This is a genomic window from Massiliimicrobium timonense (assembly GCF_002160865.1).
In the GTDB taxonomy this organism is placed as follows: Bacteria; Bacillota_I; Bacilli_A; order Erysipelotrichales; family Coprobacillaceae; genus Allocoprobacillus.
The window spans coordinates 1-46,871 of record NZ_NFLJ01000024.1 but is presented as its reverse complement, the minus strand read 5'-3'; the positions used below and the strand labels follow the sequence as shown (position 1 = coordinate 46,871).

Sequence of the window (46,871 nt, the reverse complement as noted above, 5' to 3'; positions counted from 1 at the left end):
CGAAAAAGAAAAGCGAAAAAAGCTTAAAAACAATCTTTATTTTATAGAGATTGTTTTTATAATCTTTAGATAAATTTAACATAGATTTCACTTATATTCTTATAAAAATGCCTATAATAACATTAAAGGATGTGAGTGATATGATATACAAAGAATATTATTTTTCTGGTTTAATGATGTCCATCATTTCCTGTTTAGGTAGTCCATTGAGTTTAATTAATCTCATTCCTCTCATAAGTGCCTATCAGTTGATTCAAAAAGCAAAAGAGAAAAATCTTCCAGATGATTTATATAAACGTTTATCTTTTCTTTTTTATATCGCAGTGACATTAACATTGATGTCAACATTTCTCTATTTAAGTTTACAGTGGTGATTTTTAATCACCACTTTTTTGCATGATATAAACACTGACACTGCCATCATTGACTGGAAAAACACCATATCCCTGCTCATCAATCTCAACTCTTTGTTGATGATGACCTAAATAATCATAAAAAATCTGATGACAATAAGATGTCCCCACATACATCTTTAAAGACCCACCTTTTTGATTGGTCATGACACAAGCCAATCCATACATTTCACGTGTCCAGCCAATGATATGACGATCATAAAAATAATCATTTTGTTGACCATAGGCATAATGTTTTCTCAAATATAAAAGTTTATCCAATATTTCACTTTGCCCTCTGATAACCGGTTTTGCAATACCATAATAATCACCATAAAAAACACATGGATAACCATCTTTTCTTAAAAGAATAAGTGCATAAGCCAAAGGCTTAAACCAATCCATCACCCATGACTGTAAACCTTGCTGGGGCTGTGTATCATGATTATCCACAAACGTTACAGCATTCATACAAGCCTTTTGAACAAGCGTTCCTTCAAATATTTTAGACATATCATATTCGCCAAAACTATGTGATGCTTCATAAAAATGATAATGTAAAGGTACATCAAAAAGTGACATTCTACCACCTACCTGTTTTAAATAATGAAGCAGTTTTTGAACATCGCCATGCCAATATTCACCAACAGTAAATAACTCTTGATGAGTATATTGACGCATACAATCAAGCCAATGGCAAAAGAATGAAGCTCGAATATGTTTTACAGCATCTAGACGAAATCCATCCAGATGAGTCGTATCCCAATACCATTTTCCCCATCTTTCCAGTTCTTCTACAACTCGAGGATTAGAAAAATCCAAATCAGCTCCCATTAAATAATCGTAGTTTCCATTTTCATCATCAACCTGTGTATCCCAGTTTTTATCTTGAAACAAAAAAGTTGCATGACGCTTCGTTTTGGCATCATAGTCTATTCCATCAAAGCAAGTCCAGTCCCATGTAAAATCACTATATTTTTGATGTCTTTGAGGAAATGTAAATAATGTTGGTACACGAATCCATTCTTCCTGAACTTCTACATCATAACGATTTCTTTGATTCACTTCACTTGCCTTGACATCTTCATAACCATCGGCTCCCATCTTATGATTGAAAACAATATCCCCATAAACTTGGATATGATATTGATGTAATGTTTGAATTGCCTTTAAGTAATCTTCTCTTGTGCCATATTTGGTAGGAATACTTCCTTTTTGATCAAATTCACCTAAATCATATAAATCATAAACACCATAACCAACATCATTGCTTCCTGCCATACCTTTATAAGCTGGTGGTAACCATAAAGCTGTTATACCTATATCATGAAGATGTTTTGCATCTTCCTGTATCTTTTGAAATAAAAATGGTTGAGAAGGTAAATACCATTCAAAATACTGCATTAAAACTCCTTGTTTCATATCAATGCCTCCTACTTTGAGTATAAAGAAAAAAATCAAGAACTGCAATAAACAGTCTTGATTTTTCATTATTTCATTAACTGATTAATGATATTCATCATTTCTTCAATTTTTAAATCAGCATCTTTACTGCCAATAGCATCATGAACACAATGTTGCATATGAGCACCAATAATTTCTTTATTTGCACGTTTTAAAATAGCTTGAGTTGCCATAATCTGATTAGATATATCAATGCAATAACGATCATCCTCAATCATTTTGATAATACCATCAATCTGTCCTCTGGCAGTTTTTAGTAAACGTGTAATCTGCTTTTGATCAGCTTTCATTATTCAAAACCCTTTACACTATATCCTGCATCTTCAACAGCTTTGACTAATAGACTTTCTTCTATGTCATGATCTAATTGAAGATAAGCACAATGATTTTCTAAATCAACTGTTGCTTTGACACCTTCAATACTATTTAATGCCTGTGATACATGTTTTTGACAATGAGGACACATCATTCCTTCAATATTCATTTTCTTTTCCATTTGATTAACCTCCTGTTTTCTTATTTGATTTTGATATTTTGGTTTAAAAAATCTTAGTCTTAAGGCGTTGCTGACAACAAAGACTGAACTTAAACTCATAGCGGCTGCTCCAAACATAGGATCTAATAACCAGCCAAAGAATGGATAAAACAATCCGGCTGCAATAGGAATGCCAATCACATTATAGAAGAAAGCCCAGAATAGATTTTCTTTAATGTTTTTTAACACAGCATGACTCAATTCAATTGCATTGACAACATCTAATAAATCATTTTTCATTAAAACAATATCAGCAGAATCCATCGCAATATCCGTTCCTGAAGTCATCGCAATACCAACATCAGCACACATCAATGCTGGAGCGTCATTAATACCATCTCCAACCATGATCACACGTTGATTCTGTGCCTGTAAATCACGAATATGCTTTTCTTTATCCTGTGGCAATACTTCAGCAATCACTTGAATTCCCAGTTCTTTTCCAATAGCATTGGCTGTCAAACGATTATCACCTGTCAACATATAAACGGATAATCCCATTGCCTTAAGCTGTTCAATAGCTTTTGCACTTGTTTGTTTTAAAACATCACTAACAACAATCAAGCCAATGATTTGACCATCATAAGCATAATAAAGTGGTGTCTTTCCATGATTTGATAACTGCTGTGCCAATGCTTCAACGGGTGACAAATCAATATCATGTTCTTTCATTAAACGCTGATTCCCCGATAAAATCATTTTTCCATGAATCCATCCTTTAAGACCTTTACCCGATAACATTTCAAACTGTTCCACTTTCTGCAAAGAAATCTTCTTTTCTTTTGCATAGGCAACAATTGCTTTGGCTAAAGGATGTTGTGATGAATTTTCAATAGAAGCCGCCAGTGTCAACAGTTCATCTTCACTCATATGCAATGCTTCGATTTGTGTGACTTGTGGTTTCCCTTGAGTGATAGTTCCCGTTTTATCTAAAATGATGCTCTGTGCTTTAGATAATAATTCCAGATTTTCTGCCGATTTGATTAGAATACCTAGCTGTGCACCTTTTCCTGTCCCTACCATAATAGCCGTTGGCGTCGCTAATCCTAAGGCACATGGGCATGAAATGACCAAGACTGCAATGGCACATGTCAAAGCAAAATGGAATGTCTGCTGTCCCAGTGTCATCCATAAGATAAAAGTAACCAATGAAATCACAATGACAATAGGAACAAAAATACCACTGATACGATCTGCCAGTTTAGCAATCGGAGCTTTAGAAGAACTTGCTTCCTCAACCAGTTCAATAATCTGTGATAAAGTGGCTTCTTGACTTGTATGTGTCACTTGAACTTGAATATAACCTTCAACATTCATTGTCGCACCAATCACACGATCATTGACAGTTTTATCAACAGGCAAGCTTTCTCCTGTAATCATAGACTCATCAATAGAAGTCTGCCCATCAATAATGACTCCATCCAAAGGAATGCTTTGCCCTGATTTAACAACAACAATATCTCCTACTTGAACATCTTCAATAGCGACTTCTTTTTCTTGACCATCTTTTAAGATTGTCGCCACAGATGGCATCAGATGAATCAACTTTTCAATGGCCTCAGTTGTTTTCTTTTTAGAGCGTGATTCTAAATACTTTCCTAATGAAATGAGTGTTAAAATCATTGCAGCTGATTCAAAATAAAGCTGCATCATATATTGATGAGCTTGATGAATCTGTCCATGCCCCAAATCATAACCCATCATGAAAATAGCATAAATACTATAAATCGCTGCTGCTAAAGATCCCATCGCAATCAATGTATCCATATTAGGACTACGATGCCATAATGATTTGAAACCTCTTTGAAAATAACCACGATTGATATACATAACTGGCAAAGTTAAAAAGAGCTGTGTTAAAGCAAAAACCATCATATTGCTTTCACCAACAAGGAAAGATGGTAGTGGTGCTCCCATCATATGTCCCATTGAAATATAAAACAAAGGAATCAAAAAGGCAAAAGAAAGAATCAAAGATTTTTTCTTATCATCAACTGTTTCTTCTTGTTTTTGTGCTTGAACACTTTGTGTTTCCAAAGCTGCTTTATATCCTGCATCTTCAACAGCTTTTTTAATCATAGCATCATTGACTTTATTTTCATCATAATCAACGACCATACAATTACTTAAAAGATTGACATTGACATCTTGAACACCATCCAGATGCCTCACTGCTTTATCAACATGAGCACTACATGCACTGCATGTCATCCCCATCACATCATATTTCTGTTTCATATAACACCTCCTACACCCCCGCGGGGTATATTATCATTATACACATATTTTTGTCAGATGCAAAAGAAATGATAAAAAAACTATATCAATCATGATATAGCTTATCAAAGAGTTGTATGATAACGATAACCTGTTTCAAAATCAACAAGATTTTCAAGTTCTTCTTGGGCTTTTAAATGATGCAGATTTCTAATCACAAGTTCTGTATAATAATGTCTGGCACTCTCCCAAACATATCCTCCAGATACATGTGGTGTCAATAAGACACGTTCCTGTTTCCAAAGGGGATGTGCTGGTGGTAAAGGTTCTTCCTCTAAAACATCTAATCCCACACCATAAAGATGTCCACGATTTAAGACTTCTATTAAATCAGAAGTTGCTATAGCACTGCCTCTACCTACATTAATAAGAACAGCATCCTTTTTCATACGTAATAATTTTTCTTTATCAAATAAATGATATGTTTGTAAGGATTGTGGTAAAGCTAAAACCACAAAATCTGCACGTGGTAAAACATCATCTAAGGATTCAGTTGTATAAATTTCATCCAACACATCTGGACATTTAGATTTTCTACGTTTAACACCAATGATATAACATTCAAATGCTTTTAAGCGTTTTGCAATCGTATAACCTAAATCCCCTAATCCAACAATGACAACAGTTTGACGATAAAGTTCTTTTCCCTGTTGATGAGGTTGCCATAAGCCTTGATCCATCTGATGAACATATGTCTTAAAATTCTTATTAATCGCAAAAATCATTCCCAGAGTATGTTCTGCAATAGCACAGCCATATGTACCAGAGGCATTAGCTAAAAGTGTCTGCGGTGATAGAATCCCTTCTTTAACATAAGCATCACTACCAGCACTATTTAATAAGATAGCCTGCAGATGTGGACGATGCAGATCAAGTGATAAAGGTGGATTGCCCACAATGACATCACATTGATCAACCATAACTTGTGTCACACTTTTTGTTGAGGCATATATAAAGTTATCTTCTAAAAAGCATTGTTCAATGCGTTCAAAGTTTTCTTTTTGTAATGGAGCTAACATTAAAACTTTCATAACAATCCTCTATTCATTGACAATAAATTCACGATAAATAGCTTTAATAGCTGGTTTAAAATAGCAGTTACGTACCCCAATAATAATATTTAACTCACTTGATCCCTGATCAATCATTTTAATGTTAATATTTTCTTTAGCCAAAGCTTTAAAGACACGTGCTGCTGTTCCTCGACTGGCTTTCATTCCTCTACCCACAACCGCAATCAAAGCCAAATCTGATTCCAATACAATAGAATCTGGATGAACTTGACGATGTAATCCTGCTAAAATATCCTGTTCCTTATCAATAAATTCCTCCGTATTCACAATAACTGTCATCGTATCAATTCCTGAAGGCATATGCTCAAAAGAAAGATGATGATCTTCAAAAACCTGTAAAACTTTACGACCAAAACCAATTTCCGAATTCATCATATCTTTTTCAATCATGACTGTCGCAAAACCTTGCTTTCCTGCAATTCCTGTAATCACATGTGTTGGTTTGTGACAAGTACTTTCAACAATGAGTGTTCCCTGATCTTCGGGACGATTTGTATTTTTAATATGAATAGGAATTCCTTCTTTACGTACAGGAAAGACTGAATTTTCATGAAGAACAGAAGCCCCCATATAAGACAATTCTCTTAATTCTTTATATGTAATAGTTTCAATCACATCTGGATTTTTAACAATACGAGGATCAGCAATCAAAAACCCTGATACATCCGTCCAGTTTTCATATAAATCTACTTTCCCATTTTTCGCAACAATAGAGCCTGTTACATCAGATCCACCCCTTGAAAATGCCTTAATTTTACCACTTCCATCATTGAGTGAACCATAAAAGCCAGGAATCACAGCATAGGGTGTTTCAGATAGTTTTTGTGAAAGAATCGCATCCGTCTTTTTGACATCATAACGTCCTTCTTGGTCAATAAATATAACATCTTTAGGATCAATAAATTCAAAACCTAGATAAGCTGCTAATATTCGACCATTTAAATATTCGCCACGACTCACAACATAGTCTTCACTAACACCATTTTCTAAAGCTTTTTGAATAATCGTAAACTCATCTTCTAAAGACAAATCTAATTGTAAACCCTCAATAATATCTAAGAAACGCTCTTTCATTTGGTCAAAGTATAAATGAAATTCATTTTTTGTTTTCGCATAAAAAATCTTATATAACAAATCTGTGACCTTTGTATCTTCTTTAAATCTTTTTCCGGGTGCACTTGGCACAACAAAGCGTCTTTCTGGATCACTTTTAATAATATTATATACTTTTTGAAACTGGGTAGCATCCGCTAAAGAAGAACCCCCAAATTTTACAACTTTACTCATCAAACCCCTCCATTTCTAACAATAGGATACATGATTATGAAATTTTATTCAATATTTAAAGAAAAAATATCCCATTTCTGAGATATTTTCTATCTAAAAACAATTTCTCCCTTGATATCATCCATATGATCAATGATAGCTAAAGATTCTAAATGATAGCCTAATTCTCTAATCTTCTTTCCACCACTTTGGTATCCCTTTTCAATCACAATACCAATCCCTTCTACAGTTGCCCCAGCTTGATGAATCAAATCAATTAATCCTAAAACTGCACAACCATTGGCTAGAAAATCATCAATAATTAAGACATGATCATTTTCATTTAAATACTGTTTTGAAATCACAACATCATTTGTATTTTGATGTGTAAATGATTCTACTGTTGTATGATATAATTCATCAGAGATATTTGATGATTTTGATTTTTTTGCAAAGACAACAGGTACATTTTGAAAATGTCTGGCTGTCATGACAGCTACACCAATACCACTGGCTTCAATCGTTAAAATTTTATTAATGGGATGTTTTTGAAAAAGTGTTTGAAACTCTTTTCCCATTTCATCTAAAAATGCAACATCAATCTGATGATTTAAAAAACTATCGACTTTTAAAATATTTCCTTTTTTTACAATACCTTCTCTAATAATTTTTTCTTCTAACGCTTTCATAATTCTCCCTTTTGTTGATAAACAACTTTAAATATTTCTTTTTTTATCATTTGATATTGTTGATCATCCATGACCTTTGGATATGTCATGAATGTCAATTGAACTGAATGATCATTTTCTCTAAATGTGGGTTGTATATACTGATAAGGATTTAAAACAAATCCCATTCTTTCATAAAACTGGATACGTTTTCGAGATATTTCATCATGGGGAACTTCTACTTCTAAAAATAAGAATTTATCTTTATATAAATAACAAAATTGTTGTAGAAAGTATGTTCCTAATCCTTGACCACGCATCTTTGTTTCAATTGCAAAGTTTTCTAAATAAACACAATTTTCCAATTCCCATACAATCATTGCCCCTTGTAACTCATTATGTTCATATTTTGCATAAATGCTAAATAGATTTTGTTGAAATAACTTTTTCATCTGTTCATAGGGTCTTAACTCTTCCAATACAAAAGATCGCTGAAATAAATGATAAACATCATCAAACTGTGATATAGATATTTTCTCCATTGTTTCACCACCTTATATCCATTCTAGCATAATCCATTCAGGATACCAAGTCTGCTTGTTCAAGTTGTAATAAAAATATCTTGACATCAATGTCTTTTCCATAGCCACCTAATTTTTGTGATGAACCAATGACACGATGACATGGTATAAGCAGTGAAAATGGGCATTCACGCAAAGCACTTCCAACAGCCCTATAAGCCCGCGGATGTCCAATCTTTTCAGCGATATCACGATAGCTTCTTGTTTGACCATATGGAATGTCCATAACAGCCTGCCAAACTTTCTTTTGAAAAGCTGTTCCTTTTAAAAATATATAATGAAAATCAAAAGATTGTCTTCTTTTTTGAAAATATTCTTCAATCTGCTTGGCTATATTTTTTAAACAATCTGTGTTTTCATAAATACCATTTTCTAAAAGGATTGGTTGACCACAATAAATAATGGCTTGATCTTTACAGGCAATCATTATTTTCCCAATAGGAAATGGATACTGATAATAATAAATTGTCTTATTCATCTGGCATTTCTTTGGCATATTCTAAAGCTTTTTTCGAAAAAGTCTGAGATGCCTTTTGAAGATTTTGTTTCAAATCAGAAAGTTTTTCTAATTGTAATTCCTTATGACGCACCAGACATTTTCCATTGACAAAAACAGTATCTACCTGGCTTGGATTGGCACTATAAACCAGTGCTGAATAAGGATCATAAAGTGGATACATATTCACTGAATCTGTTTCAACAATGATAAAATCTGCTTTTTTCCCCACTTCTAATGAACCAACCAGATGATCAATATGTAAGGCTTTTGCACCATGAATAGTTGCTAAAGAAAGGATATCCTGTGCATGAAATGCGCCACGATCATGATTCACAGTTTTATGAACACAGGCAATCATTTTCAACATTGAAAAGAGCTCTAAAGTATTCCCACTTGATGGTCCATCTGTCCCTAAACCAACACTCACGCCATTTTCTAATAGTTCTTTTAAAGGCATAACTCCTTTTGCTGCTTTTAAATTAGAAACCAAACAATGTGCAATACCACTCTTATTTTTTTGAATTAACTTTATATCATCATTATTGATATGAATACAATGCGCTAGAATAACATTTTGATCCAATAAATCATAATGATCTAAAAATGCTGTTGGTGTCATGTGATACTCTTTTTGGAAATAATCCATCTCATAATCCAATTCACTGGCATGCAATGATAAAGGCACATTGTATTGTGTTGCCAATTGATGAGCAAGCTGAAGATGTTCTAAATCATTTGTATTTGTTGCATGTGGAGCAATAAATGGAACAATCAATGGATGATTTTTCCATCGAGGTATAAACCATCGACAATAATCTAATCCCCCATAAGCTTCTTGACTATCACAGCTAGGGAAATCAACAATCGTTTCTCCAACAAAACCTCTCATTTTCATTTCATCAGCTGCTTTTGCGACTTCATCTTCAAAATAATACATATCCATAAATGTTGTAATCCCTGACAACAACATTTCAGCCATAGCATACTTGGAGCTATGATAAACAAGATCAGCAGTCATATATTTGGATTCCAATGGAAATAAGAAGCGACGTAAGCGATCAGGACAATCATCACCTAGCCCACGAAAAGGAATCATTCCTAGATGCGTATGGATATTAATCATACCTGGTAATAAAATACCATGATGTCCATCTATGCATTGATCATATTTTTGTATACATGTTTTCCCTATTTCAATTATATTTTCATCATCAATGAGCATTTGTCCATCTTCAATGACATCAAAATGTTCATTCATTGTTAAAATTGTTACATTTTTAATCAACGTTCTCATAACTTTCCTCCATGAGTGGCACAATTATCTGATGATAAGTATCCAACATCCCATAATCAGTCACTTTCAGTTCTGGTGAAACAGGTAGAGATAATGTGGATAATGACATAATCACATTATCATGAACATATCCTAAATCTTCCATCGCTTTTCTGACTTGTCGTAAATCTTGAGCTAATTCTTTTAATGGCTGATCACTGACAATACCACCAATATTTAATACAGTGTTGGCTTGAATTTTTTGATTTTGAACAACCAGATATCCACCTTGTTGTTGGAGAAGCTGATGTTGTGCAATAACCATATCTTCAATACTATTACCTAAAATCATGATATTATGATGATCATGTGCCCAGCTTGTCGCAACTGCACCTTTTGTTTGTAATGTATTTTTCACCAAAGCATGTGTAATATGTCCATTTTTTTGATATCTTTCAAAAATAGTCAATAAGCAAAGTCCAGCACTTTGATAATCTACATAGCCATCTTTGACTGGTAATTTCATTTGCAGATGCTTTGTAAAAGTGGAATGTGGCTGTACTTCCATAACATGACAAAGAACTTCTTTTTTTGATGATGGTATCATAAAATCTTCATTCTTTGCTTGTCTGGCATAAAGTGAATGGTAAAACTCTTGTGGAAAGTGTGACTGTTGTTCTTGGATTTCTATTTGTTTTGTTTGATGATAAACACATTGTCCTTTTTTATACACACTATCAATAGAAAAAGAATATAAATCATCCAATAAGATAAAATCCGCTATTTTCCCTGGGGCAATACATCCACGATCAATCATATGCATACGTCTAGCTGGTGTATAAGTGGCACAATAAATAGCTTTTTCAATTGGCATACCTAAATCATAAGCTAATTTGACCAAAAGATTCAAATGTCCCTGCTCTAACTGGTCAGCCATCACATCATCCGTCACCAATGCAAAATATTCATAAAATTGATGTTCTACCAATGTACGAATCGTATCTGCATTCATTGATTTTCTTTGAATTTCCAGAAACATGCCATTTTTTATCTTTTCAACAATGGATTCTGGTGTCTGTTGGGTATGATCTGCATCAACCCCCTGATAAATATATCGTGCTAAATCAAGCCCCGTAATTTTAGGACAATGTCCTTCAATAGGTAACTGCCATCTTTTTTCATGACAGGCTTGAATAATCTGATTAATGAGTGTATCTTGCCCACCAACCAAATCTTTAAAGTTCATGACTTCACCCAAACATAAAATACGAGGATTCTCTAAAAGCTGTTTGACATCATCTACATCTATTTTTCCTCCTGTTGTTTCCAAATGTTCATTGGTAGAAGGAACAGAAGAAGGAATTCCATAAAAAATATCCAATGTTGTGTCATTGGATATCATCGTTTCAATTCCACGTATTCCAAAAACATTCGCTATCTCATGTGGGTCAGCAACCACTGTTGTGACCCCATGAGGTAATACTGCTTTGGAAAATTCACCAGGAACTGTCATAGAACTTTCAATATGCATATGAATATCAATCAACCCAGGAATCATGTACTTACCTTGTCCATCAATCACTTCTTGACTTTCAAGTGGTTCATCATCACAAATATAATAAAATTTATCTTCTTGAATATAAACATTCTTTTTTTCAAAACTTTGTGTAAATGTATTATAAACCTGTACGTTTTTGATGAGTTGATTCATGACAATATCTCCTAACTATTTAAAATACGTGTCCATTGATCAACCCAATCCTCTAATAGTGGATTGACAAATTTGAAATCAATAACTTTAGCTCTAGCAGCTACATCACCATAAGTTTTATTAAGTGCTTCTTCTTCAGTTAATTCAACTGTTTTATTTGTAGGTGCTTCATTCAAATCAGAAACAGCATCTTTATATTGTAAATCTTTGCTTAAACGCCAATCAATATATTTATATGCTAAATCTTTATTGTCTGAATTTTTATTCACTTCAATTGTATTAAAGTTGGCATATGTTCCTGATTCAGGTACTACATATTCACAATTTTCATTATTTTTTTGAATTAAACTTACACCAAAGTCAGCAACAACAGCAACTGAAATTTCTCCAGCACTGAACATATTTGTTAAATCTGAAGATTTTGTATATGTTTTCACAATATTTGGTTTTAATTCTTCTAAAGCTTCAAATGCAGCTTTTCCATTATCAGATGTAATATCTACACCTTTATAATCACTTGCAATATGTACCATTGCTGGTCCAAAAGTTGTTGTAATTTCAGGAATAGAAATTTGACCTTTTAAACGACTATCCCATAAATCATTCCATTCTTTAATTTCAAATCCAGTTGCTTCCTTATCATAAATAATACCAATACTATTTAAAGTATAAGGAACACCATATCCATTATCATCTTTTAGCTTAGACGCTGCATCAATTAAATCTTTCGCATTTCCAATTTTACTATAATCTAATTTTTCAAATAAATCAGCTGCATATCCTTTTTGTGCTTCTGCCTGAGATAATTCAATAATATCAACATCAGAATTTGGATTATTAGCAAATTTTGTGTAACGATCTGAAGTTCCACCTTCTTCTACAACAATTTCACAATTGTTTTCTTTTTCAAATGGTTCATAAACATCTTTTTGTACAATATCAGCATTTAATCCCCATGTTGATACAACTAATTTTTGAGTATCACTCCCACTGTTGCTAGAACATCCTACTAAAACCATAGCTCCAGCCATTAAACCAACTAATAATTTTTTCACTTTTTTCTACCTTCCTTTCCTAAACTAAGACAATTTTATTTGCTGGTAAATGCATTTGAATAGTATCACCCTGTTTATAAACTGTTGCATTTCCACCATTAACAACAAGTTTACCAATAGGTGTTTCCACTTCATATTGATAACTCTTTCCAAGGAATGTTCTCACTGTAACATTTCCTGTAATCATATTATCATATTTATCAGCAGATGTTACGATTTCAATATCATCAGGACGAATTGTCCCTTTGCATGTTTCTAAATCGCCATCATTGTCCACTTTCATGATTTCACCATTTTGATTTTGATATTGGTGATCTTGAACTTTTGTTAAATCAAAGAAATTTTCAAATCCTATAAATCTTGCAACAAACTCTGTTTTTGGACGAGAGTAAATATTTTCAGGTGTATCGTATTGTTCAATAACACCATTATTCATAACTGCTACCTTATCAGAAATAGAGAAACACTCTTCTTGATCATGTGTAACAAAAATCGTTGTAATTCCTAATTTTTTCTGTAATCTTTTAATTTCAACACGCATTTGAATACGTAATTTCGCATCCAGATTACTTAATGGTTCATCTAGTAATAAAAGTTTTGGCTCAATGACAAGTGCTCTTGCTAAAGCAACACGTTGACGTTGACCTCCTGATAATTGTTTAGGTAAACGATCTGTTAATCCTTCCAAATCACAAACTTCAACAACTTCATTGATTTTAGCTTCCATTTGAGCTTTATCCATTTTTCTTAATTTTAATCCAAACGCAATATTTTCTTTAACTGTTAAATGTGGAAACAAAGCATAACTTTGGAAAACCAATCCAAAATTTCTTTTATGAACAGGAACCTTTGTCATATCTTCACCATCTAAAATGAAGTTTCCTTCCTGAGGATCAATAAATCCTGCAACCACACGTAAAGTTGTTGTTTTTCCACAACCAGAAGGTCCAAGCAAAGAGACTAATTCTCCTTTTTCAATATCTAAGTTTAACCCCTGTAAAATATAATTTTTCTGATGATATGCAACTGCAATATCTTTTAAGCTTAAAAACGCCATTCTAACTCCTCCTATTTTGCAAGTGCTGAAATTCCTAATGTTTTTTCAACAATGAACATAATCACAATCGTTGCTACCATTAATAAAACAGAAACTGCTGAAACAGTTGGATCATAATTATATTCAATATAATTCATTAATGTTGTAGGTAAAGTTGTCACTCCTGGTCCTGTTAAAAACATAGATACAGGTATATTATTAAATGAATTAATAAATGACAACATAAAAGCTGCACTGATTCCTGATGTAATATTAGGTAAAACAACTTTAAAGAAAGCCTGACCTTTTTGACATCCTAAACTTAAAGCTGCCTCTTCAATCGCAAAATCAAACTGATCCAATGAAGAACCAACAATACGAATCACATATGGTAAAACAACAAGAAAATGTCCTAATAATAAACTTTCAAAAACAGGAAAATTCAATGTTAAAACCACATATTGATATAAAGCATATCCGACAACAATTCCTGGAATGATTGTTGGGGATAAAAAGAAGCTCTTTAAAAATTTCTTTCCAATAACACTATATCTCGCTAATGCATATGCTGCAGGTACCCCTACAAGCAAAGCAAGTAGAGTTGCTAACAAAGCAATTTCTCCACTTAATGCTAATGAACTCATAAAGCTTTCTGATTCAAACACATTCACAAACCATTGTAATGAAAATCCATGTATAGGAAAAGTAATCGTACTTTCTGAGCCAAATGCTGTCACAGCAATAATGATAAGAGGTATAAACAAAAATGCAAATACCAAAATAGAAATAACCATCAATCCTTTATGTTTACGCATTAGACTTCACCTCGCTTATCCAATTTCGCTGCAATCGCATTTAATGCTTTCATAACAATTAATGTTGTAATAATCATAATGACTGCAAAAACACTGGCTGCTGTCCAGTTATTTAAACTTAATGCCTGTTGTGAAATAAAGGTTGCTAAAACAAGATTCTTTGGTCCACCTAATAACTGAGGTGTTGTATAAGCACTGAGTGATCCTGTAAAAACAAGCACACATCCAACAATAATACCTGGAATACTTAGTGGTAAGACAACCTTCATAAAAGCTTTAACACGATTCGCACCTAAACTTTCTGCTGCTTCCATCATATCATTATCAATATTTTCCATAACACCCACTAAAGTGATAATCATAAGAGGTAAAAATAAATAAATTGTCCCAATTAAAACTGAAAACTCAGTATATAACATTGTAATTGGTTCTTCTATAACCCCTATTGACATTAAAAAATTATTAATCACTCCATTTTTACCTAAAATATTAATCCATGCAAAACTTCTGACAACTGAATTCGTAAGCATTGGAAAAATAGAAATTGCCATTAAAATACCACGCCATTTTTTATCACAACGAGAAATAAAATAAGCTGTGGGTACACCTAAAATCATGCAAACAAGAGATGAAATCAAAGCAATCTTAACAGTTCTAATGAAGATTGTCATATAATATTCATCTTGAAAAAATGATAAATAATTCGTGAAACTAAAGCCACTTCCTTCAGGAAACAAAGTTGGTAAAATGATTTGAATCAATGGCATCACCAAAAATACAATCAGTAAAACCAAACAAGGCACCAAAAGAAGATAATGCATTTTTTTCTTCACTCAAGTCCCTCCTCCAATAAAAAAAGTCTATCTACAGATAGACACATAAAAAAGCGTCTATCATAGTCCCGTTATTTTCGGTAACGGGGTAGAAACGATTGGGCCAATTCCCAAACATATATGATAACAACGCTTATTGTAACAAACGTCTATAGTTTTGTCTAATATTTTTCGATTTTTTCACATTTAATCGTATAAAAAATGAAAATACCGCCCATTATTTAACAATTCAACAACTCATATCTTTATCATTTTATCTAAAACATGAAAATTCTGCCATTTCCATCATGTTATAGCATATTTAAAAATATTTCCTGACAGTATCTTTAAAAAAAAAGAAACCTATCTTATGATAAGTTTCCTTGTTTATGATTTATGCTTCAATTGTTGCTTTCCATAATCCATGTAAGTTACAGTATTCATATACTTCAATTGTTCCTTTATAATCACCAATTGCAAATACCGCTTCAGGTTGATCAGCAGATGTTAAATCTACACGTAAAACTTGACTGTTGAATACAGCAATGATTGTTGTAATTAAATGTTCATCAGTCATTGGATGTGAAACTTCACCAACTTTTACATGAAGTTTATCTCCATCTATAGATAATACAGGAACGTGTTTTTCTAATGCACCATCTGTTGTATTCGCTGTTAATTCTACCATTGGTTTTCCACAACAAACAACTGGTACTCCTTTATCAACAATTTTTTCTACTACATTTCCACAAACTGGACATACATATAATTTCATAATCTCTTTCTCCTTTCATGACAAGACCATTGTACCATGTCTTATTTATTATAGCTAATCATATGCACTTTTATTATTCTTTTTTTAATAACTGACAATATGTACGATATGTATAATTATCAAAACAAACAATATCTATTCTTTTGACATATTGACATGGATAGTTTTTAAGCGTTTCTATCGCAATTGTAGCTGCCTGTGATACAGGATAACGATAAGCCCCTGTACTAATTGAAGGAAAAGCAATATGTTGACATTGATATTCTTCAGCTTTTTCCAGACAGCGTATATAACAAGACTGTAATCGTTTGGCTTCATCATGTTGTCCATCACGATAAACCGGACCAACTGTATGAATCACATAACGTGCTGGTAAATGATAAGCCTTTGTGACTTTTGCATCACCAGTCGCACATCCATGCAACAAACGACACTCAGCCAATAATTCAGGTCCAGCTTTGCGATGAATAGCACCATCCACCCCTCCACCACCTAATAAACTATTATTGGCAGCATTGACTATGGCATCACATGATATTTGAGTAATATCACCTTGAATAATTTGAATTTTCATTTCTTTCACCTTCTTTTTTATTATAACAAAAAAGTCATTTGATAGAAACGACTTTTATGCTTTGATCCATTTTTTTATTTTTGTATCTTTTTGTTTCAAGAAATCTATAAATTCACGAATACTTACTTTTAAACAATCTTTTCGAATAATAATGATTTCATTTTTCTTTGCTAATAAAACATATGCATGTTCTGTCTGTGATAAAGTTTTGAGATGAGAGTAAGGAATCTTATTATCAATAGATGTCTGACAATTATGTACAACGACATATTCTCCTCCAAAACTCATTGTATATGTAATCTTCTGTTCATCAATTTCTTCTTTCATCAATTTTAACATTTCTTTGTAATGACTATGAATTAAAAAGAAAATTTCCCCAATACACACAGCACCTAAAACCAATAAAACAACACCTTGTAACATATTTTGATTAACGACATTTATAATACCTAAAATTAATGAAATCCCCCCTGTTAATGACAATAAATATTTTTGCCATGGAGCAATCATGTATTTTTTCACTTCTTTTAATAAATCTTCATCAACAATATTATGACTAATTTGAATTCTTTTCATATAACCCTTCCTCCAACAATACACCATTATCCTTCATAATTATGTCTTAGATATTAACTTTTATAAAATTTGATAAATAAAAACAATGATCGGCATTGTGATAATACAAAAAATAACAGACATAACATTCATGATACTCGTATAGCCTGGATGTTTATCATATAACTGGGCAAATTGGGTAATTGTTGCAGCAGCAGGAGCACTCGCAGCCAAAAGACTGATCAACAATATCTGATAAGCATCCTGATGAAAATTTTGTAATCCCAGCAAACGAAACGCCAAAATCACAGCCAAAGGATAAACAATCAATCTCAAAAAACAAATACCATAAACTCTTTTTTCTTTAAAAATAGATAAAATATCAATATTCCCTAATAACATTCCAATCACCAGCATACTTAATGGCCCTACCATAGAACCAACGCTACTGACTGTATCATGAATCAGCGCTGGAAAATGCCAGCGTGCTATAAACATAATCATTCCTAACATAATCGCTATAACATTCACATTCAAGATAATCTTTTTAAAATCATACTGCTTTTTATTACAAACCAGATTTTTCCCATGTGTCCATATTAAAATAGTTTGAACAACCATATATCCACTTGTATATAAAACCCATTCTTCCCCTAAAATAGAAGCTACCAAAGGTATAATCAGATTACCAGCATTAGAATAAATAAGCGTTGCTTTTTCTACAGGCATAAAATGAAAGATCTGTCCCAATAATTTTGTTAATGGAATAAAAATCAAATGAACGACAATGGCCCCAATAAAAGATAAAATCAATCCCGTCAGCTTCTCATTTGTAAAATCAATCTGAAAAGAATTTAAAATTGTACAAGGACAAACAATATATAAAACAACTTTAGAAATCACTTTACTATCATCTGGTGTCAGTACACGACACTTTACAGTTAAATATCCTACAAAAATAATAAGAAATAATCCAAAAATATTTTGAGCTAATAAAAGACTTAATTCCATAAATTTCCTCTCCCACATATAGTATACTTATTTTTATCAAATACACGTTTTATTTTCAGGTTTTGAAAACTTTTTATCATATTTCATTACAATTTTATGAATTATGATATAATCATTTTAGACTTATAACGAGGAGAAAAGAAATGAAATTAGAAAAAAGAAAAATTGTCATTATTGGATGTGGACACGTTGGTGTCAGTACTGCTTTTTGTTTGATTAATCAAGGTCTATGTGATGAAATTGCTTTGATTGATTTAAATGAAGAGAAAGTTTTAGGAGAAGTTTTAGATTTATCTCAAAGCATTGAATATATGAATCGTAATACACATGTCAAAGTGGGACGATATGAAGACTGTGAAGATGCTCAAATTGTTATCATCACAGCAAGTGTTCCAACCCCTCAAAGTGGTAATGACCGTTTAAAGATGTTAGAACCATCTTTAAATGTCATGAAAAGTATTATTACTCAAATTAAAGAACATCATTTTGATGGACATTTGATTGTTGTTTCAAACCCTGTAGATTTAATGAGTTATTATGCTTATAAACTTTCTGGTTTACCCGCTAATCAGGTTATTGGAACAGGAACAACATTAGATACAGCCCGTTTAAAATATTTCATCGCCCAAAAAATCCAAGTTGATCCTCGCAGTGTTCATGCGATGGTCATTGGTGAACATGGAGATAGTGAAATGATTCCATGGTCAACTGTTCGTATTGGTGGTAAGGATATTTATAGTGTTGTTCAAGATAACCAGAGTCGTTTAGGACAAGAACCCTATCAACAGATGAAAAAAGATACAATTCAGGCTGGTTGGGAAATTTTCAATCGTAAAGGGAATACTTGTTATGGTATAGCCTCAAGTACAGTTGGTATTATTCGCACAATCTTACATAATGAAAACCAGATTTTACCTGTTTCAACATTGCTTCGTGGCGAATATGGTCAGGATGATTTATTTATCAGTGTGCCAGCCATCATTGATCGTAGTGGTGTTAGAGAAATTGTTGAATTACGCATGACACCACAAGAACAAGAAGAGTTCAATCAATCTTGTCAACGCTTAAAATCATTTTATGATCTTTTAAATCAATAGTTCTATGCTTAAACATAGAACTTTTTTATATCCATAAACGAATCATCATAGGCGCTAAAAACACAGTGAATATACCTGAAATCACAATGGATAAACTACTCATTGCTGCCTCAATTTCACCCCACTCAATCGCTTTCGCTGTTCCAATAGCATGAGCACTATTTCCTAATGCCAATCCACGTGCAACAGGGTGATTGATATGGAAAACTTTAAAAATCGTTTTAGCAATCATTGATCCAAAAATTCCTGTTAAAATGACAACACCTACTGTCATTGTCGAATGACCACCAAGCAATTCTGATACTCCAATAGCAATCGCTGTCGTAATAGATTTTGGCATCAAAGAATATAAAACTGTTTCACTTGTCTTCAACAAAATACAAAGAACCATAACACTCATCAAACCAGACAGACAACCACATAATAAGCTTACTATAATAGCTCCAAAATGTTTAACCAGTACTTGTGTTTGTTTATATAAAGGAATCGCTAAACAAACAGTTGATGGAGTCAATAAATATGTAATCATTTGTGCTCCTTGATTATATGTCTGAAAATCAATATCTAAAACATATAAAACAAAGATAGTCAAAAAAGCACTGATTAATAATGGGTTCAAAAGAGAATAAGACCATCGCTTTCTTATTTGAACAGCCAACCAATATGTTAATAAACTTAATACAATGCCAAAACAAGATGTTTCAATCAATAAATTATTCATTGATATTTTTCCTTTCTATCATATATTGTGCAACTTTCCCTGTCACTACCATCACAATGACTGTACTTATAACAAGAACAATCATAATCACAGCTATGTTTTCAAATAATTCTTCTTTGACATTCATTAAACCAACAGCAGATGGAACAAATAAAACAGGCATAATCAAAATCAGCCAATCTGCAACATCTTCTATTGCTGATAATGGAATCATTTTTGTATAAAGACCAACTAACATGATCAACAATCCATAAACACTTGCTGGAATGGGTAATGGTAAAAAACTCAATAATTCTCCTACAAATGAAATCAACATAATAATAAGAAACTGATGTATATATTTCATAATGACCTCCTGTTGTGATACCGTGCAACATTATAACATGATTTGACTGATGATTGTACTTTTTTATAAATTCATTTGTATTTTTATATTGAATAGATTTAAATATAGAGTTGAGGTGATCACAATGGCTTATCAAAAACAATATTATAAAAGAGGTTATTATGTTAAAAAAATCATTGATGATTATTGTGTTATAGATATCGAAACAACAGGTTTAACTTGGCAAAAAGATAAAATTATTGAAATTGGAATATTAAAGGTCAGAAGCAAGGAAATCATTGAACGTTATTGCCAGTTAATCAATCCCCAACAGAATATTAGTCCTTTTATCACTCAACTCACTGGCATTGATAATCAAATGATAGAGGATATGCCTGTTCTCTCTTCTGTTCAAGATGACATTTTGCAGTTTCTTGGATACGATCCAATTATTGGACATAATACAGCTTTCGATCTTAATTTTATTGCGAATCATTTTCAGATCAATTTATCTAATGAATATATGGATACGGTTCAATTTTGTAGAAAGGTTTATCCTCAAATACCCCATCATCGTTTAACAGACATGGTAGAATTTTTAGGGCTTTCCACAAATGAACACCGTTCTTTAGCAGATTGCATATCTACATATGAACTTTATGAACACCTTAAAAAAGAAATAATCAGACAACATATATCCATATAAATACCTCAAAAGCATAGCTGACTATCCATTATAAGTATTTGATTTTTATAATGTCTATATATAGAATATAGTCAAGGAGGCTTTCATATGATTCAAATGCTTACCAAAGAAGATATTCAAAAAAGTTTAGAAGATATGGGATGTTCATCCAAACAAGTTCAAGAATTTGTTGATGACTTTGAAAATCATCGTTTTGAATTTCTTTTCCTTTTTTTAAAAAAGAAAAGATATGAAATTCTAGATGAAGTGCATCAAAAACAAAAGAAAATTGATCATCTTGATTATCTGATTTACACTTTAAAAAATATTCAAAATAAAGCATAAGCTTTCTTAAAGGAGGTCAATATCATGCAAATCAAACAGATTATTGAAAATCAAACTTTTGATGAAGAAAGAGCTTTATACAACATACAAAATACTGAAGTGAGAAACTGTACTTTTGCTGGTCCTCAAGATGGAGAATCTGTCTTGAAAGAAACAAGACAAATCAGAGTTGATCATTGTACTTTTTCGCTTCGTTATCCCTTATGGCATGTACAGGGTTATGAATTAATTCATAGCTCTTTAGATGAATTAACAAGAGCTCCTATCTGGTATTCTCATCATGGTTTGATTGATTCTTGTGATATTCAAGGTATAAAAATTTTAAGAGAATGTAGTGATACAATTATTTCAAATTGTCAGATTCAATCACCAGAGTTTGGCTGGTTCTGCCAGGATATTTCTATTAAAGATAGTGAAATTCATTCTGAATATATGTTACTTCATAGTCATCATGTTAAAATTGATCATTTGAAATTTACAGGAAAATATTCTTTCCAGTATATGCATGACTTAGAAATTACAAATTCTTATTTAGATACAAAAGATGCCTTCTGGCATAGCAGTAACGTCATCGTTAAAGATTCTGTTGTCAAAGGTGAATATTTAGGGTGGTTTTCAAAAAATGTCACATTCATTAACTGTCAGATCATTGGAACACAACCATTATGTTATTGTGAAAACTTGAAACTCATTGATTGTGAAATGATTGATTGCGATTTAGCATTTGAATATTCTGATGTACAGGCAACAATCAAAGGACATGTTGATTCTATTAAAAATGTCAAATCAGGAACAATTACGGTTGACAGTGTTGGTGAAATCATCAATGAAGATGCTGTTATGGAAACAAATGGTCAAGTAATCATCAGACAAGCCCCTATAAACAATCAGTCTATTTGTCAATGCTGTTGTTAAACGTTAACTGAAAAGTTAGCGTTTTTTTATTATCAATAATTGAACATTAAAAAAGTGAATCTCTGCAATTAAGATACCTTAACTTTTAGAAATTCACTTCTCTCTTCATTCCATGTTTATAAATCAATATTTTTATTTCACAACAATATTGACAATCTTATTTTTCACGACAATAATTTTCACAATATTCTTTCCTTCAGTATGTGTTTTTACATTATCTTGAGCTAAAGCTTCCTGTTTCACGACTTCATCATCTTCATCTTTATTCACAGTGATTTTAGCACGAAGTTTTCCATTAACCTGTACAGCCATTTCAATTGTTGACTGTTCCAACATCGCTTCATCATATGTTGGCCATGGCTCATAAGCTAATGTTTCATCATGTCCAAGTAACTGCCACATTTCTTCACAGACATGTGGAGCGATACAGCTTAACATTTTGACTAAGTTTTCAGCATATGGACGATAAACAGTTTTAGCTTTATAAGCTTCATTGACAAAAATCATCATTTGTGAAATAGCAGTATTAAATCCTAATGTTTCATAATCATGAGTGACTTTTTTAACAGTAGAATGATAAACAAAGTCTAATGAATGATCATTTTCATCACTTAATTTATCAGATTCCACAATCAAACGATACACACGATCCAACCATTTTCTAGCACCGTCAACACCTGTTTCACTCCATGGTTTACTTGCTTCCAAAGGTCCCATAAACATTTCATAAACTCTTAATGTATCAGCCCCATAAGTTTGAACAATATCATCAGGGTTAATGACATTCCCTTTAGATTTACTCATTTTTTCACCATTTGTTCCTAAAATCATACCTTGATGATATAATTTTTGGAATGGCTCAGGATGTGACAAATATCCTTTATCATATAAATAACGATTCCACATACGAGAATATAATAAGTGTCCAACAGCATGTTCTGGTCCACCAACATATAAATCAACTGGTAACCAGTGATCCAATAACTTTCTATCAGCAATCGCATGATCATTATGTGGATCAATATATCGCATATAATACCAGCTGCTTCCCGCACTTCCTGGCATTGTACTTGTTTCACGTTTTCCAGCTTTTCCATTCACAGTGACATTCACCCAGTCTGTAGCTTTATCCAATGGTGATGCCCCACTCTTAGAAGGTGAGTAATCTTCTAATGGTGGTAAAATCAATGGTAATTCATCATCTGATAATGCAACGGAAGTGCCATCATCAAAATTAATCACTGGAATTGGTTCTCCCCAGTATCTTTGACGTGCAAAGATCCATTCTCTTAAACGATAATTCACTTTCTTTTCACCACAATGATGATCAGTTAACCATTGAATCATTGTTTCAATAGCATCTTCTTTATTCATACCATTTAAGAAATCAGAATTAATATGATTTCCATCCTGTGTCCATGCTTCTTTTGTAACATCTCCACCTTCAAGCACTGGAATAATTTCAAGACCAAATTTATTCGCAAATTCCCAGTCACGATCATCATGAGCAGGAACCGCCATAATAGCACCAGTTCCATATCCTGCTAAAACATAATCTGAAATCCAGATAGGTATTTTCTTTTGATTCACTGGGTTAATCGCATAAGCACCAGTAAAGACACCTGTTTTATCTTTATTTAATTCAGTACGTTCTAATTCAGATTTTGTGGCACAGACTTTCACATAGGCTTCAATCGCTTCTTTTTGTTGTGGTGTTGTAATCTTAGCTACCAATTCATGTTCAGGAGCTAACACACAATAAGTTGCGCCAAAAAGCGTATCACAACGTGTTGTAAACACAGTAAACTGTTCATCATGTCCATCAACTTGGAAATGCACATGAGCGCCAATAGATTTTCCAATCCAGTTTCTTTGAATTTCTTTGGTAGATTCAGGCCAATCAACATCCTCTAAACCAGCCAATAATTTTTCAGCATAAGCAGGAATATCAATAACCCACTGTTTCATATTCTTTCTAATAACTGGGTATCCCCCACGTTCACTTTTTCCATCAATGATTTCATCATTAGCTAAAACAGTTCCTAATTCTTCACACCAGTTCACTGGAATATCCACATTTTTAGCTAAACCATCTTCATAAAGCTGTTTAAAAATCCATTGTGTCCAATGATAATAATCAGGATCACAAGTAGAAATACATTTATCCCAATCAAATGAAAAACCTAACATCTTTAACTGATGTGTAAAAGTTTCAATATTATGACGTGTAAATCCTTCAGGGTGATTTCCTGTTTTAATCGCATATTGTTCAGCTGGTAATCCAAAAGCATCAAATCCCATTGGATGTAAAACATTATATCCCTGCATTCTTTTCATACGTGACATAATATCTGTCGCTGTATATCCTTCAGGATGCCCAACATGTAATCCTTGTCCTGATGGATATGGAAACATATCTAAAGCATAGTATTTAGGTTTTGAAAAATCCCAAACATCAGTATAGAAAGTCTGATGTTCATCCCAATATTTTTGCCATTTCTTTTCAATGGCTTGATGATCAAATGGCATCATTTATCCCTCCTTATAATATAAAAAGCCGTCCTTCTAAGGACGACTTGATCGCGATACCACCTTAGTTCATATATGACATCCATATATGCTCTCAAAACTTTAACGCAGTTAACGACAAAGACTACTCTTTTCATCTTTGTATCTCCAAGGCGAGTTCATTGCCTAACCTGTCTATTTCCACCACCCATAGACTCTCTAAAAAGTATCAACAACTACTACTCCTTTTCATCGATTCTAAACACAAAATATTATATCATATGTTTATTATTTTGCAAATCTTTTCTTAAATTTTAGGAAAATGATACATAACAATAGCTCCAGCAATCGCAACATTTAAAGATTCAATCCCTTGAATAGGAATATATAATGTATGATCACAGGCATCTAAAACAGCCTGGCAAACACCCTGCCCTTCGTTTCCTAAAACAAATGCCATTTGTTTTTGAGGCTGATAATGATCAATAGGTAATGCCTGATGTAATGATGTTCCATATACACCAACCCCTTGTTTATGTAATAAAGCAATAGCTTCTAATAAATCCATTTGGCAAAGTGGCATTTGAAATAAAGCCCCCTGTGTAGCACGAATAACTTTATCATTATAAAGGTCAACACTTTCAGGTGACATAATGATTTGGTCATAACCAAGTGCTAGAGCACTGCGAATAATAGTTCCTAAATTACCCGGATCTTGAAGATTATCCAATAACAAATAACGTTCTTTCCATGTATCTAAAGTTTGATGCTGTTTTTTACAAACAGCCATAACAGGTTGTGGTGTCTTTGTAAAAGCTATTTTTTCCATAACTTTTGAATGAACATGAAGAGTATCTTCTGGAAACGTTTCATCAAGTGTTGTTATTAATGTTTGAATACACCCTGCTTTTCTGGCTTCTTCAACCAAATGAAAACCTTCCACTAAAAACAAATCATATTCATCACGATATTTCTTTTGTTTCAATTTCATTATTTTTTTGATTGTTTCATTTTGAATTGATGTAATCATGTATGTTTCTCCTTTAAGCGTTTTTGTAATATCTGATAATGTGGCAATCTTTTTGCTATCTCATGATAGAATGATGCAGAATGATCATGATAAAGAAAATGACATAACTCATGAACAATCACATAATCAATCAGTTCCTTTTCTAAATGAACTAATCCTAAATGAAAAGAAACACGCTGTTCCTTATAATAACAGCTTCCCCAGCGACTTTTATATTTTTTGATTTCAATACGTGGCATATCCAAATCAAAATCATGAGCCAGATAATCAATCATTCTTTCTTCAATATAATCATATAATATACGATAACATTCTTTTTCCACACAACCTTGTATATCATAATGATAAACATACAAATCATGACCATGACATTGACAACGTTTAACACCTATATCCCTGACAACTAGACGATAACGTTGATTAAAAATCAAAACATATCCACCATCATTATATTGATAATAAGGTTGAAAAGCATGTATTTGTGTCAGTATTCTTTTTTGATAAGTATGAATCATCTGTTCAATATATGTCAATGATGTCCCATAAGGTGCACTAATCAACAATTGTCCATCTCGTACACGCATTCTTATATTTTGCATATGTTTATAAGTCAACTGATAGACAATAGTTTCATCATTTATCTGTATTTGATATTCTTTCATAAATCTCCTTGAATAAAATCAATAAATTCTCCCATATTATATAAGAAAGGACTGATCAAAAATGCGTGAAGCACTTTTAATGAATCTCAAAGGATTCACCCCTACTCAGTTGCAGGAAACCATTGATGAGGGCATTGCCTCTAAAGAAGAAACAATCCTTGTTGGTTTAGGTGTCCTCTTTGAACAATATTACAATTCATTAGATGCCACAACCAAACAAAAATTCCTGCAAAATCTCAGTACACTGTTATAGACCATTTGATGGTCTTTTTTTATGAATATATAATTGTTTTATTTGTCTTAATGCAATAAACAGACATAAGAAAATAAAATTCCATTGAAATAAATCCAACATTGGAACAAAAAACAAAATAATCGCAACCAAGCATAAAACAAGAATAAATTTATATGTCAGAATATTTTCATAAGTATCAAATATGATTTTTGATATTTCAAAAATCATATAATTCAATAGCCACAACAATAAAAAATATAATGTTGTATAAATATTCACAAAAAATAAACGCCTTAATGCTTCAACAAATGAACATTCATAATACGAAATCAAAGAAATCATAAAAGAAACAAAAGCAATCAATAAAGTTGAAAAAGCATTTCTCAACATATATAACGTCATTTTATCTTTTCTTCCCGCTTTCATCATGATTCTCCTTTTTGAATGGGATTTAGAGGCAATGTAAAAGTATAAGGATTGAGATCATCTTCACTTTTCATTAATGTTATTACACAACATAACTGCATATCAAATAATGATCCTTGACCATCATAATATCCAATTCCTTCCACCTGATCATTTAAAAAATCTTCAGTTTTTCCTTTTAAATAAACAAATCTTTCATAATCATTAATATCCACTTCTTGATTCTGTTCAGTAGAATACATATAATCAACAATCATATACGGGTACTTTTGGGCAAGTTTTGTATCTTTACTTGAAAAGACTCCTGTTTTTAACCAATTTTCAGTCACATATACATTGGTTAATGTATAATCTTTATTTGCTGAAGTATATGTCATGATATCTTGTTTTTGCATAGATAATGTTTGATTATAGATAGATTTCTTTTGACGTTTGACTTCTATTTGTAATTGAACATTTTGAAGATCTTTTTCACTAAAGATATTCTGTCCTGTCTGATTTTCTAAAAGTAAAACTTGATTATCATTTTGAATCTTTATTGTTTGAATGAAAGGCTGATGATTTTTTAGATGAAGTGTCACTGTCATTTCATCATTTTTCTTTAAAAGTTGAGGTTGTAAAGGTGTCAAACGGGCATGTCCATATCCTTGTGTTTTCCCTTTTTGATAAAACTCATATCCTGCAATTTGCCATTCTTCATTTTGAGCATATAAACAATACTGGTAATCAACTTTTTCACCATAAGTATGGAATATAAAGTTCTGATACCAGAAAAAGAGTGTTGCTACAACAAAGGTTAATAAAACAAATGATAAGATAAGTTGTTTTTTGATTTCTTTATTCATATCATCACCAACACCCATTATATAGTCTTTACAAAAAAAAGGAAAGAACTTTTATCTTTCCTTAAGAAGAACCCAATGTCACATTGACAGAAGATGTCGAACCATTACGATTAATCGTTAATTTCACCGTATCTCCGGGATTTTTAGAATAAAGCTGTGTTAAGAAATCTTTATAAGATTCGATATCTTTACCATCAAATTGAGTAATAACATCTCCAGCTTGAATACCTGCTTTGCTGGCAGGAGAATTACTTTGTACATCAGCGACATAGATTCCTTTATTCAAATTTGTCTGAATACGATACATATAGAGTTCATATGAAGAATAACTATCTAAAGATAGTGCTGAAATCCCAATTGTTGGTCGATTGACTTTTCCTGTGTCAATAATTTCTTCTACCAGCTTTAAAGCATCATTAATTGGAATCGCAAAGCCCATTCCTTCAACTTCTTCTGACAATAATTTCATTGAAGTAATACCAACCAGTTCCCCGGCTGCATTAACCAATGCACCTCCACTATTTCCTGGATTAATAGCCGCATCTGTCTGAATAACATTCATATCCCAGTCTTCACGTCCATCATCATTCAAATCAACAGAAACAGTTCTTGATGGAGCTGAAACAATACCCTGTGTGACAGTTCCCGCATATTCAATACCTAATGGACTTCCTACAGCTAAAACAGGTTCTCCAGCCTCTAATAAAGTTGAATCTCCTACTTTAAAAGCAGAAACTTCAAAGTTAACTGTCATCTTTAATACAGCAATATCACCATATTCATCGCTACCTAAGCATTCTGCTTTCACAGATTCACCATTAGAATAAATGACCTCTATAGATTGAGCATTTTCAATGACATGATGATTCGTAATGACATAAACTGTTTTTCCATCAACCTTATAAATGACACCACTACCACTACCAGCCAATTGATTGTTTTGATATACTGCCACACCGACTGTAGATGTTTTCGCACTTTCAATGACCTCTGTCAAATCAGATTGAACATCATAATTTACCTTTTGCACTGTCGCATTTGAATTGGAAGATCCAGATGATTGATTTCCTCCTAAAACTTTATACATTAAAAATCCATTACAACCTAGTGATACAATCAACAATAATACAACAAAGATTTTAAATAGCTTGTTTTTATTCATATGTTTCATCATTTATCTTTCCTTTCTTTGATGATTTCTTTTTATATGATTATCATAATATACAATTACATTAATATTATTTTAAAATTGTGTGAAAATGTCAAAATAATGTCTATTCTAAAATCTTTTGAATTTCATCTAAATGTTCTAAAGCCAATTGATATCCATAATGATAAAGACGATCAATCTTTTTTAAATCTTTTTCAAAAGAATCAATCTGAAATGCTTCATTCGGTCTTAAAATAAGGGCTTGTCCCTGTCTTTCCAATTCTTCACAATAGGCAATTGTTTCATTATATAAAAGATGTCTTGTTAATAGTGGTTGAACCAGATGAGGATATTTCTTTTTCAATAAACGACTCGCAATCATATTTGCTTTTGATAATGACTTTTGATACCCTTTTGGTCTAGTTAGAACAATTAACATTTTATCATGACCATCCTGTTGTGCTTTTCTAACAGGAATAGGATCACAAATCCCACCATCATAGTATTTCTTACCATTCAAAGAAATCACCGGAAAAGCAAAAGGAATCGCACATGTTGCTTTCAACATTGTACATTGCTGATCTAATTGTTTTCCATCAAGATATTCACACTCTCCTGTTTCCACATTAGTGACACCGACTTTAATTTGAGCAGGATTATTTAAAAAAGTTTCCCAGTCAAAAGGATAAATCTCTTGAGGAATTGTTTCATAAGCATAACGTAAACCAAATAAACTTTTATCACTGATATAATTGCGTAAACCAACATAACGCTTGTCATGACGATGATTCATTAAGATATCATAATTACGTTTTGGCTGCTTAGAAACATAAGAAAAACCATCGGTAATACCAGCTGATACACCTATCACATAAGGGAAATCAATATGATGATCATTTAAAGCATCCATCACACCACTAGAAAAAATTGGACGGAAAGTTCCACCTTCTAAAATTAAAGCTCCCATTATCTTTTATCCTCCAACATTGCTAAATACATTTTTTCATCGAATTCCTTTAAAAAAGCAACAAGCATTTCAACAGTCGCCTCAAAATCATCAGTATGAACCATTGTATAATGCGAATGCATATAACGTGTTGGAATGGAAACTGTCAGATTCATAATACCAGAACCAGCTTTACTTAATTCACCAGAATCTGTACCACCTGCCAAATCCATATCTAACTGATAAAGAATCTGATGTCTTTGACAAATATCTTCAATCTGTTTTAATAAACCTGTATGAGCAATGACACTGCCATCCATCACACATAAAGCTACACCTTGACCTAAGCGAACATCGTTTTGTTCTCCACCAGGCAAGTCATATGAAAACGTCACATCAATTGCCAAAGCCAAATCAGGTTGAATCATTTGAGCAACTGTTTTGGCTCCTCGCAGTCCAACTTCCTCCTGTACTGTTCCTGCTACATAAAGCATTGGATCAATCTTTTCTTTATATAGACGTTTCATAACCTCCATCAAAACAGCGACCCCAACACGATCATCCCATGCTTTCGATAATAGACATTTTCCATTTTGTATAAAATGTGATACAGGTGTTACAGGATCACCTTTACCAACTCCCATATCTAAGACATCCTGTTTAGACAAAGCTCCCACATCTAAATACATATCGTCAATAGTGAGTGCCTTTTCTTTAGAAATCTGTTGTTTAAGAGCAAAGACACCTTTTATATTGTGACCATCACGTGTTTCAATATTCATTAAAGATGATGGTAAATAACGTGGATTCCATCCACCTACAGGCTGAACTTGTATAAATCCATGTTCATCTATATTCTTCACTAAAAATCCAATTTCATCAACATGAGCAGTCAATAAAACTTTCAAAGGCATCTTTCCTCTTTTTAAAGCAATAATACTTCCTAAACCATCATATTGAATTTCATCTACAATATCTAATAGATATGATTTCATGAATCTTGTCACATGCTTTTCATATCCAGATACACCATTGATTAAACTCAACTGCTTTAACATTTCAATATCAACCATTTGAAAACCTCCTGTTTCTCTATTATACATCTTTTTAATTTCATCACAAGAGTCTTAAAAATTATTCCCCATATTTTCATAAAAAAACAAAAAAAGAGGTTTCCCTCTTTCATTATTGAGCCAATGCTTTTTTAGCTGTATCTACGATTGCTGTAAATCCTTCAGGATCAGCAATAGCGATTTCAGATAACATTTTTCTGTTAATATCAACATTTGCTAATTTTAAACCATGCATTAATTTTGAATAAGAAATATCATTCATTCTTGCAGCTGCATTAATACGTGCAATCCATAATCTTCTCATTTCACGTTTTAAATTTCTTCTATCTCTATATGCATATTCTAAAGAGTTCATGACTTGTTCATGAGCTGTTTTATATAACGCATGTTTAGAACCAAAATATCCTTTGGCTAATTTTAAGACTTTCTTTCTTCTACGTCTTGTTGTATATCCACCTTTAACTCTTGCCATTTTTTATCCTCCTATTCATTACCCTTGTAATCTTGATTTAATACGTTTCATATCTGAAGGGTGTACTAAAGTTGCTTTTGCTAAATGTTTCTTCTGTTTATGAGTTTTGTTATGAGATAAATGTGAAACATACGCATGTCCACGTTTATATTTTCCTGAACCAGTTCTTTTTAAACGTTTTTTAAGTCCACTATGAGATTTCATTTTTGGCATAATCCAATATCCTCCTGTTATTTTTTCTTTGGTGCTAATATAGCAGTTAATGTTCGCCCTTCTAATTTGGCAGGTTTTTCAATAACGCAATAATCTGCACATTCAGCGACGAAATCATCCAGTATTTTTTGACCAATATCAATATGAGCGAGTTGTCTTCCTCTAAAACGTACTGCAATCTTTACTTTATCACCAGATTCCAACCATTTTAATGTTCTCTTTAATTTCACATTCTTATCATGAACATCAATTGTTGGAGATAATTGTGTTTCTTTTAAAGATACTGTTTTAGAATTTTTCTTCATTTCTTTTTGTTTCTTCTGCTGTTCAAAACGATATTTTCCATAGTCCATAATACGACATACAGGTGTTTTTGCTTTTGGTGCTACGCAGACTAAATCCAAATCCTGATCATAAGCTACATTAATAGCCTGATTACGTGACATAACCCCTAACTGATCACCATTTTGATCAATCACAAGAACTTCCTTGAAACGAATCTTTTCATTCACTAAATCGTCATTTGATTGATTGTTATACTTGCTAATAATAGCCACCTCCTATATATGTGTAGTTGAAATAAAAAGTGAGCACATAAAGTACCCACAAATTGACATTAAGATATTCATCTTAGTGACATAAGCCTAGCGTCATCAACACTCAGGCGAGAAGTAGGCACTTCTTCTTTCCACTACTTTTCATTTACTTGTATATCATAATGTATTTTTTCTTATCTGTCAACCATATTTTTCTTATTTTCTCTTTTTAAATAAACTTTCAAAAACCTGTGGAGTTGGTGATACAAAACGCATTTCTCTTTGTGTCAGTGGATGAATAAACATCAGCTCATGAGCATGTAAGCCTAATCTTTTGATAGGATTACATGAAGCTCCATATTTATCATCTCCGACAATAGGATGATGCAAAGAAGAAAGATGCACACGAATCTGATTTTTACGTCCTGTGTCTAAATAGATTTCTAATAAACTATATTGTGATGATGAGGCAATCACACGATAATGTGTAATAGCTCTTTTGCCATGACGTTTATTCGTAATATAAATATTCTGTGTTTTTGATTCACATAAATAATTATCAATCGTTCCATGTGTTTTTTTCATATGTCCTTCTACAATCGCCACATATCCCCTTGTTTTGACATATTGATTCCAGTGATGCGTCAGTAAATCATAAAGTTTTTGACTTTTCACAAACATTAAAAGACCAGATGTATATTGATCTAAACGATGCACAAGAAAGATTTTTTCTTTTTTCTTAGATAAATATGTTTTGATAATCATATAAGCTGTCTTTTGACTCTCTTTATCCGTTGCTTCACTTAATAATCCACAAGGCTTATCAATCACAATGATTTCCTGATCTTCATAAACAATAGGAAAAGGTAATTCCGCCTTCTTTTTCCCTATCGAAACGATTTGTCCTTTCTTTAAAGGATATGCATAATGTGTTTGAATATGTCCATCAACATAAATTCTTTCAAATTTCAAAAGATTTTTTAATTCATTTCTCTTTTTAGATGTCTGTTCCAATAAAAAGGAAAGTAATGTTGTATCATTATTGACTTTATATTCCATGAAGCATTTCCTCCATATGTGTAAAAACACATTGTTTTAAATTTTCTTTTCCTTTCTGTAAAGCTTGAGCTAAGAGCATCGATGTTGGAGTAATAGACCATACATTTTCAAATCCCCATGATTGAAGGACATCTAAATCTTCAACACGTCCACAAAAAGCATAAACTTTTTTATGATATTTTTTAGCTATCTGTAAAACACCATAAGGCGTTTTTCCATATTGTGTCTGGTAATCCATTTTTCCTTCACCAACGATGACACAATCACATGATGCAATAGCATCTTCCAGCCTAGAAATACGACTAACCACTTCAAAACCTCGTTCTAAATGTCCTCCACATAACAACAAAGCATATCCCAGTCCTCCGGCTGCTCCTGCACCGGGAAATGACTGGTAGCTAGGTTGAGATATTTCTATAAGTTGAGCATATCTTTGCATAGCCTGATCAATGCTTTCACATTCATCAAGATGCAATCCTTTTTGTGGTCCATAGACATAAGTTGCTCCCTGTTTTCCACACAAAGGATTGGACACATCACATACACCTATCAATTCAACATCTTTTAATCGCTGATCCAAACCACACCAATCAATATATTCAATATCTTTTAAACCTTTCATTGTTGGTATGACAGGCTGATGATGACAATCTAAAAATTGTACACCTAAAGCCATCAGCAATCCTATTCCTCCATCATTTGTTGCACTACCTCCTAAACAAATCATGATGCGTGACATCGATAAATCCAATGCTTTTAAAATTAATTCACCCAACCCATAAGTTGTTGTAAGATAAGGATTTTTATGTTGCTCATCCAGTAATTCTAAACCACATACCTTGGCACATTCAATAATGGCACAATCATTGATAATCGCTATAGGTACAGAGCGTTTTTCAAAACAGACACCGGTCACTTCATACATCATGATCTGTCCCGATAAACTGCTCATTAATGTTTCAAGCGTTCCTTCTCCTCCATCAGCCATAGGCAGACACTGAGTGATAAAAGAGGCATCATAATCATGAATAGCCTCTTGAATTTGTAAACTGGCTTCGATAGCACTCATACTTTCTTTAAAAGAATCTGGAGCAATCACAAATTTCATCATTTCACCTCCAAAAAAAGAGTAGACATGTCTACTCTATAAAATACATGTTGAATTACGCATAACAAAAGCTTTTAATAAAATCTCAATCAATACAATAGCCCATAAAGGGACAACCGTCCAGCTTAAGGCTGTAATAAGCATTGCGACTTTCACCACAACTGTCAAAATATTATTTGCAACCGCAATAGTACGCATCTTTCTTGCGATTACAAATGTTTCATAAACCCTATTTAAATCAGCATCGATCAATACAATATCACTATTTTCAACAACTTTAGGATCAGCTAATCCTCCACGAGAAATACCAACATAACTTTTCTGTAAAAGCTCAATATCTTTAAAAGTATCTCCAATATAAACAACAGGTGCTGTCATAGATTCCATTTTTTCTAATTTTTGAGCATTTGTTAAATCATTATAAATTTTATACTGATCATCTTCCAATGCCACAGGTCCATCATTATAAATGACAAGTGTTCTTCCCATATGTGAAAGCTTCTTAAAAAGATTTAATTCCTCATTTGTGACTTCCACACCATCAAAACGATCATAAACAATCGTCTGTGCTGCATTAATAGAATCTAACCCCATTGATGATTCAACAATAATACCATGTTGAAAAGCTTTTGCAAAACCTGCCAGCATTCCTAAAGATGTTGCCTGATCACTTGATAAAGCTCCCGATATCACAAGGAAAACAGCTCCAACATGAATATAAGAACCATATTCTTCAAATTGAATGAGTGGTAAAACAATACCTAACAACAATCCCAAAGCAACCATAACTGGAGTATAGAATTTTGCCAGTCGTTTTGTATATTTTTCAGTTTTTGATTCATAGACAGGAGCTACACTGGCAATATTCATTAAATTCATATAATTAGAACTTTCATAAGTTTCATCAACCTGTACATAAAGCTCACTTTCACCCACATTGACATCACCACTGCTGACATGACTGCCTTTTTTTACTACAACCGGTTCATATGTACTTGTATTTGAATAAGTACTGATGGCTGAAACACCTTTATCAATCGTTCCGGGAATAGACACTGTTTCACCCGGTTTTACAATTAAAATATCACCAATTTCAACATCATATAATGAAACCTTTTCTGTTTGTCCATCTTGATAACGCATCCCAGTTTCCGGCATTTCTACAGCATTATCAATCTTATGCAATGAACGTTCCAGAACTTTGTTTAAAAATGGCGTCGATAATTCATAGACAATTAAAGCCACACATGTTTCAATATATGCCCCAGAAATAACACCAAAAATCATAGCGATAAAAACAAGTAATGATTCACTGAAAAACTTCTTAGATAAAAGATCTCCCCATCCTTTTTTGAGTAAAGGCATACCTAATAAAATGACTGTGATTAACCATAAAATAGGTGTCATAATTGTATCATCTTTAGATGTAACTAATGCTAAAGCAACAACAACGAGCAAAATACCAATACGTATATACATCTGAAGAAATTTTTGATTGAAAACATCCTGTGAACGGATAGGTCGGTGATGTTCAATAATCTCCACCGATGGATTAATCTTAAATAATTCTTTTCTTAACAGACTTAAAACATCTCTTTGACTAGATTTCAATAATAAAAGTTTATTTTGTCCATCATAATGCACATCATGATATCTACGATCTTTTTCAATTCTTTCAACCAGCACATAAATATCATCTTCTGTTAACATATTTTTAAACATGAAATAATATTGACGTTCTTTCTTTTTGGCAAAATCATATTCACGTTTTTTCCCATCAATCACTTCTTTTACAACAAAGTCTTTATTCACACTCTGGATTAAACTTAATAAAGCATCAATATCAAGACAATGAAAAACAATACTATCTTTATTGACTTTAATATGCGAAACTTGTTCTTTTTCATTGAGTTTTAAACTTAAATGATTTAATTCTTCAACGGATTGAATATTTGAAATTTCAAAAGTCTTTTTTGACAAAGTCATCACCCTTTCTACGACATCATAACATATTTTTCATAAAAAACAAAGAAACATCACAATTTCTCATCAGATGATTTATATTTGACAAAACGAAAATATTCCTTAAATTCTGTTTCACTGCAACTTAAAGAAAATTCTTCCCCATAAATCTTATAAAAAGAAACCTCCTTGTCACCTGTACGAACCATACATGCATAAATCTGGTTGTGATGAAAAATCGTCAATTCTTCTTTGCCTATTTGCATACGCATATCTTGAATACATCGACAATAACAACGCTTTCCTTCATTAGCCACAGGTGACACCTCCTTAAATGTATTCTATCACTTTTTAAATAGCTAAAAAAGAAAAATGATACTCGAGGAGTATCATTAATTCTGTGAAAATTCAGCTAAAACAAGATCAGGATTTTTATCAGTTGCCCAACGAACACCCCATTCATTAGAAAACAATAAAAGATATTGTCCTTTTAAATCTTGTACTTTTTTTGTATCTGAAGAAAGATTTAACTTTTTAAAATCAACATCTTTATTTTTAATCCAGCGAATATATTGATAAGGCAGTGGTGTACTAATAATATCCACATTATATTCATTCTTTAAACGATATGATAAAACTTCAAATTGTAAAACACCAACAACGCCTACAATGATTTCTTCCATACCGCCACCTAGTTCAGTAAAAATCTGAATGGCTCCTTCTTGAGCAATCTGTTCAACACCCTTAACAAACTGTTTACGTTTCATCGTATCTTTATTACGAATCATTGAAAAATGTTCTGGGGCAAATGTCGGTATACCTTCATAGGCAAATTTATTTTTTGCTGGACATAAAGTATCACCAATTGAAAAGATACCCGGATCAAAAACACCAATAATATCACCCGAATAAGCTTCTTCTACTTCTTCTCGGTTTTCTGCCATTAATTGCTTAGATTGATTCAGTTTGATTTTTTTATTCCCTTGATAATGGAAAACTTCCATACCTTTTGTAAACTTTCCTGAACAAATACGCATAAAAGCCATACGGTCACGATGTGCCTTATTCATATTCGCTTGAATCTTAAAAACAAAGGCACTAAAATCTTCTGAAAACGGATCAATTTCACCAATATTACTCATACGAGGTAATGGTGATGTTGTCATTTCTAAAAAGTGTTTTAAGAAAGGTTCTACTCCAAAATTTGTTAAGGCCGAACCAAAACATACAGGTGATAATTCACCATGTCGCACACGTTCAAGATCAAATTGAGCACCTGCACCATCCAACAATTCAATATCATCTTGTAATTGTTGATATAATGTTTCTCCTAGCTGTTCTTTTAAAGATTCATCTTGAACATCACATATTTCAACATCAACTTCTTTTTTACCACCTTGTACAGGAATAAAACGAATGACTTCATTGTTTTGGCGTTCATAGACACCTTTAAATTCCTTACCACAACCAATTGGCCAGTTAATGGCACATGTTTCCACACCTAATTCTCTTTCAATTTCTTCCATTAACTCATAGGGGTCTTTCGCTTCTCGATCCATTTTATTAATAAATGTAAAAATAGGAATATGTCGCATGGCACAAACCTTAAATAATTTACGTGTCTGATCTTCGACCCCTTTAGAACCATCTATGACCATGACTGCACTATCTGCTGCCATTAACGTACGATAAGTATCTTCAGAGAAATCCTGATGTCCCGGTGTATCCAAGATATTAATACAGAACCCATCATAATTAAATTGTAAAACAGAGGATGTAACAGAAATCCCTCTTTGTTTTTCAATTTCCATCCAGTCACTCACCGCATGTTTAGATTGTTTTTTCCCTTTGACCATTCCGGCTTCTTGAATCGCACCACCATAAAGAAGGAATTTTTCTGTTAAAGTTGTTTTTCCCGCATCTGGATGCGATATAATCGCAAAAGTTCTACGCTTTTGTACTTCTTCTTTCAATTCTGACATGACAATCCTCCTCACATCTCCAAGAAAACATATTAAAGAAATTCTGGATATTTGTCAATTTTAAAATGCAAAGTTCCCATTTTTAAAAACAGTCAATGTTGATCCATCTTCTAATGTCGCTTCAATAGATAAATCTTTTGTCCCAATCATAAAATCAACATGAGTCAATGAATCATTAATACCATGTTGATATAGTTCTTCTTTATTCATGGTTAAACCATTATGAATACATTCACCAAATCCTTTGCCAATAGCCAAATGACAAGAAGCATTTTCATCAAATAATGTATTATAGAAAATCAGATTTAATTGACGAATAGGAGAATCATAAGGTACTAAAGCCACTTCACCTAAATAATGACTTCCTTCATCTGTTTCAATAATGCTTTTTAAAACATCTTCTCCTACTTTAGCATGATAATCTACAATACGTCCATTTTCAAAAGTCAAAGAAAATTCATCAACAATATGTCCTTGATAGTGTAAAGGTAATGAACTATAAACGACACCATTGACATTATGAAAATCTGGTGACGTAAAAATTTCTTCAGTAGGGATATTAGGGAAAGAATAAATACCATCCGTTGTATAGTTCCCTCCACCAGCAAAAACATAATCCGGATTCATTCCTATTGTTAAATCTGTTCCTAAGCTATTAAAATAATGTAAAGATTTGATTTTCTTTTCATTTAAGATTTGAACACGTCTTTCAAATGAACGACGATGTTCTTCCCATGCTTCAATAGGATTTTCCTGATCACAGCGTGTGACTTTAAAAATAGCCTTCCATAAAGCCTCAACAGCCTCACTATCACTCATTTCTGGAAAGACCTTATTCGCCCATCCAACACTTGGTGCACCTACAATACACCAGCGATTAATCCCTAAATCCAATGCATCATAAAAAGGCTGACAAGCCTGTCTGACAGCTTTACTCCAAGTTTGTATTTTTAAAGGGTCAATATTCTTTAAATTTTCTGGATCTTCAGATTCAATTGAAATCAACGCCACATGTCTTGCAGCATATCCATTTCTCAACTCTTTAATATATGATGGAACTGCTTCAAAATGTTTTTGATCACAGTTTTCATATCTTAAACGTGTCACCACTTCATCACGATAGTTCACAATGACATCTTTAGCTCCCACTTCATACGCCTGTTTTGTTAATAATCGGACTAAGGGATAACTATCGATAGAAGCTTCAATTAACAGTTCCTGTCCTTTTTGTAAATTGACACCCTGCTTAATAATTAATTCAGCATATTTTTCTAACATCTTTTAACCACCTCTAATCAAATGATACCCTATTTTACTCTATTGTCAACAAGAACTTGTACCACAATCAAGTCTATGTTATAATAAAAAAGCAAAGGAACATAGCACGTATTTTTAAAAGTATTAGTTATTCTTCAAAGCAAAGATTTATTAGTCGTTTAAAAATGAAGTACTGGTTTTTTGCGAAATCTTTTAAGGAGGTACTTCATACATGAGTACAGGTAAAGTGAAATGGTTTAAATCTGATAAGGGTTATGGTTTTATTACAATGGAAGGGCATGACAAAGATATCTTTGTTCATTTCTCATCTATTAACGCTGAAGGATTTAAAACTTTACAGGAAGGTCAAACTGTTGAATTTGATATTGTTGAAGGAGATAGAGGACCTCAAGCTACTAACGTAACAGTTATTGATGATTAAACCATATAAAAAACACATCTTCGGATGTGTTTTTTATATGTGTTCTAACTTGATTGTTTTGATTTTAAAAAGGAAATAATAATATTTAAAAATATATAATCCAATAATAAAAACTCTTAACCACCATAAGTCTGTCAAAAACAATGGAAAAGCAAGCATGAAACTGGCAAGACTTAAAATACAGATTTTTGTTTTTAAAGTCATTGCTCTTTTTTGAACAAATGGTTCTAAATGTCTTTGATAAGCCTTTGTAGATACAAACCAGTTATGCACACGCTTAGAGCTTCTTGCAAAACAAAAGCCAGCTAGTAAAAGAAAGGGTGTTGTTGGTAATATAGGCAATACAATCCCAATAAATCCTAGACCAAAGCTAATCATTCCTATCATTAAATAAATATAACGCATACGTTTCCTCCTAAATTTTCAAAGCATGACGTAAAGCCAACAAAGGATGATAAAAAATCATTCTCGGTCCACTATAACGCATGACTTTTTTGATTTGCTTTTGCATATTCTTTTCATAACAATGAATATGACATTGACTACAAAATGTTTTGTCTTTCATCATGGGACATTTTTCAATACGCTTCAAAGCATAATTGACTAAAGTCTTTTCATCTATATCATCATGATGTAAACAATATAAATGAATCATCAAAGCCACAACTTTCATTTCTCTTTGTCGTTTCTTTTCAATATTCATTAGCTGACCCTGCCCTGATCCATTTTGATTGTTTGATTAACAATTTTCATTGTCGATTCACGATGAGAAACAAGAATAATGGTTCTCTCTTTTTCATTTTGTAATGCTTTTAAAATAATCCCTTCATTTAAAACATCTAAATTACTTGTTGGTTCATCCAATAAAATACATTCTGCCTGGCTAAGAAATGCTCTTGCAAGTGAAATTCTTTGTCTTTCTCCTCCTGATAATGATGACCCCAGTTCACTGACAGGTGTCTGATAACCCTCAGGTAAGGACATAATCCAATCATGCAGACTGGCTTTTTGACAGGCTGCTTGAATCTCATCACTTGTGGCATCCAATTTTGCGATTTTAATATTATTTTCAATCGAATCATGGAATAACACAGTGTCCTGTGTCACATAAGCAAACATATGACGCATATTAGATGTATTGATATTTGTTAAAGGGGTTTGACCTATTTGGATCACACCACGAAGAGGATCATAGAAACGCATAAGCAACTTTAATAAAGTCGATTTCCCACTACCACTCTTTCCAATAATACCTGTCACTTTTCCTTTATCAAAATGAAGATGAAGATTCTGCAATATAGGATCATCTTGTTGATAAGCAAACGTCACATCATCAACGTGGATATCATCAAATGATATATGAGGCTGTCCCGTCACTTCACAGATAGCTTCCTTTTCTTCTAAAATGGCCATGACACGACGACCACTGCTTAATGTAGAAAGTAAATTATTTGCCAGATTAGACAAGGCCATCACTGGTCCAAAACTTGAAAGCATCAGTACTACTGCCGTTATGACATGATAAACATTGACTTGATTTTGTAAATAGAAAATATACATCACGATAAACATAACGAAAGCAAAGATAGATATCAGCAATTGTGAACATACAACTTGTGTAGCTTCAATATTTTTCATCTGTCCTTGCATATCTTCAATACAATCACTACGCTCATTCATCTGTTCAAGACGTTTGTTTCCAGCACGATATTGCAAAAGTGTTGATAAACCACGATAGCTTTCTAATAGGAAACTGCTCATATTGCCAATTTCATCACGATTCTTTTGCCCTATCTCCTGCCCTTTGTGATTGACATAAAAGGGAATCACAATAGCCATCATCAAATAAGCAATCAAAGCAATCATCATAGCGAATATATGTATATGAGCAAAAAATTTCAATAAAATCAAGGATGTGAAAAAAGCAATCAAAACTGGTGAAATCGTATGAGCATAGAAAACTTCAAGTAACTCAATATCATTGGTAATAATAGAAATTAAGTTGCCTTTGTCTTTACCATCCAATTTGGCTGGTGCCAGACGTCTTAATGCCGTGTATACATGATCACGTATAATCGCTAGAAGTTTAAACGCAATATAGTGATTTAATGCCTGTTCACCATAATGAAGTACACCTCTTAGTATTGCCAAACATAGCAAAATACCTAAAACCCATGAAAGAGGAAAGTGTGCATACATCCCCGTTGTCTGTAAAATAGCCATCACCGCTATAACGGGAATGCCAATCGCACAAAGAAAACCTAAAACACCTAACAAAACAGCTCCTAACATTGGAAGGGTTAATGGTTTGACAAGTTTTAACATTTTCCATATCAATTGTACATTATTCATGGCTATACACCTCCAATTCCTGTTGACTTTGATACATATGATGGTAAATCCCTTCTTGATGCATAAGTTCTTGATGTGTTCCCTGTTCTACCAAAGCCCCTTGTTGCATCACATAAATCTCATCACAATGAATCACACTTTGTAAACGATGGGTAATGAAAATAACAGTTTTTGTTTGTGTTAATGTCTCAATGACATTTAAAATATGATTTTCACTCTCTACATCAATATTACTTGTGGCCTCATCAAAAATATAAACATCTACGTCTTTAAGTAATGCTCTGGCAAGATTCAATCGTTGTTTTTGTCCACCAGATAAATTACTTCCATTTTCTAATAATGGCGTATCCAATCCCATTTGTTCATGGAAAAAGCCATCTAAACGCACTTGCTTTAATACATCCCATAACTGTTCATCACAATATTGTGAAAACATATTTAGATTTTCTCTAACCGTTCCTTTCAATATCATAGGATCATGTGTCACATACATCACATGTTCCATAAAACTCTCATCACGAATGTCACTACGTTGATAATCACCCATATAAAGATATCCTTCTAAACAACGGTGATAGCCCATCATTAACTTGGCTATTGTACTTTTTCCTGAACCACTTTCTCCAACAATACCAATAAATTGATGTGGCTGAATATGTAAAGATACATCCTTTAAAATAGGTCTTTTGTCATCATATTGAAAAGAAACATGTTCAAGTCTGATATCAAAGGAAGTATCTAAATCATATTGACCATCTGATGATACAGGCAAATCTAAGATTTTAAAAATTTTATCACTCGCAGCAATACCATTCATCGCAATATGGAAGAAAGAGCCTAACTGTCTTAATGGAATAAAGAACTCAAAAGACATCAAAACAATAAACAATGCACCAAACAATGATAAAGTCTGATTTTGAAAATGTGTAATCGCAAAAAAACATCCTAACCCTGCCCCTCCATAGGCAACAATATCCATAATACTGATACTATTTAATTGCATAATCAAGACACGCATTGTAATACGTCTAAAATTCTCTGCTTCCTGATTCATCTGTTGTTGTTTATAGGCATCACTTTGATAAATCTTTAATGTTGTGAGTGCTTGAAGATTTTCTAAAAAACTATCTCCTAGTGTTGTATAGCTGTTCCAATATTTAGAAAGCAGTTTTTTGGCAAACTTCTGTACGAAAATAATCGAAACAGGAATCAATGGAACACAGACAAATAAAACCAAAGCACTTTTCCAGTCTAAGAAAGCTGTCAAAACAAATAATGTGACTGGTGCTAAAACACTATAAAATAATTGTGGTAAATATAATGAAAAATAAGTTTCTAACTGATTAATACCTTCCACTGATAATTGAACCAATTCACTTGTTCTAACATGATCTTGATAATGACTTCCTAAACTTAAAACTTTTTCAAAAAGACGCTGTCTTAAAGTCTTTTTCACAAGACTTGCTCCTTTAAAAGAATAATAAGTTGCCTTTTTTAAAACATAAGCTCGTATCATCAAAGATACAATCATAACAAGTAAAATCAAAACAACTTTTTCTATGGAAAGTTGTTGATCAAACAACTGTATAAACAAAACACATATCAATAACGTCAACACAATATTCATCAATAAAGCTATCCATTGACAAAATACCTGTTTCCATATATATGATTTTGCATTTGGCATTTCTTTTAATAATCTCTTGTCAAACATGAATACTCTCCTTTTTTGTTAGTCTTATCTAACCGAAGTATCCAAATGTTAGCATAGAGTAACTTGTAAGTCAATAAAAAGTGATAGAATATCCTATCACTTGTTAAAATGAGCTATATCATATGTTTGCCATTGTTGATTTTTTTTGATCAATCCCTGATAACGACATGTTTGACAATCATATTGTAAAACATTTAAAAATTGTGTTGTGATCACAGAAGAATCTAAATATATAAAATCACCTAAACAACAGATCTGATGAAAATCAGATTGATGAGTTACTTGATGTGTACCAATATGTCCAGCAATGACTTTTTTATAAAACTGTCCTTGCGAGGCAGGATATTTCATCAAATAGGTATTGACTGTTGATACCTGTTTCCATAGTTCTGGTTGATAATCAATGACTTCAATACCAGCATGCACAAAGATCTGATGATCATTTTCATAATAATAAGGTAAATGTTTTAACCAGTTCATAACAGAAGCATGTTTTTGACATATCAGTTCACGGCATTGATGATACATATCTTCTATTATAGAGAAACGATCTTGATGATAAGCAGATGCTCGTTGATAGATGGATGTCATTTCATCTTCACCTGTAAAACTTTCTAACGTTGAAAAAGACATATCTATGTGCGTATCCAGATAAGTTTCACGATCTTCTAAAAAAGATAGTAACCATTCTTCATGGTTTCCTTGTAAAACAATCACCTGTTGAGGATATGCAACTTGTAGCTGATAAATATATTGCAGTGTCAGACATGAATTTCCATGACAATCACCATCAATATAATCACCAACTAAAATCAATTGATCACCATTTTCAAAACGAACCCATTCATCAACAACATTCTTTAATAAATCATATCTTCCATGAATATCTGAAATTGCATAAATATATGCCATGATATCTTCCTACCCTACAATATTATTCTTCTGTATATTTTGTATTAAAAATATCTTCCTGATCAAAATCTTCCTTCATTTCTTTTAATTCAGGCAATTCATCTAAGGAAGTCAATGAAAATGCATCCATAAATTCATCAGTCACACCATATAAAATAGGTTTTCCCGGTGTATCTTCTCTCCCAACTTCTTTAATCAAAGCCTTAGCTGCTAGTTTTCTAATCATTGCATCACAACCCACACCACGTATTTCTTCAATTCTGACACGTGTTATCGGTTGATTATAAGCAATGATAGCTAATGTTTCTAAGGCTGCATTAGACAATGTATTTTCACTTTGTTCTATCATTCTTTGATAATATTCATGATGTTTGGCAAGTGTTGTCATTTTATAAACACCACCAAAATTCACTATTTCAAATCCTTTAATAGTTCTCTCATTTTCTATTTGAATTAATTCATCCATATATTGTGTTGCTTCTTTTTTATTAAGTTTTAAAACAGAAGTTATTTGTTTAATGGTAATACCTTCATCTCCTGATAAAAACAACATACCTTCTATGACACTTAATATTTCATTTTTGTCCATCAAGTTCTCTCCTTTAAATATATATCTTCAAAGTTACCTTCCTGTTCAATAATCAGTTCATTTTTATTGACTAAAACAAGAATGGATAAAAACGTAATCACAAAGAAGATTTTTGTAGGTTCTTCAAACAAATCTTCTAATTTTACTCTTTGATTTTTATGTATACGAAAATATTGTCTAATTTGATCACTGCGTTCATCAATAGATATTTCAACACGTGCAATTTTCGATTCTAAAGGAGCATGTAATGCTTTTCTTTGAAACATTTTTTGCATTGCTCTTATTAAATCATAAACTTCTAAATGATCTGGAATCATATCAGTTGTATCAATAACATATTCATCCATAAAAGCAGGTGCTTTGGTATGAATATATTGTCTTTGTTCATATTTTTCTTTAAATTCATCTAAGACATCTTTATATTTTTTATATTCAATTAATCGTTTGATTAATTGTTCTCTTGGATCTTCCTGATAGTCATCTTCTAATTCAATCTTTTGGGCTGGTAAAAGCATTTTACTTTTCATCTCAATTAGCTGTGCTGCCATAACTAAATATTCTGACATTGTTTCTAATTGCTTGGCATCCATTTGATCAATATAAGCAAGATATTGATCAGTAATAACTGAAACCTCCAAAGTTTCTAAATCCATTTCTTTTTCTTTAATTAGATGCAACAATAAATCTAATGGACCTTGAAAATCATCAAGAATAACTTCATATGCCATGCTTTCACCTCCACTAACTTATGTATTATAACATAAAATATGTAAGAATACTTTACTATTTTTTTAAATCTATGTCTACCAGAAATTATTTTAATAGAGTAGAGGGAAGAAATTAATCTTCGCCCCTCTCATTGCACCGTACGTACGGGTCTCGTATACGGCGCTACATTTATATGTTAATACAACCTATCTTAGATAGTATGCGAGGGG

At 32.5% G+C, this 46,871-nt stretch carries 51 protein-coding genes, 1 riboswitch and 1 other annotated feature; of the genes, 7 read left to right on the top strand and 44 right to left on the bottom strand.

All coding sequences use genetic code 11. The features are described from left to right. Positions 1–140: 140 nt before the first annotated feature. The gene (locus B5E75_RS08985; RefSeq protein WP_087358515.1) at positions 141–374 is read left to right on the top strand and encodes a hypothetical protein; all 234 of its coding nucleotides are present in this window, start codon (positions 141–143) and stop codon (positions 372–374) included. A 3-nt stretch (positions 375–377) separates the two neighbouring features. On the opposite strand, the gene B5E75_RS08980 is transcribed toward B5E75_RS08985, so the two are convergent. The 18 genes from B5E75_RS08980 to B5E75_RS08895 all read right to left on the bottom strand — a co-directional run bounded on the left by B5E75_RS08980 (position 378) and on the right by B5E75_RS08895 (position 18,372). Continuing rightward, positions 378–1,814, bottom strand: coding sequence for an alpha-amylase (locus B5E75_RS08980; protein ID WP_087358514.1), 1,437 nt, complete (start codon positions 1,812–1,814; stop codon positions 378–380). A 68-nt stretch (positions 1,815–1,882) separates the two neighbouring features. After that, complete coding sequence (locus B5E75_RS08975; RefSeq protein ID WP_087358513.1) at positions 1,883–2,146, bottom strand: metal-sensing transcriptional repressor; 264 nt, start codon at positions 2,144–2,146, stop codon at positions 1,883–1,885. Continuing rightward, positions 2,146–4,629: a heavy metal translocating P-type ATPase gene (locus B5E75_RS08970; RefSeq protein WP_087358511.1), complete on the bottom strand. Its 2,484-nt coding sequence runs from the start codon at positions 4,627–4,629 to the stop codon at positions 2,146–2,148. The genes B5E75_RS08975 and B5E75_RS08970 overlap by 1 nt, the downstream gene beginning before the upstream one ends. A 104-nt stretch (positions 4,630–4,733) precedes the next feature. Beyond that, complete coding sequence (locus B5E75_RS08965) at positions 4,734–5,699, bottom strand: D-2-hydroxyacid dehydrogenase (RefSeq protein ID WP_087358509.1); 966 nt, start codon at positions 5,697–5,699, stop codon at positions 4,734–4,736. Between the two features lie 9 nt (positions 5,700–5,708). Beyond that, positions 5,709–7,028 carry an aspartate kinase gene (locus B5E75_RS08960; protein WP_087358507.1) on the bottom strand — a complete coding sequence of 440 codons (1,320 nt, stop codon included), beginning with the start codon at positions 7,026–7,028 and terminating at the stop codon, positions 5,709–5,711. Between the two features lie 89 nt (positions 7,029–7,117). After that, positions 7,118–7,696: a xanthine phosphoribosyltransferase gene (locus B5E75_RS08955; protein WP_087358505.1), complete on the bottom strand. Its 579-nt coding sequence runs from the start codon at positions 7,694–7,696 to the stop codon at positions 7,118–7,120. Then, the gene (locus B5E75_RS08950) at positions 7,693–8,217 is read right to left on the bottom strand and encodes a GNAT family N-acetyltransferase (protein ID WP_087358503.1); all 525 of its coding nucleotides are present in this window, start codon (positions 8,215–8,217) and stop codon (positions 7,693–7,695) included. Before B5E75_RS08950 ends, B5E75_RS08955 begins: the two co-directional genes overlap by 4 nt. 37 nt (positions 8,218–8,254) lie before the next feature. Next, positions 8,255–8,734 carry a methylated-DNA--[protein]-cysteine S-methyltransferase gene (locus B5E75_RS08945; RefSeq protein WP_162607667.1) on the bottom strand — a complete coding sequence of 160 codons (480 nt, stop codon included), beginning with the start codon at positions 8,732–8,734 and terminating at the stop codon, positions 8,255–8,257. Further along, positions 8,727–10,049, bottom strand: coding sequence for an amidohydrolase (locus tag B5E75_RS08940; RefSeq protein WP_087358499.1), 1,323 nt, complete (start codon positions 10,047–10,049; stop codon positions 8,727–8,729). Before B5E75_RS08940 ends, B5E75_RS08945 begins: the two co-directional genes overlap by 8 nt. Next, positions 10,033–11,739 (bottom strand): adenine deaminase C-terminal domain-containing protein, encoded by a 1,707-nt coding sequence (locus tag B5E75_RS08935; protein ID WP_087358497.1) that lies wholly within the window; start codon positions 11,737–11,739, stop codon positions 10,033–10,035. The genes B5E75_RS08940 and B5E75_RS08935 overlap by 17 nt, the downstream gene beginning before the upstream one ends. Positions 11,740–11,750: 11 nt before the next feature. Further along, a complete protein-coding gene (locus B5E75_RS08930; RefSeq protein ID WP_224759547.1) occupies positions 11,751–12,794 on the bottom strand; it encodes an ABC transporter substrate-binding protein in 1,044 nt (347 codons plus the stop codon). A gap of 19 nt (positions 12,795–12,813) precedes the next feature. Then, positions 12,814–13,851, bottom strand: a complete 1,038-nt coding sequence (locus B5E75_RS08925; protein WP_087358495.1) for an ABC transporter ATP-binding protein — start codon at positions 13,849–13,851, stop codon at positions 12,814–12,816. A gap of 11 nt (positions 13,852–13,862) precedes the next feature. Continuing rightward, positions 13,863–14,645, bottom strand: a complete 783-nt coding sequence (locus B5E75_RS08920) for an ABC transporter permease (RefSeq protein ID WP_087305002.1) — start codon at positions 14,643–14,645, stop codon at positions 13,863–13,865. Then, positions 14,645–15,478 carry an ABC transporter permease gene (locus B5E75_RS08915; protein WP_087358493.1) on the bottom strand — a complete coding sequence of 278 codons (834 nt, stop codon included), beginning with the start codon at positions 15,476–15,478 and terminating at the stop codon, positions 14,645–14,647. The genes B5E75_RS08920 and B5E75_RS08915 overlap by 1 nt, the downstream gene beginning before the upstream one ends. A 43-nt stretch (positions 15,479–15,521) precedes the next feature. Continuing rightward, positions 15,522–15,622: riboswitch (purine riboswitch) on the bottom strand. 229 nt (positions 15,623–15,851) lie between these two features. Further along, the gene (locus tag B5E75_RS08910) at positions 15,852–16,232 is read right to left on the bottom strand and encodes a desulfoferrodoxin family protein (protein ID WP_087358491.1); all 381 of its coding nucleotides are present in this window, start codon (positions 16,230–16,232) and stop codon (positions 15,852–15,854) included. 73 nt (positions 16,233–16,305) lie between these two features. Beyond that, positions 16,306–16,806 (bottom strand): O-acetyl-ADP-ribose deacetylase, encoded by a 501-nt coding sequence (locus tag B5E75_RS08905; protein WP_087358489.1) that lies wholly within the window; start codon positions 16,804–16,806, stop codon positions 16,306–16,308. A 54-nt stretch (positions 16,807–16,860) separates the two neighbouring features. Continuing rightward, the gene (locus tag B5E75_RS08900; protein WP_087358487.1) at positions 16,861–17,382 is read right to left on the bottom strand and encodes a YcxB family protein; all 522 of its coding nucleotides are present in this window, start codon (positions 17,380–17,382) and stop codon (positions 16,861–16,863) included. A 60-nt stretch (positions 17,383–17,442) separates the two neighbouring features. Next, complete coding sequence (locus B5E75_RS08895) at positions 17,443–18,372, bottom strand: AEC family transporter (protein ID WP_087358485.1); 930 nt, start codon at positions 18,370–18,372, stop codon at positions 17,443–17,445. 143 nt (positions 18,373–18,515) lie between these two features. Here B5E75_RS08895 and B5E75_RS08890 point away from each other — a divergent pair, with 143 nt between their 5' ends. Then, positions 18,516–19,469, top strand: a complete 954-nt coding sequence (locus B5E75_RS08890; RefSeq protein ID WP_087297127.1) for an L-lactate dehydrogenase — start codon at positions 18,516–18,518, stop codon at positions 19,467–19,469. Positions 19,470–19,494: 25 nt separating this feature from the next. Here the strand turns inward: B5E75_RS08890 and B5E75_RS08885 are convergent, their stop codons facing one another. Both B5E75_RS08885 and B5E75_RS08880 read right to left on the bottom strand, forming a co-directional pair. Beyond that, positions 19,495–20,190 (bottom strand): LrgB family protein, encoded by a 696-nt coding sequence (locus B5E75_RS08885; RefSeq protein ID WP_087358483.1) that lies wholly within the window; start codon positions 20,188–20,190, stop codon positions 19,495–19,497. After that, complete coding sequence (locus B5E75_RS08880; RefSeq protein ID WP_087243215.1) at positions 20,183–20,536, bottom strand: CidA/LrgA family protein; 354 nt, start codon at positions 20,534–20,536, stop codon at positions 20,183–20,185. Before B5E75_RS08880 ends, B5E75_RS08885 begins: the two co-directional genes overlap by 8 nt. Before the next feature lie 124 nt (positions 20,537–20,660). On the opposite strand from B5E75_RS08880, the gene B5E75_RS08875 reads away from it, so the two are divergent. The 3 genes from B5E75_RS08875 to B5E75_RS08865 all read left to right on the top strand — a co-directional run bounded on the left by B5E75_RS08875 (position 20,661) and on the right by B5E75_RS08865 (position 22,460). Beyond that, positions 20,661–21,221 (top strand): 3'-5' exonuclease, encoded by a 561-nt coding sequence (locus B5E75_RS08875; protein ID WP_241146652.1) that lies wholly within the window; start codon positions 20,661–20,663, stop codon positions 21,219–21,221. Positions 21,222–21,308: 87 nt separating this feature from the next. Beyond that, complete coding sequence (locus B5E75_RS08870) at positions 21,309–21,545, top strand: hypothetical protein (RefSeq protein WP_087243214.1); 237 nt, start codon at positions 21,309–21,311, stop codon at positions 21,543–21,545. A gap of 24 nt (positions 21,546–21,569) precedes the next feature. Continuing rightward, positions 21,570–22,460: a DUF3737 family protein gene (locus tag B5E75_RS08865; RefSeq protein WP_087358481.1), complete on the top strand. Its 891-nt coding sequence runs from the start codon at positions 21,570–21,572 to the stop codon at positions 22,458–22,460. A gap of 132 nt (positions 22,461–22,592) precedes the next feature. Here B5E75_RS08865 and leuS read toward each other — a convergent pair whose 3' ends face one another. The 3 genes from leuS to B5E75_RS08850 form a co-directional block, all read right to left on the bottom strand. After that, complete coding sequence (gene leuS / locus B5E75_RS08860; RefSeq protein WP_087304857.1) at positions 22,593–24,989, bottom strand: leucine--tRNA ligase; 2,397 nt, start codon at positions 24,987–24,989, stop codon at positions 22,593–22,595. A 35-nt stretch (positions 24,990–25,024) separates the two neighbouring features. Further along, positions 25,025–25,230, bottom strand: a binding site (T-box leader). Positions 25,231–25,275: 45 nt separating this feature from the next. Further along, entirely contained in the window at positions 25,276–25,998 is a 723-nt protein-coding gene (locus B5E75_RS08855) for a TrmH family RNA methyltransferase (protein ID WP_087358479.1), read from the bottom strand. After that, positions 25,995–26,660, bottom strand: a complete 666-nt coding sequence (locus tag B5E75_RS08850; RefSeq protein WP_087358477.1) for a M48 family metallopeptidase — start codon at positions 26,658–26,660, stop codon at positions 25,995–25,997. The genes B5E75_RS08855 and B5E75_RS08850 overlap by 4 nt, the downstream gene beginning before the upstream one ends. Positions 26,661–26,721: 61 nt before the next feature. Here B5E75_RS08850 and sspI point away from each other — a divergent pair, with 61 nt between their 5' ends. Continuing rightward, entirely contained in the window at positions 26,722–26,913 is a 192-nt protein-coding gene (sspI, locus tag B5E75_RS08845; RefSeq protein ID WP_087358475.1) for a small acid-soluble spore protein SspI, read from the top strand. Here sspI and B5E75_RS08840 read toward each other — a convergent pair. From B5E75_RS08840 to B5E75_RS08775, 14 genes are all read right to left on the bottom strand, one after another. After that, positions 26,908–27,321, bottom strand: a complete 414-nt coding sequence (locus B5E75_RS08840; RefSeq protein ID WP_087358473.1) for a hypothetical protein — start codon at positions 27,319–27,321, stop codon at positions 26,908–26,910. The two genes, sspI and B5E75_RS08840, sit on opposite strands and share 6 nt — an antisense overlap. Next, positions 27,321–28,166 (bottom strand): hypothetical protein, encoded by an 846-nt coding sequence (locus B5E75_RS08835; RefSeq protein WP_143746951.1) that lies wholly within the window; start codon positions 28,164–28,166, stop codon positions 27,321–27,323. Before B5E75_RS08835 ends, B5E75_RS08840 begins: the two co-directional genes overlap by 1 nt. 61 nt (positions 28,167–28,227) lie before the next feature. Then, positions 28,228–29,337, bottom strand: a complete 1,110-nt coding sequence (locus tag B5E75_RS08830; RefSeq protein ID WP_241146651.1) for a S1C family serine protease — start codon at positions 29,335–29,337, stop codon at positions 28,228–28,230. A 103-nt stretch (positions 29,338–29,440) separates the two neighbouring features. Further along, the gene (locus B5E75_RS08825; RefSeq protein WP_087358467.1) at positions 29,441–30,283 is read right to left on the bottom strand and encodes a patatin-like phospholipase family protein; all 843 of its coding nucleotides are present in this window, start codon (positions 30,281–30,283) and stop codon (positions 29,441–29,443) included. Beyond that, complete coding sequence (locus B5E75_RS08820) at positions 30,283–31,335, bottom strand: M42 family metallopeptidase (RefSeq protein ID WP_087358465.1); 1,053 nt, start codon at positions 31,333–31,335, stop codon at positions 30,283–30,285. The genes B5E75_RS08825 and B5E75_RS08820 overlap by 1 nt, the downstream gene beginning before the upstream one ends. A 112-nt stretch (positions 31,336–31,447) precedes the next feature. Then, complete coding sequence (gene rplT, locus B5E75_RS08815; RefSeq protein WP_087358464.1) at positions 31,448–31,807, bottom strand: 50S ribosomal protein L20; 360 nt, start codon at positions 31,805–31,807, stop codon at positions 31,448–31,450. An 18-nt stretch (positions 31,808–31,825) separates the two neighbouring features. Beyond that, on the bottom strand, positions 31,826–32,020 hold the full coding sequence (gene rpmI, locus B5E75_RS08810; RefSeq protein ID WP_087243200.1) for a 50S ribosomal protein L35: 195 nt from the start codon (positions 32,018–32,020) through the stop codon (positions 31,826–31,828). A gap of 17 nt (positions 32,021–32,037) precedes the next feature. Next, complete coding sequence (infC, locus tag B5E75_RS08805; RefSeq protein WP_087358462.1) at positions 32,038–32,577, bottom strand: translation initiation factor IF-3; 540 nt, start codon at positions 32,575–32,577, stop codon at positions 32,038–32,040. A gap of 195 nt (positions 32,578–32,772) precedes the next feature. Then, positions 32,773–33,615 (bottom strand): RluA family pseudouridine synthase, encoded by an 843-nt coding sequence (locus tag B5E75_RS08800; RefSeq protein ID WP_087358460.1) that lies wholly within the window; start codon positions 33,613–33,615, stop codon positions 32,773–32,775. Further along, positions 33,605–34,723, bottom strand: coding sequence for a glycerate kinase (locus tag B5E75_RS08795; protein ID WP_087358458.1), 1,119 nt, complete (start codon positions 34,721–34,723; stop codon positions 33,605–33,607). Before B5E75_RS08795 ends, B5E75_RS08800 begins: the two co-directional genes overlap by 11 nt. Positions 34,724–34,759: 36 nt before the next feature. Next, positions 34,760–36,703 carry a P-type ATPase actuator domain-containing protein gene (locus B5E75_RS08790; RefSeq protein ID WP_241146650.1) on the bottom strand — a complete coding sequence of 648 codons (1,944 nt, stop codon included), beginning with the start codon at positions 36,701–36,703 and terminating at the stop codon, positions 34,760–34,762. A gap of 56 nt (positions 36,704–36,759) precedes the next feature. After that, the gene (locus B5E75_RS08785) at positions 36,760–37,002 is read right to left on the bottom strand and encodes a hypothetical protein (protein WP_087358456.1); all 243 of its coding nucleotides are present in this window, start codon (positions 37,000–37,002) and stop codon (positions 36,760–36,762) included. Positions 37,003–37,077: 75 nt separating this feature from the next. Then, on the bottom strand, positions 37,078–38,667 hold the full coding sequence (locus B5E75_RS08780) for a peptide chain release factor 3 (protein WP_087358454.1): 1,590 nt from the start codon (positions 38,665–38,667) through the stop codon (positions 37,078–37,080). A 60-nt stretch (positions 38,668–38,727) separates the two neighbouring features. After that, entirely contained in the window at positions 38,728–39,945 is a 1,218-nt protein-coding gene (locus B5E75_RS08775; RefSeq protein WP_087358452.1) for an aminopeptidase, read from the bottom strand. A 211-nt stretch (positions 39,946–40,156) separates the two neighbouring features. On the opposite strand from B5E75_RS08775, the gene B5E75_RS08770 reads away from it, so the two are divergent. Continuing rightward, entirely contained in the window at positions 40,157–40,366 is a 210-nt protein-coding gene (locus tag B5E75_RS08770; RefSeq protein WP_087243193.1) for a cold-shock protein, read from the top strand. A gap of 33 nt (positions 40,367–40,399) precedes the next feature. On the opposite strand, the gene B5E75_RS08765 is transcribed toward B5E75_RS08770, so the two are convergent. The 7 genes from B5E75_RS08765 to B5E75_RS08735 all read right to left on the bottom strand — a co-directional run bounded on the left by B5E75_RS08765 (position 40,400) and on the right by B5E75_RS08735 (position 46,661). Beyond that, complete coding sequence (locus tag B5E75_RS08765) at positions 40,400–40,771, bottom strand: YbaN family protein (protein WP_087243192.1); 372 nt, start codon at positions 40,769–40,771, stop codon at positions 40,400–40,402. 10 nt (positions 40,772–40,781) lie between these two features. Next, positions 40,782–41,069, bottom strand: coding sequence for a nitrous oxide-stimulated promoter family protein (locus B5E75_RS08760; RefSeq protein WP_087243191.1), 288 nt, complete (start codon positions 41,067–41,069; stop codon positions 40,782–40,784). Continuing rightward, positions 41,069–42,718, bottom strand: a complete 1,650-nt coding sequence (locus B5E75_RS08755) for an amino acid ABC transporter ATP-binding/permease protein (RefSeq protein WP_087358450.1) — start codon at positions 42,716–42,718, stop codon at positions 41,069–41,071. Before B5E75_RS08755 ends, B5E75_RS08760 begins: the two co-directional genes overlap by 1 nt. Further along, positions 42,711–44,432 (bottom strand): ABC transporter ATP-binding protein/permease, encoded by a 1,722-nt coding sequence (locus B5E75_RS08750; RefSeq protein WP_087358448.1) that lies wholly within the window; start codon positions 44,430–44,432, stop codon positions 42,711–42,713. Before B5E75_RS08750 ends, B5E75_RS08755 begins: the two co-directional genes overlap by 8 nt. A gap of 96 nt (positions 44,433–44,528) precedes the next feature. After that, a complete protein-coding gene (locus tag B5E75_RS08745) occupies positions 44,529–45,344 on the bottom strand; it encodes a metallophosphoesterase (RefSeq protein WP_087358446.1) in 816 nt (271 codons plus the stop codon). Positions 45,345–45,366: 22 nt separating this feature from the next. Next, positions 45,367–45,933 (bottom strand): SMC-Scp complex subunit ScpB, encoded by a 567-nt coding sequence (scpB, locus tag B5E75_RS08740; RefSeq protein WP_087358444.1) that lies wholly within the window; start codon positions 45,931–45,933, stop codon positions 45,367–45,369. After that, entirely contained in the window at positions 45,933–46,661 is a 729-nt protein-coding gene (locus tag B5E75_RS08735) for a segregation/condensation protein A (RefSeq protein ID WP_087358442.1), read from the bottom strand. Before B5E75_RS08735 ends, scpB begins: the two co-directional genes overlap by 1 nt. Positions 46,662–46,871 lie beyond the last annotated feature (210 nt).

Excerpts from the sequence above, each read along its gene's own strand:
- B5E75_RS08905 (WP_087358489.1), bottom strand. The coding sequence starts at position 16,806 with ATGAAAATTCAAATTATTCAAGGTGATATTACTCAAATATCATGTGAT.
- B5E75_RS08775 (WP_087358452.1), bottom strand. The coding sequence starts at position 39,945 with ATGTTAGAAAAATATGCTGAATTAATTATTAAGCAGGGTGTCAATTTA.
- B5E75_RS08840 (WP_087358473.1), bottom strand. The coding sequence starts at position 27,321 with ATGAAAGCGGGAAGAAAAGATAAAATGACGTTATATATGTTGAGAAAT.
- B5E75_RS08960 (WP_087358507.1), bottom strand. The coding sequence starts at position 7,028 with ATGAGTAAAGTTGTAAAATTTGGGGGTTCTTCTTTAGCGGATGCTACC.
- B5E75_RS08970 (WP_087358511.1), bottom strand. The coding sequence starts at position 4,629 with ATGAAACAGAAATATGATGTGATGGGGATGACATGCAGTGCATGTAGT.
- B5E75_RS08950 (WP_087358503.1), bottom strand. The coding sequence starts at position 8,217 with ATGGAGAAAATATCTATATCACAGTTTGATGATGTTTATCATTTATTT.
- B5E75_RS08980 (WP_087358514.1), bottom strand. The coding sequence starts at position 1,814 with ATGAAACAAGGAGTTTTAATGCAGTATTTTGAATGGTATTTACCTTCT.
- B5E75_RS08965 (WP_087358509.1), bottom strand. The coding sequence starts at position 5,699 with ATGAAAGTTTTAATGTTAGCTCCATTACAAAAAGAAAACTTTGAACGC.
- B5E75_RS08735 (WP_087358442.1), bottom strand. The coding sequence starts at position 46,661 with ATGGCATATGAAGTTATTCTTGATGATTTTCAAGGTCCATTAGATTTA.
- B5E75_RS08870 (WP_087243214.1), top strand. The coding sequence starts at position 21,309 with ATGATTCAAATGCTTACCAAAGAAGATATTCAAAAAAGTTTAGAAGAT.
- B5E75_RS08940 (WP_087358499.1), bottom strand. The coding sequence starts at position 10,049 with ATGAGAACGTTGATTAAAAATGTAACAATTTTAACAATGAATGAACAT.
- B5E75_RS08835 (WP_143746951.1), bottom strand. The coding sequence starts at position 28,166 with ATGAATAAAGAAATCAAAAAACAACTTATCTTATCATTTGTTTTATTA.
- B5E75_RS08745 (WP_087358446.1), bottom strand. The coding sequence starts at position 45,344 with ATGGCATATATTTATGCAATTTCAGATATTCATGGAAGATATGATTTA.
- B5E75_RS08985 (WP_087358515.1), top strand. The coding sequence starts at position 141 with ATGATATACAAAGAATATTATTTTTCTGGTTTAATGATGTCCATCATT.
- B5E75_RS08955 (WP_087358505.1), bottom strand. The coding sequence starts at position 7,696 with ATGAAAGCGTTAGAAGAAAAAATTATTAGAGAAGGTATTGTAAAAAAA.
- B5E75_RS08910 (WP_087358491.1), bottom strand. The coding sequence starts at position 16,232 with ATGAAATTATATGTATGTCCAGTTTGTGGAAATGTAGTAGAAAAAATT.
- B5E75_RS08925 (WP_087358495.1), bottom strand. The coding sequence starts at position 13,851 with ATGGCGTTTTTAAGCTTAAAAGATATTGCAGTTGCATATCATCAGAAA.
- scpB (WP_087358444.1), bottom strand. The coding sequence starts at position 45,933 with ATGGACAAAAATGAAATATTAAGTGTCATAGAAGGTATGTTGTTTTTA.
- B5E75_RS08795 (WP_087358458.1), bottom strand. The coding sequence starts at position 34,723 with ATGAAATTTGTGATTGCTCCAGATTCTTTTAAAGAAAGTATGAGTGCT.
- B5E75_RS08750 (WP_087358448.1), bottom strand. The coding sequence starts at position 44,432 with ATGTTTGACAAGAGATTATTAAAAGAAATGCCAAATGCAAAATCATAT.
- B5E75_RS08880 (WP_087243215.1), bottom strand. The coding sequence starts at position 20,536 with ATGAAATATATACATCAGTTTCTTATTATTATGTTGATTTCATTTGTA.
- B5E75_RS08820 (WP_087358465.1), bottom strand. The coding sequence starts at position 31,335 with ATGGTTGATATTGAAATGTTAAAGCAGTTGAGTTTAATCAATGGTGTA.
- sspI (WP_087358475.1), top strand. The coding sequence starts at position 26,722 with ATGCGTGAAGCACTTTTAATGAATCTCAAAGGATTCACCCCTACTCAG.
- B5E75_RS08975 (WP_087358513.1), bottom strand. The coding sequence starts at position 2,146 with ATGAAAGCTGATCAAAAGCAGATTACACGTTTACTAAAAACTGCCAGA.
- B5E75_RS08800 (WP_087358460.1), bottom strand. The coding sequence starts at position 33,615 with ATGGAATATAAAGTCAATAATGATACAACATTACTTTCCTTTTTATTG.
- rpmI (WP_087243200.1), bottom strand. The coding sequence starts at position 32,020 with ATGCCAAAAATGAAATCTCATAGTGGACTTAAAAAACGTTTAAAAAGA.
- B5E75_RS08855 (WP_087358479.1), bottom strand. The coding sequence starts at position 25,998 with ATGATTACATCAATTCAAAATGAAACAATCAAAAAAATAATGAAATTG.
- B5E75_RS08890 (WP_087297127.1), top strand. The coding sequence starts at position 18,516 with ATGAAATTAGAAAAAAGAAAAATTGTCATTATTGGATGTGGACACGTT.
- B5E75_RS08760 (WP_087243191.1), bottom strand. The coding sequence starts at position 41,069 with ATGAATATTGAAAAGAAACGACAAAGAGAAATGAAAGTTGTGGCTTTG.
- B5E75_RS08935 (WP_087358497.1), bottom strand. The coding sequence starts at position 11,739 with ATGAATCAACTCATCAAAAACGTACAGGTTTATAATACATTTACACAA.
- B5E75_RS08875 (WP_241146652.1), top strand. The coding sequence starts at position 20,661 with ATGGCTTATCAAAAACAATATTATAAAAGAGGTTATTATGTTAAAAAA.
- B5E75_RS08850 (WP_087358477.1), bottom strand. The coding sequence starts at position 26,660 with ATGAAAGAATATCAAATACAGATAAATGATGAAACTATTGTCTATCAG.
- B5E75_RS08830 (WP_241146651.1), bottom strand. The coding sequence starts at position 29,337 with ATGAAACATATGAATAAAAACAAGCTATTTAAAATCTTTGTTGTATTA.
- rplT (WP_087358464.1), bottom strand. The coding sequence starts at position 31,807 with ATGGCAAGAGTTAAAGGTGGATATACAACAAGACGTAGAAGAAAGAAA.
- B5E75_RS08895 (WP_087358485.1), bottom strand. The coding sequence starts at position 18,372 with ATGGAATTAAGTCTTTTATTAGCTCAAAATATTTTTGGATTATTTCTT.
- B5E75_RS08945 (WP_162607667.1), bottom strand. The coding sequence starts at position 8,734 with ATGAATAAGACAATTTATTATTATCAGTATCCATTTCCTATTGGGAAA.
- leuS (WP_087304857.1), bottom strand. The coding sequence starts at position 24,989 with ATGCCATTTGATCATCAAGCCATTGAAAAGAAATGGCAAAAATATTGG.
- B5E75_RS08885 (WP_087358483.1), bottom strand. The coding sequence starts at position 20,190 with ATGAATAATTTATTGATTGAAACATCTTGTTTTGGCATTGTATTAAGT.
- B5E75_RS08900 (WP_087358487.1), bottom strand. The coding sequence starts at position 17,382 with ATGAAAAGAATTCAAATTAGTCATAATATTGTTGATGAAGATTTATTA.
- B5E75_RS08920 (WP_087305002.1), bottom strand. The coding sequence starts at position 14,645 with ATGCGTAAACATAAAGGATTGATGGTTATTTCTATTTTGGTATTTGCA.
- B5E75_RS08780 (WP_087358454.1), bottom strand. The coding sequence starts at position 38,667 with ATGTCAGAATTGAAAGAAGAAGTACAAAAGCGTAGAACTTTTGCGATT.
- B5E75_RS08865 (WP_087358481.1), top strand. The coding sequence starts at position 21,570 with ATGCAAATCAAACAGATTATTGAAAATCAAACTTTTGATGAAGAAAGA.
- B5E75_RS08765 (WP_087243192.1), bottom strand. The coding sequence starts at position 40,771 with ATGCGTTATATTTATTTAATGATAGGAATGATTAGCTTTGGTCTAGGA.
- B5E75_RS08755 (WP_087358450.1), bottom strand. The coding sequence starts at position 42,718 with ATGAATAATGTACAATTGATATGGAAAATGTTAAAACTTGTCAAACCA.
- B5E75_RS08825 (WP_087358467.1), bottom strand. The coding sequence starts at position 30,283 with ATGGGAGCTTTAATTTTAGAAGGTGGAACTTTCCGTCCAATTTTTTCT.
- B5E75_RS08770 (WP_087243193.1), top strand. The coding sequence starts at position 40,157 with ATGAGTACAGGTAAAGTGAAATGGTTTAAATCTGATAAGGGTTATGGT.